Annotated in this window: 60 protein-coding genes and 1 tRNA gene (2 of these 61 cut by a window edge); 26 read left to right on the forward strand and 35 right to left on the reverse strand. The window is 37.5% G+C overall.

Annotated features, from left to right (window positions below; translation table 11 throughout):
* A protein-coding gene (locus tag K8089_RS02450; protein WP_237601688.1) for a sensor of ECF-type sigma factor crosses the window boundary here: on the forward strand, window positions 1–251 show its 3' portion. 190 nt of this gene lie to the left of the window's left edge; the window shows 251 of its 441 coding nt (coding positions 191–441); the start codon falls outside the window, past its left edge; the stop codon is at window positions 249–251.
* Window positions 252–304: 53 nt separating this feature from the next.
* Here the strand turns inward: K8089_RS02450 and K8089_RS02455 are convergent, their stop codons facing one another.
* Window positions 305–1150 carry a DUF2911 domain-containing protein gene (locus K8089_RS02455; protein ID WP_237601689.1) on the reverse strand — a complete coding sequence of 282 codons (846 nt, stop codon included), beginning with the start codon at window positions 1148–1150 and terminating at the stop codon, window positions 305–307.
* Between the two features lie 332 nt (window positions 1151–1482).
* On the opposite strand from K8089_RS02455, the gene K8089_RS02460 reads away from it, so the two are divergent.
* The 3 genes from K8089_RS02460 to K8089_RS02470 all read left to right on the forward strand — a co-directional run bounded on the left by K8089_RS02460 (window position 1483) and on the right by K8089_RS02470 (window position 3971).
* Window positions 1483–1950 carry an SRPBCC family protein gene (locus K8089_RS02460; RefSeq protein WP_237601690.1) on the forward strand — a complete coding sequence of 156 codons (468 nt, stop codon included), beginning with the start codon at window positions 1483–1485 and terminating at the stop codon, window positions 1948–1950.
* A 3-nt stretch (window positions 1951–1953) separates the two neighbouring features.
* A complete protein-coding gene (locus K8089_RS02465; RefSeq protein ID WP_237601691.1) occupies window positions 1954–3258 on the forward strand; it encodes a cryptochrome/photolyase family protein in 1305 nt (434 codons plus the stop codon).
* 125 nt (window positions 3259–3383) lie between these two features.
* Window positions 3384–3971 (forward strand): hypothetical protein, encoded by a 588-nt coding sequence (locus K8089_RS02470; protein WP_237601692.1) that lies wholly within the window; start codon window positions 3384–3386, stop codon window positions 3969–3971.
* Between the two features lie 5 nt (window positions 3972–3976).
* Here K8089_RS02470 and murA read toward each other — a convergent pair whose 3' ends face one another.
* From murA to K8089_RS02485, 3 genes are all read right to left on the reverse strand, one after another.
* Window positions 3977–5290, reverse strand: coding sequence for a UDP-N-acetylglucosamine 1-carboxyvinyltransferase (gene murA, locus K8089_RS02475; protein ID WP_237601693.1), 1314 nt, complete (start codon window positions 5288–5290; stop codon window positions 3977–3979).
* A gap of 17 nt (window positions 5291–5307) precedes the next feature.
* Window positions 5308–5961 (reverse strand): DUF4290 domain-containing protein, encoded by a 654-nt coding sequence (locus K8089_RS02480; protein WP_237601694.1) that lies wholly within the window; start codon window positions 5959–5961, stop codon window positions 5308–5310.
* A 76-nt stretch (window positions 5962–6037) separates the two neighbouring features.
* Window positions 6038–6328 carry a DUF493 family protein gene (locus K8089_RS02485; RefSeq protein ID WP_237601752.1) on the reverse strand — a complete coding sequence of 97 codons (291 nt, stop codon included), beginning with the start codon at window positions 6326–6328 and terminating at the stop codon, window positions 6038–6040.
* A gap of 82 nt (window positions 6329–6410) precedes the next feature.
* Between K8089_RS02485 and K8089_RS02490 the strand changes: the two genes are divergently transcribed.
* The 5 genes from K8089_RS02490 to K8089_RS02510 all read left to right on the forward strand — a co-directional run bounded on the left by K8089_RS02490 (window position 6411) and on the right by K8089_RS02510 (window position 11117).
* Window positions 6411–6947 carry an AAA family ATPase gene (locus K8089_RS02490; protein WP_237601695.1) on the forward strand — a complete coding sequence of 179 codons (537 nt, stop codon included), beginning with the start codon at window positions 6411–6413 and terminating at the stop codon, window positions 6945–6947.
* A gap of 116 nt (window positions 6948–7063) precedes the next feature.
* Window positions 7064–8941, forward strand: coding sequence for a RecQ family ATP-dependent DNA helicase (locus K8089_RS02495; protein WP_338149234.1), 1878 nt, complete (start codon window positions 7064–7066; stop codon window positions 8939–8941).
* 5 nt (window positions 8942–8946) lie between these two features.
* Entirely contained in the window at window positions 8947–9897 is a 951-nt protein-coding gene (fmt, locus tag K8089_RS02500) for a methionyl-tRNA formyltransferase (protein ID WP_237601697.1), read from the forward strand.
* A 181-nt stretch (window positions 9898–10078) separates the two neighbouring features.
* Entirely contained in the window at window positions 10079–10351 is a 273-nt protein-coding gene (locus K8089_RS02505) for an HU family DNA-binding protein (protein WP_237601698.1), read from the forward strand.
* A gap of 205 nt (window positions 10352–10556) precedes the next feature.
* Window positions 10557–11117 (forward strand): YqgE/AlgH family protein, encoded by a 561-nt coding sequence (locus K8089_RS02510; protein ID WP_237601699.1) that lies wholly within the window; start codon window positions 10557–10559, stop codon window positions 11115–11117.
* On the opposite strand, the gene K8089_RS02515 is transcribed toward K8089_RS02510, so the two are convergent.
* Entirely contained in the window at window positions 11114–11959 is an 846-nt protein-coding gene (locus tag K8089_RS02515; RefSeq protein WP_237601753.1) for an aminotransferase class IV, read from the reverse strand. The genes K8089_RS02510 and K8089_RS02515 overlap by 4 nt on opposite strands.
* A gap of 57 nt (window positions 11960–12016) precedes the next feature.
* A complete protein-coding gene (locus tag K8089_RS02520; protein ID WP_237601700.1) occupies window positions 12017–12403 on the reverse strand; it encodes an START-like domain-containing protein in 387 nt (128 codons plus the stop codon).
* Between the two features lie 195 nt (window positions 12404–12598).
* On the opposite strand from K8089_RS02520, the gene K8089_RS02525 reads away from it, so the two are divergent.
* Window positions 12599–12672: transfer RNA gene (locus tag K8089_RS02525), tRNA-Met, on the forward strand.
* 325 nt (window positions 12673–12997) lie between these two features.
* A complete protein-coding gene (locus K8089_RS02530; protein ID WP_237601701.1) occupies window positions 12998–13609 on the forward strand; it encodes a hypothetical protein in 612 nt (203 codons plus the stop codon).
* A 137-nt stretch (window positions 13610–13746) separates the two neighbouring features.
* Here K8089_RS02530 and hisS read toward each other — a convergent pair whose 3' ends face one another.
* Window positions 13747–15117: a histidine--tRNA ligase gene (gene hisS, locus K8089_RS02535; RefSeq protein WP_237601702.1), complete on the reverse strand. Its 1371-nt coding sequence runs from the start codon at window positions 15115–15117 to the stop codon at window positions 13747–13749.
* 249 nt (window positions 15118–15366) lie between these two features.
* Between hisS and K8089_RS02540 the strand changes: the two genes are divergently transcribed.
* Window positions 15367–16608 (forward strand): ABC transporter permease, encoded by a 1242-nt coding sequence (locus K8089_RS02540; RefSeq protein WP_237601703.1) that lies wholly within the window; start codon window positions 15367–15369, stop codon window positions 16606–16608.
* Between the two features lie 59 nt (window positions 16609–16667).
* Here the strand turns inward: K8089_RS02540 and K8089_RS02545 are convergent, their stop codons facing one another.
* The 4 genes from K8089_RS02545 to rpsF all read right to left on the reverse strand — a co-directional run bounded on the left by K8089_RS02545 (window position 16668) and on the right by rpsF (window position 18490).
* Window positions 16668–17141: a DUF6495 family protein gene (locus K8089_RS02545; protein WP_237601704.1), complete on the reverse strand. Its 474-nt coding sequence runs from the start codon at window positions 17139–17141 to the stop codon at window positions 16668–16670.
* 128 nt (window positions 17142–17269) lie between these two features.
* Window positions 17270–17836 carry a 50S ribosomal protein L9 gene (gene rplI, locus K8089_RS02550; RefSeq protein ID WP_237601705.1) on the reverse strand — a complete coding sequence of 189 codons (567 nt, stop codon included), beginning with the start codon at window positions 17834–17836 and terminating at the stop codon, window positions 17270–17272.
* Window positions 17837–17851: 15 nt separating this feature from the next.
* The gene (gene rpsR / locus K8089_RS02555; RefSeq protein ID WP_073216777.1) at window positions 17852–18148 is read right to left on the reverse strand and encodes a 30S ribosomal protein S18; all 297 of its coding nucleotides are present in this window, start codon (window positions 18146–18148) and stop codon (window positions 17852–17854) included.
* A 3-nt stretch (window positions 18149–18151) separates the two neighbouring features.
* Complete coding sequence (gene rpsF / locus K8089_RS02560; RefSeq protein WP_237601706.1) at window positions 18152–18490, reverse strand: 30S ribosomal protein S6; 339 nt, start codon at window positions 18488–18490, stop codon at window positions 18152–18154.
* 210 nt (window positions 18491–18700) lie between these two features.
* Between rpsF and K8089_RS02565 the strand changes: the two genes are divergently transcribed.
* On the forward strand, window positions 18701–19414 hold the full coding sequence (locus K8089_RS02565) for a LytR/AlgR family response regulator transcription factor (RefSeq protein WP_237601707.1): 714 nt from the start codon (window positions 18701–18703) through the stop codon (window positions 19412–19414).
* On the opposite strand, the gene priA is transcribed toward K8089_RS02565, so the two are convergent.
* The 4 genes from priA to nadC form a co-directional block, all read right to left on the reverse strand.
* Window positions 19411–21861, reverse strand: coding sequence for a replication restart helicase PriA (gene priA / locus K8089_RS02570; RefSeq protein WP_237601708.1), 2451 nt, complete (start codon window positions 21859–21861; stop codon window positions 19411–19413). The two genes, K8089_RS02565 and priA, sit on opposite strands and share 4 nt — an antisense overlap.
* A gap of 150 nt (window positions 21862–22011) precedes the next feature.
* Window positions 22012–22440: a DUF2147 domain-containing protein gene (locus tag K8089_RS02575; protein ID WP_237601709.1), complete on the reverse strand. Its 429-nt coding sequence runs from the start codon at window positions 22438–22440 to the stop codon at window positions 22012–22014.
* A 24-nt stretch (window positions 22441–22464) separates the two neighbouring features.
* Window positions 22465–23382, reverse strand: coding sequence for a YihY/virulence factor BrkB family protein (locus K8089_RS02580; protein WP_237601710.1), 918 nt, complete (start codon window positions 23380–23382; stop codon window positions 22465–22467).
* Window positions 23379–24239 carry a carboxylating nicotinate-nucleotide diphosphorylase gene (gene nadC / locus K8089_RS02585; RefSeq protein WP_237601711.1) on the reverse strand — a complete coding sequence of 287 codons (861 nt, stop codon included), beginning with the start codon at window positions 24237–24239 and terminating at the stop codon, window positions 23379–23381. Before nadC ends, K8089_RS02580 begins: the two co-directional genes overlap by 4 nt.
* A gap of 161 nt (window positions 24240–24400) precedes the next feature.
* Here nadC and rlmH point away from each other — a divergent pair, with 161 nt between their 5' ends.
* A complete protein-coding gene (rlmH, locus tag K8089_RS02590; protein WP_237601712.1) occupies window positions 24401–24874 on the forward strand; it encodes a 23S rRNA (pseudouridine(1915)-N(3))-methyltransferase RlmH in 474 nt (157 codons plus the stop codon).
* A gap of 90 nt (window positions 24875–24964) precedes the next feature.
* On the opposite strand, the gene K8089_RS02595 is transcribed toward rlmH, so the two are convergent.
* The 7 genes from K8089_RS02595 to udk all read right to left on the reverse strand — a co-directional run bounded on the left by K8089_RS02595 (window position 24965) and on the right by udk (window position 30479).
* Window positions 24965–25270, reverse strand: a complete 306-nt coding sequence (locus K8089_RS02595) for a DUF6122 family protein (protein ID WP_237601713.1) — start codon at window positions 25268–25270, stop codon at window positions 24965–24967.
* An 8-nt stretch (window positions 25271–25278) separates the two neighbouring features.
* Window positions 25279–25743, reverse strand: coding sequence for a DinB family protein (locus tag K8089_RS02600; protein WP_237601714.1), 465 nt, complete (start codon window positions 25741–25743; stop codon window positions 25279–25281).
* Window positions 25744–25824: 81 nt separating this feature from the next.
* Window positions 25825–27975 carry a methylmalonyl-CoA mutase gene (scpA, locus tag K8089_RS02605; protein ID WP_237601715.1) on the reverse strand — a complete coding sequence of 717 codons (2151 nt, stop codon included), beginning with the start codon at window positions 27973–27975 and terminating at the stop codon, window positions 25825–25827.
* Window positions 27957–28154, reverse strand: coding sequence for a hypothetical protein (locus K8089_RS02610; protein WP_237601716.1), 198 nt, complete (start codon window positions 28152–28154; stop codon window positions 27957–27959). The genes scpA and K8089_RS02610 overlap by 19 nt, the downstream gene beginning before the upstream one ends.
* Window positions 28151–29533 carry a methylmalonyl-CoA mutase subunit beta gene (locus K8089_RS02615; RefSeq protein WP_237601717.1) on the reverse strand — a complete coding sequence of 461 codons (1383 nt, stop codon included), beginning with the start codon at window positions 29531–29533 and terminating at the stop codon, window positions 28151–28153. The genes K8089_RS02610 and K8089_RS02615 overlap by 4 nt, the downstream gene beginning before the upstream one ends.
* The gene (locus K8089_RS02620) at window positions 29530–29862 is read right to left on the reverse strand and encodes an FtsB family cell division protein (protein WP_237601718.1); all 333 of its coding nucleotides are present in this window, start codon (window positions 29860–29862) and stop codon (window positions 29530–29532) included. Before K8089_RS02620 ends, K8089_RS02615 begins: the two co-directional genes overlap by 4 nt.
* Window positions 29859–30479, reverse strand: coding sequence for a uridine kinase (gene udk / locus K8089_RS02625; protein ID WP_237601719.1), 621 nt, complete (start codon window positions 30477–30479; stop codon window positions 29859–29861). The genes K8089_RS02620 and udk overlap by 4 nt, the downstream gene beginning before the upstream one ends.
* Before the next feature lie 247 nt (window positions 30480–30726).
* Here udk and K8089_RS02630 point away from each other — a divergent pair, with 247 nt between their 5' ends.
* A complete protein-coding gene (locus tag K8089_RS02630) occupies window positions 30727–31371 on the forward strand; it encodes a WbqC family protein (RefSeq protein WP_237601720.1) in 645 nt (214 codons plus the stop codon).
* Window positions 31372–31411: 40 nt separating this feature from the next.
* Here the strand turns inward: K8089_RS02630 and K8089_RS02635 are convergent, their stop codons facing one another.
* The 7 genes from K8089_RS02635 to K8089_RS02665 all read right to left on the reverse strand — a co-directional run bounded on the left by K8089_RS02635 (window position 31412) and on the right by K8089_RS02665 (window position 37683).
* Window positions 31412–32428: an endonuclease/exonuclease/phosphatase family protein gene (locus K8089_RS02635; RefSeq protein ID WP_237601721.1), complete on the reverse strand. Its 1017-nt coding sequence runs from the start codon at window positions 32426–32428 to the stop codon at window positions 31412–31414.
* 3 nt (window positions 32429–32431) lie between these two features.
* The gene (locus tag K8089_RS02640) at window positions 32432–33307 is read right to left on the reverse strand and encodes a rhomboid family intramembrane serine protease (protein ID WP_237601722.1); all 876 of its coding nucleotides are present in this window, start codon (window positions 33305–33307) and stop codon (window positions 32432–32434) included.
* 2 nt (window positions 33308–33309) lie between these two features.
* On the reverse strand, window positions 33310–34050 hold the full coding sequence (locus K8089_RS02645) for a rhomboid family intramembrane serine protease (RefSeq protein WP_237601723.1): 741 nt from the start codon (window positions 34048–34050) through the stop codon (window positions 33310–33312).
* A complete protein-coding gene (gene mutL / locus K8089_RS02650; protein WP_237601724.1) occupies window positions 34051–35940 on the reverse strand; it encodes a DNA mismatch repair endonuclease MutL in 1890 nt (629 codons plus the stop codon).
* 6 nt (window positions 35941–35946) lie between these two features.
* Window positions 35947–36231 (reverse strand): riboflavin synthase subunit beta, encoded by a 285-nt coding sequence (locus K8089_RS02655; protein WP_237601725.1) that lies wholly within the window; start codon window positions 36229–36231, stop codon window positions 35947–35949.
* Window positions 36232–36417: 186 nt separating this feature from the next.
* Window positions 36418–36915 (reverse strand): 6,7-dimethyl-8-ribityllumazine synthase, encoded by a 498-nt coding sequence (gene ribH / locus K8089_RS02660; RefSeq protein ID WP_237601726.1) that lies wholly within the window; start codon window positions 36913–36915, stop codon window positions 36418–36420.
* The gene (locus K8089_RS02665; protein WP_237601727.1) at window positions 36916–37683 is read right to left on the reverse strand and encodes a tetratricopeptide repeat protein; all 768 of its coding nucleotides are present in this window, start codon (window positions 37681–37683) and stop codon (window positions 36916–36918) included.
* 314 nt (window positions 37684–37997) lie between these two features.
* Between K8089_RS02665 and recF the strand changes: the two genes are divergently transcribed.
* From recF to K8089_RS02680, 3 genes are all read left to right on the forward strand, one after another.
* Window positions 37998–39083, forward strand: coding sequence for a DNA replication/repair protein RecF (gene recF / locus K8089_RS02670; protein ID WP_237601728.1), 1086 nt, complete (start codon window positions 37998–38000; stop codon window positions 39081–39083).
* 89 nt (window positions 39084–39172) lie between these two features.
* Window positions 39173–39610: a lipocalin family protein gene (locus tag K8089_RS02675; RefSeq protein WP_237601729.1), complete on the forward strand. Its 438-nt coding sequence runs from the start codon at window positions 39173–39175 to the stop codon at window positions 39608–39610.
* Between the two features lie 16 nt (window positions 39611–39626).
* Window positions 39627–39923 (forward strand): DUF721 domain-containing protein, encoded by a 297-nt coding sequence (locus K8089_RS02680; RefSeq protein WP_237601730.1) that lies wholly within the window; start codon window positions 39627–39629, stop codon window positions 39921–39923.
* A 107-nt stretch (window positions 39924–40030) separates the two neighbouring features.
* Here K8089_RS02680 and K8089_RS02685 read toward each other — a convergent pair whose 3' ends face one another.
* Entirely contained in the window at window positions 40031–40450 is a 420-nt protein-coding gene (locus K8089_RS02685; RefSeq protein ID WP_062620831.1) for a nucleoside-diphosphate kinase, read from the reverse strand.
* A 255-nt stretch (window positions 40451–40705) separates the two neighbouring features.
* Here K8089_RS02685 and K8089_RS02690 point away from each other — a divergent pair, with 255 nt between their 5' ends.
* Genes K8089_RS02690 through K8089_RS02700 form a run of 3 tightly spaced genes read left to right on the forward strand, consistent with a single transcriptional unit; the run spans window position 40706 to window position 43390 of the window.
* Window positions 40706–41728 carry a DHH family phosphoesterase gene (locus tag K8089_RS02690; RefSeq protein ID WP_237601731.1) on the forward strand — a complete coding sequence of 341 codons (1023 nt, stop codon included), beginning with the start codon at window positions 40706–40708 and terminating at the stop codon, window positions 41726–41728.
* A complete protein-coding gene (gldI, locus tag K8089_RS02695; RefSeq protein ID WP_237601732.1) occupies window positions 41718–42266 on the forward strand; it encodes a gliding motility-associated peptidyl-prolyl isomerase GldI in 549 nt (182 codons plus the stop codon). The genes K8089_RS02690 and gldI overlap by 11 nt, the downstream gene beginning before the upstream one ends.
* A 17-nt stretch (window positions 42267–42283) precedes the next feature.
* Window positions 42284–43390, forward strand: a complete 1107-nt coding sequence (locus K8089_RS02700) for a peptidylprolyl isomerase (protein ID WP_237601733.1) — start codon at window positions 42284–42286, stop codon at window positions 43388–43390.
* Between the two features lie 249 nt (window positions 43391–43639).
* Here K8089_RS02700 and K8089_RS02705 read toward each other — a convergent pair whose 3' ends face one another.
* Window positions 43640–45091 (reverse strand): aminoacyl-histidine dipeptidase, encoded by a 1452-nt coding sequence (locus K8089_RS02705; protein ID WP_237601734.1) that lies wholly within the window; start codon window positions 45089–45091, stop codon window positions 43640–43642.
* A 242-nt stretch (window positions 45092–45333) separates the two neighbouring features.
* On the opposite strand from K8089_RS02705, the gene K8089_RS02710 reads away from it, so the two are divergent.
* On the forward strand, window positions 45334–46401 hold the full coding sequence (locus K8089_RS02710; protein ID WP_237601735.1) for a DUF3810 domain-containing protein: 1068 nt from the start codon (window positions 45334–45336) through the stop codon (window positions 46399–46401).
* Window positions 46402–46458: 57 nt separating this feature from the next.
* Here the strand turns inward: K8089_RS02710 and K8089_RS02715 are convergent, their stop codons facing one another.
* Window positions 46459–47304: an ELL-associated factor gene (locus tag K8089_RS02715; RefSeq protein ID WP_237601736.1), complete on the reverse strand. Its 846-nt coding sequence runs from the start codon at window positions 47302–47304 to the stop codon at window positions 46459–46461.
* A gap of 118 nt (window positions 47305–47422) precedes the next feature.
* Window positions 47423–49261, reverse strand: coding sequence for a T9SS type A sorting domain-containing protein (locus K8089_RS02720; protein ID WP_237601737.1), 1839 nt, complete (start codon window positions 49259–49261; stop codon window positions 47423–47425).
* Window positions 49262–49422: 161 nt separating this feature from the next.
* Between K8089_RS02720 and K8089_RS02725 the strand changes: the two genes are divergently transcribed.
* Entirely contained in the window at window positions 49423–50283 is an 861-nt protein-coding gene (locus K8089_RS02725) for a TrmH family RNA methyltransferase (protein WP_237601738.1), read from the forward strand.
* A 67-nt stretch (window positions 50284–50350) separates the two neighbouring features.
* Complete coding sequence (locus K8089_RS02730) at window positions 50351–51583, forward strand: M48 family metallopeptidase (RefSeq protein WP_237601739.1); 1233 nt, start codon at window positions 50351–50353, stop codon at window positions 51581–51583.
* A gap of 1 nt (window position 51584) precedes the next feature.
* Here the strand turns inward: K8089_RS02730 and K8089_RS02735 are convergent, their stop codons facing one another.
* Complete coding sequence (locus K8089_RS02735; protein ID WP_237601740.1) at window positions 51585–52877, reverse strand: erythromycin esterase family protein; 1293 nt, start codon at window positions 52875–52877, stop codon at window positions 51585–51587.
* A 135-nt stretch (window positions 52878–53012) separates the two neighbouring features.
* On the opposite strand from K8089_RS02735, the gene K8089_RS02740 reads away from it, so the two are divergent.
* Window positions 53013–54194 (forward strand): MFS transporter, encoded by a 1182-nt coding sequence (locus tag K8089_RS02740; protein ID WP_237601741.1) that lies wholly within the window; start codon window positions 53013–53015, stop codon window positions 54192–54194.
* Between the two features lie 131 nt (window positions 54195–54325).
* Complete coding sequence (gene pheT / locus K8089_RS02745; protein WP_237601742.1) at window positions 54326–56752, forward strand: phenylalanine--tRNA ligase subunit beta; 2427 nt, start codon at window positions 54326–54328, stop codon at window positions 56750–56752.
* Window positions 56753–56821: 69 nt separating this feature from the next.
* Here pheT and K8089_RS02750 read toward each other — a convergent pair whose 3' ends face one another.
* Window positions 56822–57377, reverse strand: partial view of a fasciclin domain-containing protein gene (locus tag K8089_RS02750; RefSeq protein WP_237601743.1) — the 3' portion only. 23 nt of this gene lie beyond the right edge of the window; only the last 556 of its 579 coding nucleotides appear in the window; the start codon falls outside the window, past its right edge; it ends in the stop codon at window positions 56822–56824.

Genomic DNA, 57377 nt, shown 5'->3' on the forward strand with positions numbered 1-57377 from the left:
AGGAACGCAACGAAATTTTTGAAAAACTTCGCGAAGGATTAAACAAACTAACCGATGCCGAAGCCAATGATCTTATAGATAAAAACCTTGCCATTGAGTCTGGAAAAGTGCAATTGAGAAAACAAATGACAGCGGAATTGCGGAAAGTAATTTCACCAAAAAAAATAATTTCACTCAAAAAAGCAGAAGACGATTTTAAACGCGAACTTTTTGAGCGATATAGACAGAGCCACGAAAAACGAAAAGATTAAAAAAAAGCCTCGAAAATTTTCGAGGCTTTTAAATTTATATAGAAACCATTAAATTACATTGCTCCCCACTCTCTTAAAGACTTTTCGTTTAAAGCTATATAATCAGTATTCCCTGCTGCTTTTGCAAGTTCCATCGATTTTTTAGCTGCTTCAATAGCACCTTTTTTGTCGCCGGCTTTTGCGTAAATTAATGCCTTTTGACGAAGCTGATAAAACTTAGGGTCTTTGTTCATTTCCATAGCTTTATCCATCCAAGCCTTAGCTTGTTTAATGTCTTTACCAGCTTCTAGGTAATAAACCGCAGCTGCGTAATATTCGTTAGCTCCTGGGCCGTTCAGCACCTTTTCAATATTAGCTGTAACCGTTTTGTCTGTGTTAAATTTAATGGGCACCCCTACATAAGTTTTTTCCCAAAGTATTCCAAGAGTTGCTTCATCGTTTTTAAGTTCATCAAAACTCATGGTAAAAGTTTCAACATTCATTGCCATTGGGTAGGCTTGAGCGGAAACATGAGCCGCTACTTTATCTTCGTCCCATTTAGGCGGATTTCCCCAGTTGTTCGCATCGCTGTAAAAATATACATCCCAGCTAGAAACTGCTGGTTTTGTATAGATAGCATAGGTTCCTGCTTTTACAGTTTTACCGCCAATTTCAACGTCGTCACTAAAAGTAATTTTTGTACTTGCATTTGCACCCGTGCGCCAAATAGCGTCGTAAGGAACTAAACCTCCAAATATAGTTCTACCTTTCATAGAAGGACGCGAGTATTCTAAAGTTACATCGGTAAGCCCTACTTTTTGTTCAATTTTTTGAAACGGACTTGCTTGTGGGGTTTGAATTTGAGCCTGAATGCCAACGGTTAGCAGAAAAGCGGAAAAGAGTAAAATAATCTTTTTCATCGTTATGATTTTAAAGTGTTTATATTTTTTACGAAGTTACTATTTGAAAAATCTTTAAAAGTTAAGAAAACCTTAAATTCATTTAAATTTTATAGCGTGGCAACCTTTCAAAAGCCCGACTAATAAAACGATTGTCAATAATTGTTAATATTTTGTTTAATCTTTTATAGATATGATAAAACAAAGTACATTTAAAGAAAAAATAGAATATGTTTAAGAATTTTAAAAAAATATTTACGCAAACTTTCCGACGGAGCAAGATAAAAACCAATACCTACAGATTATTAATGATGAACGAGAAATTATCAGGCAATAGAAGCAAGTAACACTAAATGAAAATTTATACGCTTCACGCAAAACAAAATCTCCCCATCACATTAAATGAAGCTTGGGATTTTTTATCGAACCCGAAAAACTTAAAAGTCATTACACCAGATTATATGGGTTTTAACATACAATCTGGCGCAGATAGACCCATGTTTGCCGGACAAATAATAGAGTACATTGTCACGCCAATTTTAGGGATAAAAACCAAGTGGATTACCGAAATAACCCATACTGAAACTAAAAAATACTTTGTTGATGAACAACGCTTCGGCCCCTATTCGCTGTGGCATCACAAGCATTTTATAAAAGAAATTGACGGTGGGGTTGAAATGGAAGATTTACTTCACTACAAACTTCCTTTCGGTTTTATAGGTCAATTAGCTCATTCTTTTTTAGTTAAGCCAAAGCTCGACGAAATTTTTGAATACCGACAAAAAAAATTGATTGAATTGTTCGGAACATTAAACAATTAAAATTTGAAAGAAAATGTCAACATTTTTTGGTTCCGAAGAGATTTACGGTTGGACGACAACATTGGTTTTTACGAAGCGTTACACGGCGAATTTCCCGTCCTTCCCATTTTTATTTTCGATTCAGAAATACTCAATGAACTCCCTAAAAAAGATGCACGGGTTACTTTTATTTTTAATACGCTTCAAAAAATGCGAGATGAATTGCAGAAGCACGGAAGTAGTATTGCATTATTCAACGGCAAGCCTGAGACTGTTTTTAAAAATATTGTTTCAGAATATAATGTTCAAAATGTTTATACAAATCACGATTATGAGCCTTACGCGAACAAACGTGATGGTGAAATTGAAGCAGTCTTAACCAAAAATAAAATAGATTTTTTTACATTCAAAGATCAAGTAATTTTTGAGAAAGACGAGGTGGTAAAAAGCGATGGCGACCCGTATATAGTTTATACACCGTATATGAAACTGTGGAAAACGAAGTTCAAAAAAGAATACGAAAACAAAATTTACTACACTTCCCAATATTTTAAAAATCTTATTCAACATTCGCGATTGCCAAACCTAAGTTTGAGTGATATAGGTTTTGAAAAATCTGAAATAGAAGTACCCAAATACGATGTTACCCCCACCACTATTCAGGAGTACGAAAAACGAAGAAATTTTCCCGCAGAAGATGCTACTTCGCATTTGGGACCGCACTTGCGTTTTGGCACAGTGAGTATTCGGAAAATAATGAAAAAAGCAACTTCGGAAAACAATGAAGTTTTTTGGCAGGAATTAATATGGCGCGAATTTTTTATGCAAATTCTTTGGCATTTCCCCGAAACAGTAGCAAAAACCTTCAAAAAAAAATACGACAGAATTGAATGGCGAAATAACGAAACTGAATTTAAAAAATGGAAAGAAGGAAAAACAGGTTATCCATTAGTAGATGCAGGAATGCGTCAACTTAACGAAACAGGTTATATGCATAACCGCGTGCGGATGCTGGTTGCCAGTTTTTTGTGTAAACACTTGTTAATAGATTGGCGTTGGGGTGAGGCATATTTTGCTGAAAAATTGTTGGATTATGAAATGGCCAGCAACATTGGCAACTGGCAGTGGGCAGCAGGTAGTGGTGTAGATGCCGCACCGTATTTCAGAATTTTTAACCCAACAACACAGATTGAAAAATTTGATAAAGATTACAAATACATCAAAAAATATGTTTCCGAATTTGGAACTGAAAACTATCCCGATAAAATTGTAGATCATAAAGAAGCACGTGAACGTTGTTTAAAGGTTTACAAAGCAGCCGTTTCATAACGCTCTGCCTCGCTTCTTTCTGTAAATTTGTTAAAAAAAAGGTAAAGAGATTGTATCTTTATGCCATTCAGCACAATTTTGCTACTCTTGCACAGTTAAATAAACATTACTTGAAAACACTAAACATGAAGAAGATATTATTAGCGTTCCTTCTGCTATTTTTTTACGTCTTGGGCGTTTCGGCACAGGATTCAGTTCAAGTTCGCAAGAATACATTAAATGATCAAATGACGGAAGCCTTTGAAAAAAGCAACAGTTATCAGGAATATAAAGTCATTAAAAAATCGCAACTTGCTAGGCTAAAAAAGAATATTTTAGACTCGGTTTCTGCTTTAGAGCAAAATATAAATAGCCAAGAAACAGAATTGTCGCAACAAAAAAGTGAAATAGATTCGCTGCGTCAAAATTTAAAAAATACGCAGGAGAACTTGACCATTTCAAAAGAAAAGGAAAATGGAATTGAAGTTTTTGGCATTCTCACTTCAAAAGCTACTTACAATTCAATAATGTGGGGAATAATTTTAGTGCTTCTTTTAGTTACTGCTCTCTTGTTTGTTAGGTTTTTAAACAGCCATAAAATCACAAAAGAAGCCCAACTTAAAATGGCTGAGATGGAAATTGAACTCGAAGATTACCGAAGAAACAGTTTGGAACGCGAGCAAAAATTGCGCAGAAAATTACAAGACGAAATAAATAAGAATCGAAAAGTTTAACTGGCTTACGGCTCTATACGTGTTATTTTAGCTCCAATAGCCCGTAATCTTTCATCAATATTTTCGTACCCACGATCAATCTGTTCAATATTGTGAATTGTACTGGTACCCTCTGCCGATAGCGCTGCAATTAAAAGTGAAACCCCTGCTCTAATATCTGGTGAAACCATTGTAGTAGCTTTGAGATTAGACTTAAAATTATGACCAATAACTGTAGCTCGGTGTGGATCGCACAGTATAATTTTTGCTCCCATGTCTATCAGCTTATCAACGAAAAACAAGCGGCTTTCAAACATTTTTTGATGAATAAGCACACTTCCCTTCGCTTGTGTACAGATAACAAGAACAATACTCAGTAAATCTGGTGTAAAACCGGGCCAAGGGGCATCGGCTACTGTTAAAATAGACCCATCTATATAACCTTGGATTTCGTATTCATTTTGAGCAGGAATATGGATGTCATCACCTTTTTTGTCTAGCTTTATACCTAGCTTTCTAAAGGTTTCAGGAATTAACCCCAAATTATCCCAACTCACGTTTTTAATAGTTATTTCGCTTTTTGTCATTGCCGCCAAACCTATCCAGCTCCCAATTTCTATCATATCTGGTAGAATACGGTGGGTGCAACCTCCTAAATTTTCAACACCTTCAATGGTTAAAAGGTTTGAGCCTACACCAGCAATTTTGGCGCCCATGGCATTTAGCATGTTGCACAGTTGCTGTAGGTATGGTTCGCAAGCGGCGTTGTAAATAGTGGTAACACCTTTGGCTAAAACGGCAGCCATAACAATATTAGCCGTTCCGGTGACCGAAGCTTGGTCTAAAAGCATATAAGCTCCTTTTAAACCGTTGGGTGCTTCCACACCGTAAAAACGCTCCTCTTTGTTGTAACGGAATTTCGCTCCGAGTTTTATAAAACCTTCAAAGTGGGTGTCTAGTCTTCTCCTTCCTATTTTATCGCCTCCTGGACGCGGAATGTAACCTTTGCCAAACCTTGCCAATAAAGGCCCCACAATCATAATTGAACCCCGTAACGAACTTCCTTCTTGTTTAAAAAGTTCAGATTCTAAGTATTTTAAATCAATTTCATCGGCAATAAATGAATATTTACCTTTTGACAACTTTTCAATTTTTACACCTAAATTTTCTAGAATTTTAATTAGCTTATTGACGTCCAGAATATCTGGAATGTTTTCAATAACTACTTTTTCTGGTGTTAATAATACTGCACAAAGAATTTGTAAGGCTTCATTTTTGGCACCCTGTGGCGTAATTTCGCCCTTGAGTTTATGCCCGCCTTCTATTTGGAAAGTTCCCATAAATTACGGTTGAAATTTTAATGACGTTTACGGTTTCGGCTTGTAGATTTGTAGTTTTTTTTGGAAGAATTGCTCGTATTAAAACGTTTTTTATTTTTTAGTAAATTGGATGCATCGCTCAAATCTTCATCGCTATTTTTCAAATTGATTTTGCCATTTGACAGCTCAAAAAGATGATCGAAAATAACGTCGTCTTCTACGGTGTCTTTATTCCAATTTAAAAAACATTTTTTCATATGGTTGGCAATTGTAAGAACAAGGCCTTCTTTTTTATCACCTTCTTCCCAACCGCTGGCTACATCAATCATTCGTTTTATGTTGTTTCCGTAAAAGCGATATTTAGGATGGTTTTGCGGATATTCCAATGGTTCGGGACGCTCCATTAACTCCTCTCGAGAAGGAATTGGATAGGGAGAATCTACATCTAATTTAAAATCTGAAATGATAAATAGTTGATCCCAAAGCATTGGCTGAAAGTCTGGAACATCGCGAAGGTGTGGGTTTAAATTTCCCATTACCGCAATTATGCCTTTGGCTAATTTATTTCGTTCGTCTTTGTCTTCCGTGGCTATTGCATGATCTACCATTTTTTGAATATGGCGACCGTATTCTGGAATAATCAACTTTGGACGTTCTGTATTATACTCTATTTGGGCTACTTCTTGTATCAAAATGTTTTTATTAAGGAAAGAATATTAAGGTATGCGGAAAGATTGAAAAATCATTTCAGTTGCAAAATACTAAAAATTATAGTGAAATTACACCTTCAACCGTGGAAACTTCAAGATATTTCTTTATCACTTCATCTGGAGAATCCATTGTAACTTTTATTGAAACACTGGAATAAGTTCCTTTTGAAGAATCGCGGGTGGTTATATAAGCATTTGTACCGTCAAAAATTTTTTCAATTTCTGCAATTTTTTCCAGCTGGGCAGGGACAATAAATTTGAAGAGATACGGTGCGGGCCACGTAGTATCTTCTTCAAGTTGTTTTTTTAATCGTTCGTAAAATTCGGTAGTTTTCTCGTTTTGCTCCATCAAATAAATATGCTGTATATGCCACAAAGATACTATTTCGGTTCAAATATTTATTTACTTACTTTGCATAAAATTAAAACTTTTGAAAACGAAAAGAATTGTATTAACCGGAGGACCCGGCTCTGGCAAAACAGCACTTATAAAATATTTAGAAAATGATGGCTATAAAGTTATGCACGAAATTTCGAGAGACGTAACTTTAGAAGCACAAAGACAAGGTATTGAACAATTGTTTTTGGTAAATCCAATTCTCTTTAGCGAGAAACTCCTAGAAGGCAGATTGAAGCAATTTAACGATGGAAAAAAATGCACGGCTCCCATCCTATTTTATGACCGCGGCATGCCAGATGTTACAGCTTATATGGATTTTGTAAAAGTTCATTACCCTGTTAATTTTTCTGAAATATGCACTGAATACAGATACAATGAAGTATTTGTACTTCCACCGTGGGAAGAAATCTACGAAAAAGACAACCAACGTTACGAATCTTTTGAGCAAGCCGAAAAAATTTTCCACTTTTTAAAAAATGGATACGAAAACTATGGTTATAAAACTCAAGAAGTACCTGTAGGAACGCTTGAAGAACGTGCTAATTTTATTTTGGCAAATATAAACTGAAACTGAATTTTGCAATTACATACGTTATAATTTTAGCGTGTAAGCCATTATATTTACAATATAAAACCGCTATAACCCAATAATTGAAGAACAGTTTGACGAATGTCCGCGACATATTGACCAAATATTGGGGGTACACTTCCTTCAAACCCATGCAGGAAGAAATTATTGCGTCTGTATTAAGTGGAAAAGACACCGTAGCACTATTGCCAACTGGCGGCGGAAAATCGTTGTGTTTTCAAGTTCCCGCAATGGCCACGGACGGTATTTGTATTGTAGTTTCACCATTAGTGGCACTGATGGGCGACCAAGTAAATGCGCTTAAAGAACGCGGTATAAAAGCGTTAAAACTTACCGGCGGAATTTCTTTCAACGAGCTAAACACATTGCTAGACAACGCCCTTTACGGCAATTACAAGTTTCTTTACCTTTCCCCCGAACGACTTCAACAGGAGATAGTTCAAAACTATATTAAGCAAATGAATGTGAATTCAATTGCGGTAGATGAAGCGCACTGTATTTCGCAATGGGGAAACGATTTTAGACCCGCCTATAAAAACATTACCATACTTCGCGAGATTCATCCCCTGGCACCAATTATAGCACTTACCGCCACTGCGACGCCTGAAGTTTTGGAAGACACCATTATTGAATTAAAAATGGAGCTTCCAGCAATTTTTAGAAATTCGTTTGTGCGTGATAATCTTTCGTATCAAGTTTATAAAGAAGAAGACAAACTGTATAAAACCGAATTGCTGCTTAAAAACAATAAAGGCGCCGCAATTGTTTACGTTCGCAATAGAAAAAGCACCGTTGAAATAAGCGAACAACTCAACAGCCTGGGTATTGCTTCCACCTTTTATCACGGCGGAATCTCCGCAAAGGAAAAAGCTGAAAAACTAAGAGCCTGGCGCAACGGCACATTTTCAACCATGGTAGCTACCAATGCTTTTGGAATGGGAATTGACCAACACAATGTGCGCTTTGTAATTCACCTTCAAATTCCCGAAAGTTTAGAGAGCTATTTTCAGGAAGCCGGACGTGCAGGCCGCGACGGGCAATATGCTTCAGCAGTACTACTATATAATGAGTACGACAAAATATATGTAAAAAAGCAGTTCGTAGAATCGTTACCAACTACTGCCGATTTAAAAAAAATATATCGAAAGCTTCACAATTATTTTCAAATTTCTTACGGCGAAGGAGAGTTTACAAAGCACAATTTTAATTTTTCTGAATTTTGCAAAACTTACAACCTCAACACCCTCCTTACCTACAATGCATTAAATAGTTTAGACCGTTTGGCTATCATTCAACTTTCACAGGAATTTGGCCGTAAATCTACGCTTCAGTTTATTATAGCTTCAGAAAGAGTTTTAAATTATTTTGAAAACGATATTACGGCATCTGTTATTGGTAAAACCATCCTGAGAATTTATGGTGGAATTTTTGAAATGCCTACTTCCATAAACTTAGATTTAATTGTCGCAAAAACTGGCCAATCTATTGAAACTGTGATTGCAATTTTAAAAAAAATGGAACGCGATCGCGTTGTGGAAATGACCCTACAAATTACCGATGCTACGCTTACATTTTTAAAACCACGCGAAGACGATAAAACTATTAACGTTATTGCGCGCGATGTAGAAGCCTTAAACCGAAAAAAAACGGCACAAGTTAATGCCGTATTGCAATATATTGAAAACACAAAAACCTGCAGAAGCGTACAATTGGTATCGTACTTTGGAGAAACTACAGCTTCAAAATGCGGAATATGTTCCGTTTGTAAAGGCCAGAACGCAAAACTTTCAAAAGGTGAAATTCATGAGCTGGCAGCACAAATTCTAGCAATTCTTGAAGGTGAAGATTTAAGTTCGCGCGAGCTGGCAGAAAAACTTACTTTTGCCGAAGCTGATGTATTAAAGGTTATTCGTCTTTTAATGGAAGCCGAAAAGATAAAAATGAATCCGAAGAACCAATATTATTTAAACTGAAAAAAATGCAGAACGATTTAAAAATAGTTTTTATGGGAACCCCCGATTTTGCTGTTGGGGTTTTAAAAAAAATGGTTGAAGCAGGAAAAAACGTTGTGGGTGTAATTACAGCCCCTGACAGACCAGCCGGACGCGGACGAAAACTGATGGCATCGGCGGTTAAAGAATATGCTCTTTCACAAAACCTCGAAGTCCTGCAACCCACTAATTTAAAAGACGATTCTTTTCTTAAAGAATTAAAAGCACTTAACGCCAATCTTCAAGTAGTGGTGGCTTTCAGGATGCTTCCAAAAGTAGTGTGGCAAATGCCAGCCTTAGGCACATTCAATCTTCATGCCTCACTTCTTCCCCATTATAGAGGTGCCGCACCTATAAATTGGGCTATAATTAATAAGGAAGAAAAAACAGGAGTTACCACGTTTTTTATAGACGAAAAAATTGACACCGGTGCTATTATAGCGAAGAATGAAGTTGAAATTAAGGCCAATGAAACAGCCGAAACACTTCACGATAAATTGATGACTAAAGGAGGCGAGCTAGTTCTAGAAACATTAACGCTAATTGAAAAAGGCGACGTAAAAACACAACCACAACCGGCAACACACAATTTAAAGGAGGCGCCAAAGCTCACATCGGAAAACACACGAATAGATTGGTCTAAACCAGGCGCATCTATCGAGGCTTTTATACGAGGACTTTCACCCTACCCGGTAGCTTGGACAATTTTAATCAATAATAACGACGAGTTAAAAGTAAAAATCTATTCAGCGCAATTTGAAGAAAGCAGTCATAATCTAGAAATAGGTAAGGTAGAGGCTTCCAAAAAAGAATTAAAAGTAGCGTGTATAAACGGTTTCCTTTCAATTGAAGAACTGCAACTACCCGGCAAACGAAAAATGGCAGTTGCTGCACTTTTAAATGGCTATACTTTCGAAGCAGATTCTAAACTATTGTAAACCCTTACTACTACTGATTTAATTAAATATTACGAAAAACCCGTCAAGTTTATTAACAAACCGTCAAAGTTATTAACAAAAATAATGATTTACTGCGTGGTTACTTGCCTGAACGGATATTCCTTTTAAATTTGTAGAGCAATTAATCGAAGTTTAACCAACAATTTAATTTAAAAAAATTATGAACAAATCAGATTTAATCGATGCAATGGCAGCTGATGCCGGAATTACAAAAGCTGCCGCTAAGAAATCCTTAGAGTCTTTCTTAGGCAACGTTCAAAACTCTCTTAAAAAAGGAGACAGAGTATCACTTGTAGGTTTCGGATCTTGGTCAGTATCAAAAAGAGCCGCCAGAGAAGGAAGAAATCCTCAAACTGGTAAAACCATCAAAATTGCTGCTAAAAAAGTAGTTAAATTCAAAGCTGGATCAGATTTACAAAATAGCGTAAACTAATTGTAAGATATTTTACAAAATTTTAAGTCCTTCTTTTCACTTAATATGAAAAGAGGGATTTTTTTTATAGAGCTGATAGTGAGTAAATTACATATTCGTAATGTTTTGTTGTTTTTATTAAATAAAATATAAGTTATTAACCCAATTAACATTTTTTTGGTATTTTTAAATTTATTCCTTAGATTTAATGTATTGAACGTATTTTATGACAACTTTAAAACCAGCCAAAGGCCTTCTATTAGTTGCAGAACCATCAATTATAGGGGACGTATCTTTTAATCGTTCCGTAGTGCTCTTGGCGGAGTATACAGAAAGCGGTTCTGTTGGTTTTATTCTTAATAAACCGCTGCAATACAAGTTAAGAGATTTTGTTCCAGAAATAAACTCGAAGTTGCCCGTTTTTAATGGTGGCCCTGTGGAGCAGGACAATCTCTATTTTATCCACTGTATTCCAGATATTATTCCTAACAGCATTGAAATATCTAATGGTATTTACTGGGGCGGCGATTTTAGAGCGATCATTGATTTATTAAAAGAAGACAAGCTGAGCAAAAACCAAATTCGTTTTTTTCTAGGTTACTCGGGTTGGGAAAGCGACCAATTAGAACAGGAACTTGAAGTTAACAGTTGGGTAGTAGCCCCCAATAATTACAATAACGAAATAATAGGTAAAACGAATATTAATTTTTGGAAAGAGAAAATGATTGAGTTTGGCGGCGATTATTTACTTTGGTCCAATGCTCCCGAAAACCCTAGTTTTAATTAGCTTAACCTCGCTTTAAGATTCAATTTTGGCAATAACACCTTCGCTGTCGTATTTACATATTCTTTCTTTCTATATTTTGTTACTGGCACAATTCCCTGGATGGCATTGGTAATAAAAATCTCATCTGCTTTCTGCAATTCAAAAGGGGAAATGGACTTTTCTTCAATGGAAAATTCTGGCATTAATTTAATAATTGCAATAAGCTGTTTTCTCAATATTCCATTTAAACATCCATCGGCAAGCGGCGGCGTTTTAATAGCGTTGCCCGAAATTAAAAAAATATTACCGTTTAAAGCTTCTACCACTTGTTTGTTTTCATTTAGCAACAAACAGTTTTCAAATTCGTTTTCAGCTGCATAAATGCTTCCCAAAATATTTATAAGTCGGTTATTGGTTTTTAGTGTTGAAAGCAGACTAGTGGTTATAAAATGGTCTTTAAAAAGTTCAATTTCACAATTCGCATCGGTTAAAACGTAAAATGGCGTATCGAGATTTTCACAGGAAATTGAATAAGCCACATCGTTGGTTTCTGGCGTGTATTTCCCTCCAGATTTTCGCCATACAAGTAGTTTTATACGAAAGGTCGCATCTTTTTCTTCTGCTGTAGTAACCGTTCTTAATATTTCGTCTTCTAAAAATTCCATAGTAAAGTTCATTGGAATCTCCATTCGCAACATGCGCATTGAGGCCATTAAACGAAAGTAATGATCTTCCCAAAAATAAATTTTACCGCCAGAATACCGCATCGTTTCAAAAACCGCATCGCCGTAATTTAACCCTCTATTATTTATTGCTACTGTAGCTTCGTTATTTGGCACAAGCGTACCGTTCAAATTAACCATAAAAAAACCGTCCATTTTTAATTGGACGGTGCAAATGTATTATAATTTAAAGGGATTTTAAACCGATCCTAAAATAGACTTTAGATTTGAAATCATATTTTCCCAAAGCATTTTTCCTTCTTCTACTTCATCTTCCTCGGCAAAATCGGTTACCATTAAGGAAACGTCTTTGGTAATTTCATCTACTTGAATACGCAGTTCAAAATAAAAATCTTCTTCTTCGTCTTCCACCCATCTAAATTTAATGCGTTCCGGACTCTTTTTACTAAGTAATTTTGCCCGTTCTTCACTTCCAGACCAGATAAAAGTGTAGAATTCGCCACGTGAATTTACATTGTCTGCATACCATTCAGAAAGTCCCGAAGGCGTTGAAATATACTGATATAAAAGTGAAGGGGAAACCTGAATAGGGAATTCCATTTCATATTTAATTTTATCTTCCATAGCTCTTTGTTAGTTGATGCCCAATATATAGATATTAATCTTAACCTCAAATTAAAGATTGAAATTTTTCTGCATTATACCCAAATGAAATATTTGAAATAATAATGACAAAAATAGAAACTTAAATTTGCCACACATAATTTTGTTTTTATCTTTGCACCCGCTTAGGCATAAAGCCAGCCTTAATAAAAACACGGCGAGGTAGCTCAGCTGGTTAGAGCGTCGGATTCATAACCCGGAGGCCTCGGGTTCAAGTCCCGATCTCGCTACTAAAAATCCCCAACGATTAATTTCGCTGGGGATTTTTTATTAGACCACATTTCACTACTGCATTACCCATACTAGTTTTTCTGAACATTTTCTATAAAGAGTATATTTTTTACCGTTTATCGAAAGTTTTGTTGTAATTAACGGTATTTTCTCTACATTTGTTAAAAATGCGTTAATAAGTTATTGAGTATTAAATTGATATAAGCTTTAAGATAGGTTAAATTTACAGCTAATCCTTAAAACTCAATATTATGAAAAATTATGTATTCGCATTGGTAATGCTAGCCGGTCTAGCTTTTAGTTGTACCCCAGAAAATCAAATTAGTGATGAACAACAAATCGACAAAGTTAAAATCTGCCCGCCCAGCGACAAAAACTGTAATGGGATTCCAGACTGGAAAGAAAAATAAAACATTTGTGAACTTGTATTTATTTCTGCTGACACTTGTCGCAGTATTTTCACCATTTTTTCACTTATTTTATTTAGTAAATGATAAAGAAGGCATATTTGGATATGCATATATGTCTTCTTTTTTATACTCTTTAAGTTTACCGCTAATGGCCTTATCCTTTGGTTTACTTTTAAAATTTTTATGTAAATACATTTCTACCGAATTAATAAATTCGATTAATTTTATTTCTAACCTGATTATATTTTTAGGGTTTTTCTTTTTAATCTATACATTTTTATCAATACAAGATTTTTCTCTATTCACATATTATCTTGTATTAATCGCTTGTTCAATTACGTTAACAGCAATAGCACATTTTTTACAAAAAGCTGTACTAACAACAGAACAACGCCTTAAAACAATTATTTCAAAACTATTTGATTTTATAATTCTAGAAACTCCCCGAAAGCATGTTTCTGAAGAAAAACAGATTGATTATGTTATTTCCTATGAAAAAATAATAAACGAAATAGGGGATGAATGAAACATTAAGCAACATAACAAAATTACGCATTGCTGGTATGCTTTCTGAGTCGGCGCGTCAAGAAGTGGAAAGAAGGTTGGTGAGCCTAGCTAATCAGCCCACAATGGAGGTTGATAAATCTGTTAATTCTAACTAGGCTAGCCTAAATATTTTTCCAACTCAGAATACGTTACTTGTATTTGCTCGCCACTTTTCATGTTTTTAAGCGTGAAAGACTGTACTTCCATTTCCTTTTCACCAGCCAAGACCGTGTAGGGAATATTGCGTTTATCTGCATAACCCATTTGCTTGCCCATCTTTGCTTCGTCGGGGTATAATTCAACTTTAACGCCTGCTTTTCGCAAGTTTGTAATTGCTTTCATTGCGTACAAGGCTTCCTTTTTTCCAAAATTTATAAAAAGTGCTTTGCTATTTTCTGAAACAGTTTCGGGAAAAAGTTTCAATTCTTCCAAAACCAAATAAATACGATCCAATCCAAAAGAAATACCAACTCCGCTCATATTTTTTAGTCCGAAGATTCCTGTGAGGTCGTCGTACCTGCCGCCTCCGCCAATGCTTCCCATCTTTACTTCTGTGGGTGCTGAAACTTCAAAAATGGCGCCCGTGTAGTAATTTAAACCGCGAGCAAGCGTAACATCAATTTCAAGTGAAGCCCTTTGCAGGCCAAGTGCTTCAATATTTTTAGTAATAAATTCAAGTTCTGCGGCGCCTTTCAACCCAATTTGTGAGCCGTGAAGTAATTTTTTTAACGCGTTGATTTTTTCATCGTTGCTTCCCGTAAAGGAAAAAAGTGGTTGTAATTTTTGAAGTGCATCTTCCGAAATACCTTTATCGCGCATCTCTTTTTTAACGCCGTCTTCCCCTATTTTATCGAGCTTGTCTAGCGCTACGGTAAAATCTATCAACTTATCTTCGGCTCCGATTGTTTGGGCTATACCGCTCAAAATTTTTCGGTTGTTTAGCTTTATGGTTACGCCTCTTAAGCCGAGCTTATTGAAAACCGCATCGTACAATTGTACAAATTCCACTTCCTGCCAAAGCGAAGTAGATCCCACAACATCGGCATCGCACTGATAAAACTCGCGGAAACGCCCTTTTTGCGGTCTATCTGCTCGCCAAACCGGTTGAATTTGGTAGCGTTTAAAGGGAAAAGTTATTTCATTTTGGTGTTGCACTACATAGCGCGCAAACGGAACGGTTAGATCGTAACGGAGGGCTTTTTCGGAAATCTTCGCAGTTATTTTTTGGCTGTCTTTTTCAGTATATAATTCTTCGTTAACTTTAGACAAATAATCCCCACTATTCAATATTTTAAAAATCAATCTATCGCCCTCTTCGCCATATTTCCCCATTAAAGTTGCGCTATTTTCAAAAGAAGGCGTTTCAATAGGCTGAAAGCCATAAAGCGAAAATGTTTCCTTTATAATATTGAAAATATAATTGCGCCGCGTTACTTCTTCAGGATTGAAATCGCGGGTACCTTTAGGGATAGATGGTTTTTTAGACAAGAGTTTATTTGTTTGAAAGAAATAAGACCGACGGGCTTTAAGGCAGGTTTAGACATTCATATTCAAAATAAACCCTGTACCTGCTTCCAGTTAATCTTGTTTCGTTTTAGACTTCAATTTAAAAGGCAAATATCTTAAATAAAATTGAGGTATCCCACAATTAATTAGATGCTGGGCGATTCTTGTCTTCGATGGAATTCTGTAACTTTATCGAACTTTTGCAGTCTAATGAGAAACACAAATTAAACTATGTTTTCACTATTCCGAGAAAATGTGCGTATTGCACTGGATTCCATTAAAAGTCAGCTTTTAAGAACCATTTTAACTATTGTAATTATTGGAATTGGCATCTGGGCGCTCGTAGGTATTTTAAGTGCTGTAACTGCTTTGGAAAATACAATTTCGGGGAATTTTGCTTCAATGGGTGCAAACACGTTTAATATTCAACAATATGAATTTACGGTTCAAAGTAGAAATAATGGGGAACGTGAAAAAATAAACCCAATTATTAGCTATAATAACGTACGCGAGTTTACCGACAAGTACAGTTATCCATTCACTAAAACATCCCTCTCTTTTATAGGTACCACAGCTGCCGAAGTAAAATACGGCTCGGAGAAAACAGATCCCGAAGTACGAGTTTACGGTGTTAACGAAAATTACTTGGAAAATACTGGCACCGAGGTAGACAGTGGTCGAAATTTTACAATTTTCGATATCCAGAATAACAATAAAGTGTGTTTAATTGGTTCCGATTTTTTGAAAAATCTATTTGAAAATGAAGACCCAATCAATAAAACAATTAGCATTCGCGGGGTAAAATTTAAAGTTATTGGCGTGTTGGAATCTAAAGGTTCTACTTTTGGGAACAATCAAGATTTAAAAGTGCTAATTCCCATTCAGGTTGCTCGTGGCATTTATACACAACCCAACATTAATTATAATATTAGTGTAAAAGTAGACGACAAACAACTAATGGAAGCTGCGCAGGATGAAGCTATAATTACTTTCCGGAATATTCGCGGGTTAAACCCGATTGAAGAAAACAACTTTGGAATAGAGCGCAGTGACGATTTAATAAATAGAATTGCAATGATTACGGGCTATTTACAAGTAGCCGCTTGGATTATTAGCATCATTACTATTCTTGGTTCTTCCATAGCGTTGATGAATATAATGCTGGTTTCCGTAACCGAACGCACCCGCGAAATTGGCGTTCGAAAAGCTTTGGGCGCTAAGCGATCTACAATTTCTACCCAGTTTTTTATGGAAACAATAGTAATTGGTCAGTTTGGAAGTATTTTAGGAATTATTCTCGGCGTGCTAACAGGCTTTGTTTTTGCGAAAATATTCGAATTCGATTTCACACTGCCGTGGACCGCAATTATTTGGGCAACAATAATCACTTTTATAGTGGCAGTAATTGCTGGCTCCTATCCTGCATCGAAGGCGGCACGATTAGATCCAATTGAAAGTTTACGTTACGAATAAGGCTTTTTAGACACTAAAAATAACCGTAAAAATGGCTGCTAAATAAAGCCGAAGCAATATTATTCACGCAACAAATCGCCAAAATAATTATAAAGATCTCCTTTTGTAATTACCGAACCTTGTTGGATTAACACAAAAATGTCTTTGTTGCGATCTTCGGTAATTGCTTTGGTTGATGTGTAAAGACTTACCGAATCGTCGTGTAAATTTTGTTGCAACCATTTATAGCCGTATTTGGTAGTAATGTCAATATTTTCGGCTTCAACTTTTATGGCAATCAATTCCATAAAAGCATCGGTAATGTGGAAAAGCATCAATTGTTTTGGGGAAATGTGTTCTAGGTATTTCACTTTGGTTAAAACTCCTTCCCAGATAAGATCGCTAAAAATATCGAGTTCCTGTTCGGCAACTTCTGGTTTTTCGGCTTTCAACTTTTTCCATTCGTCAGCGGTGATTGATTGGGTGGCGAGAAAATTTATAAATTCTTGATGTAGCTCTTCAAATTGTTCCTTTGTTAGTCTGGCGTACTTCATATCTGTTGTCTGTTGTCGGTTGTCGGTTGTCGGTTGTTGGTTTGAATTTTTAAACCTTAGCTATTTTTTCAAAATAAAAAAACCCTCCCCGAAAACGAGAAAGGTTTTAATACAATTAATCGTGAAGTTTATTCTGTTTCAGTTGTGTCTTCCGATTCGTTTTCTGCTGGCGCTTGCGCTTCCTCTTTTGCTTTCGTTTCCTCTTTTGCTTTCGCTTTAACCTCAGCTTTACCTTTGGTTGCAGGTTTTGCTTCAGCAATTACATCAAATGTAAGGTTGCTTATTACATCTCTGTGAAAGCGAATAGTAGCCTCGTATTGTCCGGTACGCTTAACAGCACCTCCAGCAATAATGATATACTTTTTTTCGATAGAAACGCCTTCTTTTTCAAGAGCTTCGGCAAGATCACCGTTTGTTACAGAACCGAACAATTTATCACCTTCGCCAGTTTTGGCTGTAATTTTAATTTCAAGTCCCGTTAGTTTTTCGGCTTGTTGTTTAGCTTCATCAACAACTTTCTTTTCTTTAAAAGCGCGTTGTTTCATTGTTTCGGCCAATACTTTTTTAGCTGAAGGAGTTGCAAGCACTGCGTGTCCTTGAGGTATTAAAAAGTTTCTTCCGTAACCGTTTTTTACAGTTACAAGATCATCTGCAAATCCCAGATTTTCTACGTCTTTCTTTAATATAAGTTCCATATTATTTCTGGATTTTTATTTTAATAAATCGGTTACATAAGGCATAAGTGCCAAATGGCGAGCTCTTTTAACGGCAACAGCCACTTTACGCTGATACTTCAATGAAGTTCCGGTAAGTCTTCTTGGAAGAATTTTACCTTGTTCGTTTACAAATCTCAATAAGAAATCTGCGTCTTTATAGTCAACATATTTAATACCAGACCTTTTGAACATGCAATATTTCTTGGTCTTATTGGTTTCAATATTAAGCGGAGTAAGGTATCTAATTTCTCCGTCTTTCTTTCCTTTTGCTTGTTGTTGTAGTGTGGCCATAATTTAAGCTGATTTTTTATTGCGGTTTCTTCTTTTTTCTGCCCAAGCAATTGCGTGCTTGTCAAGGCTTACTGAAAGGTAACGCATAAAACGCTCATCCCTTTTAAATTCAGTTTCTAGTTCGTGTACAACATTGCCATCTACAGTGTACTCAAAAAGGTGATAAAAACCACTTTTTTTGTTTTGAATTGGGTAAGCAAGTTTTTTCAAGCCCCAATTTTCTTTGGATATCATCTTAGCACCTTTAGAAACAAGAAAATCTTCGTATTTCTTTACTGTTTCCTTTATCTGATCTTCAGATAAAACGGGATTTAAGATGAAAACAGTTTCATAATGATTCATAAAAAATCTATTAAAATTAATAATTAAAACCTTGGCCTTCTGCCAAAGAGGGTGCAAAAATAATACTTTATTTCTTATTATCAAACCTAATTTCCATTCGCTTTTAGAAAAAAAATAATAGATAAAGTGTTTAATTTTTACGTTTAACGTCAAAAAAGTTGCATTTCATCGATTATTTCCATACTATTGCTATAAGTAAAACCTACAATTATGGAAAAAACCATACTAAAGTGCGCAATAGTAGACGATTCTACATTGCAGCGACTTTCCATTGTGAAGCTTATTCAAATGCACCCCTCACTTGAACTTGTTGGCGAGTATAAAAATGCCATTGAAGCCAAAATGGGACTTGCCGCAACTGAAATTGACCTTATATTTCTGGATATTGAAATGCCTATTCTTTCTGGCTTCGATTTATTGGATGATATTCAAAGAAAACCACAAGTAATTTTTGTTACCGGAAAAACAAAATACGCTTTTAAAGCTTTTGATTACGATGCCGTAGACTACCTGAGAAAACCAATTGCCAAAGATCGGTTTTTAAATGCAGTGCACAAAGCAATTACCAATTACAAATTGAAAAACGAGGAAGGGTTTGACGATGAAGACTTTATATTCGTAAAAAGCAATCTTAAAAAAAGAAAAGTATTTTTAAATGAGCTTCGCTATATTGAAGCATTAGGCGATTATGTAAAGCTAGTAACAGAGCACGAATCGCTCGTTGTTCTTTCTACAATGAAAGCTTTTGAATCGCTCCTACCTAGTGAAAGGTTCCTTAGAATCCACAAATCGTATATCGTTAATTTAGACAAAGTACAACGTTATAACAGTAGAACAATTGAGCTGGATCAAGATCGGTTACCATTGAGTAGAAACCGAAAATCTGAATTAGTTGAAGCTTTGGCTGCAACCCAAAACGCTTAGTAATTATCTACATCTATTGTTATTTGTACGCTTGAAAATTCTTTTATAGCGTTAAAACTACGCCGTACATTTTCTATGTACTTTTTTGTTTTTTCCAAGGATTGTTTTTTCGCAATTTTAACGAGTAGATGGATTATATACTTGTTTTTTATCCTCCCTATTGGCGGTGGTTCGGGTCCTAAAACATTTTCTTTAAACTGAATTTCTAAAGCTTGTCCAAACCAAACAGAGGCTTTTTGAACCCGCGCTAGGTTTTTATCTTTAAAAATGAGTTTTACAGTTCTGTAAAAAGGTGGGTATTTAAAATTGTAGCGCTCTTCCAGTTGCTCTTTGTACATTCCTTCAAAATCATTTACACTTACCTGCTTTAAAATTTGATGATACGGATTGTAAGTTTGTATTAAAACTTTTCCCCGTTTTTGGGTGCGCCCTGCCCTACCCGATACTTGTTGCAACAATTGAAAGCTACGCTCATGCGCTCTAAAATCTGGAAAGTTTAAAAGATTGTCTGCATTCATTACCCCTACCAAGCGTATATTCCGAAAATCTAAACCTTTGGCAAGCATTTGCGTACCCACCAAAATATCTATTTCTTCGTTTTCTAAAGCCTCTATTATTTTTGAATACGCATGCTTTCCTTTGGTTGTGTCTTGATCCATTCGCGCTATGCTGTGGTTTGGGAATAGCGACTTCAATTCGGTTTCAATCTGTTCTGTTCCGAAGCCTTTGGTGTCTAATGTTTCACTGCCACAAGCCAAACAACTAAGCATCATTGCCATATTATAACCGCAATAATGACAACGCAATTGGTTTTTATATTGGTGAAACGTCAAACTTACGTCGCAGTTTGGGCATTGGGGCGCGACACCACAAGTTGTGCATTCTACCACCGGCGAAAAACCCCTTCTATTTTGAAAAAGAATTACCTGTTCGCCATTGCTTAAAACTTCGCGCATTTCTTCTAATAAACGATCACTAAAGTGGCCAGTCATTTGTTTTTTGCGCGACTTCTCTTTTATATCTACCAATTCAATATCTGGCATTAAAACATTTCCGAAACGTTTTTTTAATGTTACCAATCCAAACTTACCCGATTTGGCATTGTGGTAACTTTCTAACGAAGGCGTTGCAGAACCCATCAGCAACTTAGCTTTGTGAAGATGTGCCAAAACAACAGCACTGTCGCGAGCATTGTAGCGCGGCGACGGACTAAATTGTTTAAAACTGGGTTCGTGTTCTTCATCTACAACAACGAATCCTAAATTTTTAAAAGGAAGAAATAAGGAAGATCGAGCGCCAATAACTATTTGCGCTTTTGGTTTTTGAGCCAATACATTTTTCCAAACCTCTACCCGTTCATTTACTGAAAATTTAGAGTGATAAACCGATATTTTTTCGCCAAAATACTTTTGAAGTCGAACGATTAACTGTGTAGTTAACGCAATTTCAGGGAGCATATATAAAACCTGCTTTCCCGTTTTAATAACTTCTTCAATTAACCGAACATAAATTTCGGTTTTTCCGCTGGAGGTAACTCCGTGAAGCAAGACAACTGGCTGTGTTTTAAATGAAGTTTTTATTTCGTTATACGCAACCAATTGCGCTTCGTTTAAAGTTTTAATATCTGAGGAAGTTTCGCCCGAAAACTCAACGCGGTCGTGTTGAATGAAATACGCTTCTAAAATTTGCTTCTCCTCCAATGCCTTTAACGTACTAGCAGATGCTTGGCTTTTCTTTTGAAGCACAGTAGCACTAATTGGTTTTTTAGATTTGCTGCTCAGCATAAAAAGATGCATTAAAACCTCGCGCTGTTTTGGAGCACGGTTTAAACTATCTAAAAGTTCGCGAAGCTTTTCTTCCGAAGTGTATTCCGAAGCAAGTTTTATATAGCGTTTCAGTTTTGGCTTGTACTGTTCATAAACGGTTTCTTCAACTTCAATAATGTTTTTGTCTAACAATTTCTGAATCACCGAAACAATGTTTTTTCTGTCAAGAATGTTTCGTGCATCGTTAATGTGCAACGATGATTGATGTAGTAGTGCTTCATATAACAAAAACTCGTCATCGCTGAGGGAGGATTCATCTAGAATTTCCGTCTGAACAAGTTTAATAATGGTTTCACTTTCAAGCAAGAACGCACTGGGAAGTGCGGCCTTTATTACTTCACCCAAGGCACACATATAGTAATTTGCCAACCATTCCCAGTGCTTCAATTGCACAGTTGTAATGATGGGCGAATCATCTAAAATATGGTCGATGGATTTTGTTTCGTACCCAACCGGAGCTTGGTCGTGCACTTGATAAACTATGCCTGTGTACACTTTAGATTTCCCAAATGGAATTGCCACGCGCATTCCAGGTTTTAGGAAGGCGGCTTCGTCTTTATTCACACTATAAGTGAATGTCTGTTTTAGTGGAATAGGAAGAATGACGTCTATAAAATACAAAAGGAAACTATTATTTATTGTTATTGATTATTCGTTTTTGGGCTGCTTAATTGTTGAAAATAACACATCACTTTTTATGGCTTTCTTCGCTTTACCTCGAATAAAAAAGCCACCAAAATTGGTGGCTTAAAGATACTATTTTAATAATTTTTAATTGACACGATTCCAAGTTTGTGTTCTTCCGAAAAGCGAAAAACCTATATAACCACGAACGTTCAATTTATTAGGACCATCGAGTTCAATATAGCATTTATAAACTTTTCCGTTGTTGGGATCCATAATTGTTCCGTCATTGTATTCATCGCCATCTTTTTCCAAACCTTTAATAATAACCAAACCTAAAATAGGTTTCCCTTTGTCATCGCCCGGGCATTGATCGCAGACAGCGTTTTTTTTCGCAGGATTTAAAATTTCCACTACTTTTCCATAGATCTTACCATTTTCTTTATAGATTTCTACAATAGATTTAGCTTCACCAGTGGCATCATCAACGGTTTTCCATTTTCCGGTTACGTCTTGTGCAGTGGCAGTAATTACTGTTAACGCAATAAGTGAGAAAGTTAAAAGTATTTTTTTCATAATTAAGTATTATTAGGTTAGGTATTAAATTTTTTCTTTAAGTCGCTTAATTGAAACATTTAACTCAAACCCCAGCAACAATAGATTTGCGTTTATCCAAATATATAACATCAATATCAATAGTGCACCAATGGAACCATATAACTCGTTATAATTTGAAAAATTGTTGATATAAATTCCAAACAAATAGGTTGTTACTACAAAAAGTATCGTGGTAGTTACCGCTCCAATTGAGAAAAAACTTATAGCTTTTCCCTCTTTGGTTCCGTAATAATACAACGTGGCAATTACTACGTATATCATTATTAAAAATACAATAAATTGAAAGAACGATATCCAGAATAGATCTTTGTCTATATACGCTTTAGATTGTAGGTCACGAATTACATATTCGCCGTAAAGTATGACCCCAACTGAAGTTAACAACAACAATGCCAAGAAAATAGAAACAACCAAAGCAACAAAATACTGTCTAAAAAAACTGCGGTTAATTGTTACGTGAAACGAATATTCAAAGGCACTAAAAATAGCATTTACGCCATTGGCTGATAAAAATATAGAAAGAAAAAAAACAAACGATAATAACCCAGCTCTTGGATTTACGGCTATATCGGCAATTATGGGATAAAAGAATTCGGTGGTTTGCGCTGGTAATAAGGCTTCAATAAATATTAAAAATCGCGATTGAAATCCATCAATTGGTATAATTGGAATTAAATTCAGCAAAAAAAGTAAGAAGGGAAAAAGCGCCAGAAAAAAGCTGTACGCAATTGAACTAGCACGGAATGAAAAAGTTCCTTTTAGAATTCCTGTTCCATAAATATCCAGCAAATTATACAATGAAAACTCGCCCAATGCGGGAAGTTTTATTTTTTTACTAATCCGAATTAAATCTCGAATAATAGGAATGTTTATTTCCTTTTCTTCTTCTTCTTGATTCATGTAACAGCTTTTAGGCTAAGATCCATATTGTAAACCGAATGCGTTAAAGCGCCACTAGAGATATAATCTACGCCACATTCTGCGTATTTTCGTACTGTTTCGAGAGTAATTCCGCCGCTGGATTCGGTAAGACATTTACCGTTAATGAGCTTCACGGCCTTGCGGGTGTCTTCGTAATTAAAATTGTCTATTAAAATTCTGTAAACACCTTCGCTTTTTAGTATTTCTTCAATTTCATTAAGGTTTCTAGCTTCAACAATAATTTTTAAATCTAAGTGATGGCTTTTTAAATATTCCTTCGTTTTATCAATGGCTTTGGTTATTCCGCCGCAGAAATCAATATGGTTGTCCTTAAGCATCACCATATCGTAAAGTGCAAAACGGTGGTTCTCTCCGCCTCCAATTTTTACAGCCCACTTTTCTAAGGCGCGAATTCCTGGCGTGGTCTTTCGGGTGTCAATAATTTTTGTATTTGTTCCTTCCAGCAATTTTACATAGCTATGGGTTTTGGTAGCAATGGCACTCATACGCTGCATGGCGTTTAGCACCAACCGTTCCGATTTTAAAATAGATTGCGAAAGTCCAGACACGTAAAAAACTACATCGCCGTATTTTACAGGGTTTCCATCCTCAATTTTAATATCAAGCTTTAGGCCTGGGTCCACGTATTCAAAAATTTGGCGGGCCAATTCTACGCCGGCAATAATACCTTCGTCTTTAACCAGAAGTTTTGCCGATCCTCGCGCATCTTCCGAAATACACGCCAGCGAGCTATGGTCACCATCGCCCACATCTTCCCGAATAGCATTGGCGATAATAATGTCTATTTCTTTGTTGAATTGTTTTTCTGAAATCATAGCAAGGAAATTTTAGCTAAAATAATAAAAAGAGTTGGCAGTATTGAGTTTCGGCAGACAGTAATGTAAAAACCTTTAAATTCGGTTTTAACGAGACACCAAAAAACGAAGAACCGAAGCCAATTTATCTTTGTATTTTTGAATTCTGAAAAAGTTTTTAAATGAAAATTACGCTACTCGCAATAGGCAAAACGGATAACAAACAACTGCAAACTTTAATAGACGATTACACCAAACGCTTGGGGTTTTATGTTCCGTTTACAATGGAAGTAATTCCAGATGTGAAGCATGCCAAAAATCTTTCCGAAACGCTTCAAAAGCAAGCTGAAGGTGATGAAATTTTAAAACGAACTTCCACTGCCGATGTGCTAATTCTACTTGATGAAAAAGGGAAGAGCCATACTTCCGAAGGCTTTGCAAACTTTCTTCAAAAAAAAATGAACAGTGGTTTAAAAAACCTCATCTTCGTAATTGGCGGACCTTATGGGTTTAGCGATGCTGTGTACGACCGAGCGAATGGAAAGGTTTCACTTTCTGCAATGACATTTTCACATCAAATGGTTCGGTTGTTTTTTATTGAACAACTCTATCGCGGATTTACCATTTTGCGGAATGAACCATATCATCATCGATAGAATGACGAGGGACGAGGGACGAACGCCGAATGAATGACGAGGAAGAAACGTAAAATAGGGGTTATTAAGATGAAATAAATTAACGCGTAGTTACCACTGACAATCTATAAAATCTGTCAGCATATGAAATAGCAATCCAACCGCGATGATTCGAGTTTTTTTAAAAATGAACATTACTACATAAACCGCCATGGCCCAATACGTGTGCAACGGATGAAAATTGATACTGCAACGGCCGGGATCAAAAATTGGGGTAGCAAATAGATGATCTACATCCACCAACATTGTGGCGAGCATAATGAGCCACGCTTTTTTCCACTGACTTCTAAAAAATATAAAAGCAATTACACCTGGAACTAAAAGATGCAAAGAGTAGTGTACTAGCGTTTGGAGCATTGCAAAAATTAAGGATTGGTTATTTTTGCCAAAAGCACAATCTGCCCCAAGTGATACGCATCGTGCTGAATAATCCCGTGAATATGCTGGTAATAAGTAAGGTTATTCCGTGGATATTCATTTATAAAATTGGCTTCGTTAAAGGTGCTTAAAAAGTAAAGCCATTCTTTTTGGGTTGTTTCCAAAGTTTCGAGGGTTTTTTGCCACGCTTCGTCCGAAGTGTCTATAATTTGTTCAATGTAATTATTTTCTGGAATCTCCAGTACTTCGCCCTGCACTCTTCTAAGCACATTTTGGCGCCAAGCAATAATGTGGTTTACAATTTCCCAAATAGAATTACCGTCTTTAATGGGGTGTTGTGCAGCCTGTTCCGAAGTAATCTTACCCAACGTATCCTGAAGCGTTACATCCAGCCAAGGATGGCCGTGGTAAAGGTCTGTAAAAAGAGTTTGAATGCGGCGGGACTCGTTCATTGTTTAGTTTCGAAAATTGTTGCTTCCCCAAAGATACCGAATTATTTTAGGAAGATTTTTTATTGGAAAGAATTCTAACGCTCACTCCACCCCCCCAATCAAAACCCCCAACATTTCAATAGCAGCATCACTAATGCGGGTTCCTGGGCCATAAACTGCAACTGCGCCTGCATCAAAAAGGTATTGATAATCTTGGGCAGGAATAACGCCACCTACGATAACCATAATATCTTCGCGACCGTACTTTTTTAGGGCTTCAATTACTTGGGGCACCAAAGTTTTGTGTCCTGCCGCTAGGGAAGAAACACCAAGGATATGCACATCGTTCTCAACAGCCTGTTTGGCGGCTTCTGTGGGTGTTTGGAACAATGGGCCAATGTCTACGTCAAAACCTACGTCGGCGTAGCCTGTGGCTACTACTTTGGCGCCGCGGTCGTGCCCGTCTTGTCCCATTTTAGCTATCATAATACGCGGACGACGGCCTTCCAATTCGGCGAACTGGTCTGCCATTTGTCGTGCTTTATCAAAGCTTTCGTCTTTCTTTATTTCTTTACTGTACACGCCGCTAAATGATCTAATTTGTGCTTTATACCTGCCGAATTCCTTTTCCATCGCGGTAGAAATTTCGCCCAAAGTTGCTCTGTGACGAGCAGCTTCTACGGCTAAAGCTAGTAAATTTCCTTCACCTGTGCGGGCGCATTCGGTAATATTTGCAAGTGTTGTTTTTACCTTTTTGTTATCGCGTTCGGCTTTTATTCGGTTTAATCGTTCAATTTGCGAAGTGCGTACTTTTTGATTATCTACATCTAAAATTTGTAACGGGTCTTCTTTTTCGAGGCGATATTTATTAACGCCAACAATAATATCTTGTCCGCTATCAATTCGCGCCTGCTTTCTTGCGGAAGCTTCTTCAATTCGAAGTTTGGGGATACCTGCTTCAATTGCTTTGGTCATTCCGCCTAATTCTTCAACTTCCTCAATTAACGCCCATGCTTTTTTGGCTATTTCATCAGTAAGATTTTCAACATAATAGCTTCCTGCCCAAGGGTCAACCGTTCTTGTAATTTGGGTTTCGGTTTGTAGAAAAATCTGGGTGTTACGTGCAATACGTGCCGAAAAATCTGTTGGTAGCGCAATGGCTTCATCTAAAGCATTTGTATGTAAAGATTGTGTTCCACCAAAGACTGCTGCAGCCGCTTCAATTGCAGTACGAGCTACATTGTTAAAGGGATCTTGTTCGGTAAGGCTCCAACCGCTAGTTTGGCAATGCGTACGCAGTGAAAGCGATTTTTCATTCTTCGGATTAAACTGTTTTACAATCTTTGCCCAAAGCATTCTAGCAGCTCGCAACTTTGCGATTTCCATAAAATGATTCATCCCAATTGCCCAGAAAAAAGACAAGCGCGGCGCAAAAGTATCTATATCCATTCCCGCTTTCAAACCCGTACGAATATACTCTAATCCATCGGCAAGGGTATATGCAAGTTCAATATCGGCGGTGGCACCTGCTTCCTGCATATGGTAACCCGAAATAGAAATACTGTTAAATTTCGGCATATTTTTGGAGGTGAATTCGAAAATATCGCTGATAATTTTCATTGACGGTGTGGGCGGATAGATATAGGTATTCCGCACCATAAATTCTTTAAGAATATCGTTTTGAATTGTTCCCGCCAAATCTTTTGGAGAAACGCCCTGCTCTTCTGCAGCCACAATATAAAAAGCCATTATAGGAAGCACTGCGCCATTCATTGTCATAGAAACACTCATTTTATCGAGCGGAATTTGATCGAAAAGAATTTTCATATCCGCAACGCTGTCAATGGCTACCCCTGCTTTCCCAACGTCGCCTTCTACCCTTTCGTGGTCGCTGTCGTATCCGCGATGTGTTGCGAGATCAAAAGCCACCGAAAGGCCTTTTTGGCCGGCTTCCAAATTTCGTCTATAAAAAGCGTTGCTGTCTTCGGCAGTTGAAAATCCTGCGTACTGGCGAATCGTCCACGGGCGGCGCACATACATTGTTGAGTAGGGGCCACGCAGGTTTGGCGCAATTCCGGCAACGAAGTCTAAGTGTTTAAGACTAGCCGTATCTTCTTTGTCGTAATGCTTCTTAATCTCGATATCTTCAGCCGTCAAAAAGGTTTCAGACTCGCTCTGTATAGCTACATCCGTGTTCTTTTTTCCGGCTTCAAATTTTTTCAATTCTATGTGTTCTAAACTTCTCCTATCCATACTTGTTGAATACTTTCCCAACCCATAAATATTCCAAAACCGATTAATATTATTGAAATAATTACAATAAGCCAACGGAAATATTTATGAGATGATAATTTTTTATAACGAATGAGGAGTGCTAATCCGAGGATTATAAAGAGGACTCCTACTGCGGTACCTAATACTTCATTGTTCATAATTCTTGATTTAAGCGTTGTTGTTCAGTGATTTCAGCAATTCTTTTTTCAACAATTGGGGCAATTAGGGTTTTAACTGGATTGTGTTTAAGGAAAGGGAAAAGTTCTAAATCGTGCTTCATTCGGTCGTTTTTGTTGGGGTGGTAATTGGTACCCAACAATTTCAATTCACCATTATCAAAAAGCTGCTGTTCTTTTTCGGCGCTCTCCTTTATTTTTTTCTGAATAATTCCTTCTTTTAATTGACGGAGAAAACCGCCACCCTTTTCTATTTCTTTAAAAAGTTGAAGCGCTTTTTCAGCCAATTCATCGGTTAAACTTTCAATGTAATACGTGCCATCAGCGGGATTGCTTACGGCGTCAAAATAACTCTCGTGTTTTAAAATAAGCAATTGATTACGCGAAATGCGCTCACCAAATTCGTTGCTTTTATGATAAATTGCGTCGTACGGCAAATTACATACTGCATCTGCACCGCCCAAAATCGCACTCATACACTCAGTCGTTCCACGGAGTAGGTTTACGTTGTAATCATACAGTGTTTTATTGCGTTTTGAAGGCGTGGCAACAATGTGGCAAGTTTCAGAAATTCCGTATTCACTCGCCAAGGTTGCATAAAGTTTTCGCAGGGCGCGAATTTTTGCGATTTCGAAGAAATAATTTGGGCCGATGGCAAGGTTGAATGTTACTACTTCAGGAGACCTTCGACTGCGCTCAGACTGACATATATGATTTAAATATTCATTAACGTGAGCCAATGCGTAAGCCAATTGCTGAACAATAGTTGCACCTGCGTTTTGATATAAAGTAGCATCTACCGAAAGGATATTTTCTGAAGTGTATTTCTGAAAAATACTGTCAAGAATTTCGTGATCTTTCTTCATATTGTGAAACCAATTTCCGGTGCGGGCAAGGTTTCCTATTAAATCTATATTGTAATAAACGGTTGCGTTTTTTGCTGAAAAGAATTTGATGAGCTTGCTGTAAAATGCTTCAGAAAGAAATGTGAGTTTTAAATATACGGAAGCCTTTTCAAAAGGAAAATCTTTAAAAACGGTTCGTGGCTCAAAATCTTCAGTGGCAGCAAAAATTAATGCTTCGGCGCCTCTGTTTATTGCATCTAAAGCAATGTTGTTTGCAATTTGCTCATCATCGATGAATATTTTCTGAGTAATTCTCCACGAATTGGGCTGCCCGGGAATGGGTTGAAAATCACGTTTAAAATCGTCTTGGTGATAAAACGGTTTTACATGTACGCCCTCCGGGCTCTGCCAAACCAAGGTTTCGTTATAATCTGCGCCTTTTAAGTCGAACTGGATTTGCTGTTTCCATTGTTTTGCAGAAACTTCATCAAAATCGTTGTATAGAAATTTACTCATCGCTTTTCTTCTTTTTTGATGCTGTCTTCGTGTTCAATTATATAAATATCTTCGTTTTCCTTTTTCAGATAGTACTTCTCTCGCGCAAATTTTTCCATTTCGTTGCTGTCCTTCATTTTTTCGATAAACCCTTTATCGGTGTTTATTTCATTTTGATAAAATTCGGCATTATCTTCTAAACCATCAATTTCATTGTCTAATTCGCGATGTATAAGATACGAATTAGCATCAAAAAAAATCATCCAAACAATAAAAAGGATTAAAATAAGCACATATTTATTGCTTATAAATCGCAGCCATTTGTTTTTTTTTATTTCAGAAAACTTCACGATTCAGAATAACTTATTTTTTGGTGAATAATGCTTCTAATAACGTCTATTGCTACCGTATTGTATTTATTTGTGGGTATAATAATGTCTGCAAACTCTTTTGTAGGCTCAATAAATTGCAGATGCATAGGCTTGAGTGTGGTTTTATAACGGTTTAAAACTTCGTCCAAATCACGGCCACGACTGGCAATATCGCGTTTTAAACGTCTAATTAAACGTTCATCACTATCTGCATGTACAAAGATTTTAATATCAAACATATCACGAATATCTGGATGTGCCAAAATCAAAATTCCCTCCACAATGATTACTTTTTTAGGGTAGGTTGTAATTGTTTCGCCTGTTCGGTTGTGCTCCACGAATGAATAGACCGGTTGTTCAAAAGAATTTCCCTTTCTGAGTTCCTTTAAATGACTCACCAACAAATCAAAATCGATAGCCTGCGGATGGTCAAAATTTATTTCGGTACGTTCCTCCAAAGAAAGGTGACTAGTATCGTGATAATATGAATCCTGCGAAATTACACACACTTCATCAACGGGAAGCTGTGCAATTATTTGATCTACGACGGTTGTTTTTCCACTCCCGGTGCCGCCGGCGATACCAATTATAAGCATAATTTTTTAGGTTTATACAAAGGTAGGGAAAAAAGGTTGCAAGAGTCAATGTTCAAAATTCAATGTTTCGGTATCTCGTGTTCAATTTTTGTCCAGTTTTAGGTTTATTGTTTTGGTTTTTGTCAATGATTCGATGAGTTTAGGGGTTTAGACTCACGCAACTTTTCAACGCATCACCTTATCAACTTTAAATTCGCACTTTTTATTACAAACTTCTTTCCTATTTTTGAAGTCTGTAAACCTTAAAATGAAAACAATACTGCTACATCCTTCCTATTTTCCTTCTATTGAACAAATGGCAGCGGTAGCGCAAGCCGAAAAAGTTGTTTTTGAAGTGGAGGATAATTACCAAAAACAATCCTATCGCAACCGAACCTATATTGCGCACAGCAATGGAAAGTTGCTTTTGAATATCCCTATAAAACACAATAAATTAGGAAAGCGCCAAAAAACAAAGGAGGTGATGGTTGAAAATGATTTCCCGTGGCAGGAACACCATTGGCGAAGTTTGCAAAGCGCGTATCGTACCTCGCCGTTTTTTGAATATTACGAAGACGATTTGGAAGTATTTTTTACAGAACCCGTTGGCAATTTAATGGCGCACAATCTTAAAATATTCAAATTTTTATGCGATTTGATTGGGATTGAAGTTGAAGTTTCCGAAACCACTTCGTTCGAAAAAACACCAGAAATCACCGATCTCCGCCTTTTAGTGAATGCCAAAAGAAAATCTGCTTTTCAGCCCGAAGCATACACGCAAGTTCACCAAGCAAACCATCCTTTTTTGCCAAATCTTTCGGTATTGGATTTGCTTTTTAACGAAGGCCCAAATGCATTAAATTATTTAGAAAATACAGTGCTTCCAGTCACAAATTTTCCCCAAAGCGAGTAACCAACAGCGCAAGAGTGCCTCCTTCGGGGGTTATGGGGGTCTACCAACCAATTGTCGCCTTTATGGCATAATGATCAGAAAAGGTGTTTTTTAAAGTTTCGAACGAAAGCACCTCCAAACCTTTTGAAGCAAAAATATAATCTATTCGCATCGGGAATTTTTCAAACATAAAAGTAGTTCCCAATCCGTTTCCGCGCTTCCGGAAGGCGTCTTGCATCTCGCCTTTCAACTTTCGGTACGTATATGAAAACGGAGTGTTGTTAAAATCACCGCATATTAATACTTGGTTGGTCGTTTTAGCTTTGTGTTCCAAAATAGACTTTACTTGTTCCTGTTGTTTTTCAAAAGCAAGTGAAACACGTTTTCTAAGTTTTTCGTTATCACTTTCTTGCAGAAAACTTACCCGGGGTATAATACCCAGCGATTGCAAATGGAGGCTGTAAACTCTAATGGTATCTGCTTCCTTCACCACATCGGCATAAAGCGTGTTGTTGTAGGTGCCTTTAAAATCGAAAGCGCCGGGGTTAATCAACGGATATTTCGAAAAAATGGCGTGACCAAGTTTGGCTTTTTCAGATTTAAAATGAATATACTGATGTGGATATTCCGAAAAATTCACTTTATTGGGTCTGTAAAATTCCTGAATGCAAACAACGTCTGGTTCTTCTTCCGAAAGCATTTCAGAAAATATCCTCAAAGCATCGTCATCGGTATTATTTTCATACGCATTAAATAAGCGAACATTGTACGAAAGCACTTTTAAAGTGTTCTTGTATTGCGAAGCATCGCCTTTTGAAGATACTTCATAAAAAACATTAAAATAAAAATATGAAATGAAAAGCACGGTAAACGAAACAAAAAATCTCCTACGAAATTGAATAGCCCAATAAATTGCAAAAATAATATTGAGTATTATTAGTAGCGAAACGAACAAACTGAGCAACGAGAGTTCGGGAAATGTTTTTGGAGGTAAGTACGGAAGCACAAATGAAACCAGTAAAAGAAATGCCGTAAGCAAATTGCCCCAGTAAATTAATTTATTGAGAAACTTTCGCATGGCTCAGTCGTCTTTTCCGGCCTTAAAGAGAAAGTCTTTTTCAGCTTTGGTAAGGCTTTCGTAGCCGCTTTTTCCAATTTTGTCTAAAATGCCATCCACCTTTTTTTGATGAGCACTCTTGTCTTTATTTGGCTTAGCCGTTGCAGTGGTATTTCGCTTTGTACGGTGTACTGTTTTAAACGGTTTTTTGCTTCTCGGTTTAAAGAGATTAGCCACCCAATCCATAATGTTTTCAAACCATAAACCTATGTCGTGTCCTTTGGCAAGTTGTATTGCATAGATATAGCCAAAAATGGCTCCACCCACATGTGCCATTAAACCACCGGCATTGCCCGATGATGGTATCCGCACCAAATCTAATAGGAACAAAAACAGTGCAATATGCCAAAGTTTTATGGTAAAGGTGAAAATACGTACTTCGGTATTTGGAGTATACGTGGCGATAAAAACCATAATAGCTGTTACAGCTCCCGAAGCTCCAATTAAAAAGCCGCGACTTTGCTCAAAAGCAGGAAATAGGTTATACGCCACAACAAAGAGCAAGCCTCCAAAAAGTGCTCCCAGCAAATAAACCGTGAGCAATCGTTTTCCGGTAAACAGGTTTAAAACAAATTGCCCAAACCAATACAACCACAGCATATTAAACAAAATGTGCAAAAAGCCAAAATGTAAAAAACCATAGGTTATTAATGTCCACGGACGAAACAAAAGTGTATCAAAATCATCGCTTAACACAAACCAACGCGTAAAGTATTGCGGACTCATGTTTAAAATAAACGACCCTAAATAAACCAATAAAAATGCGGCTACATTAATAATAATGAGCTTTACCAGTATATTAGCTGTTTTGTATTTATATGAAAGACTAGTTGCTGCCATAATTAATTCCAGCGATGATCATTAAAACTATTTTTTTTCCAATACCAAGCCATAATAAAGCCAAAGAGAGCTCCTCCTAAATGTGCAAAGTGAGCGATACCTGTTGGGGCACCTGTAATTCCAAGAACTAAATCTAATAGTATAATTGCAGGAATAAAATACTTCGCTTTTATAGGAATTGGCAAAAAGATAAGCATTAATTCTACATTTGGGAACAACATTCCAAACGCGACCAAAACTCCATAAATTGCCCCCGAGGCACCTACGGCTGGAACGTTCCACGCCGAAAACGCTCTTTCTAAAACGCCGGCATCAATGCCAGGAATTTGTCTATACGAACCTGGCGCCAGTGTATTGTGGAACATATTCCAAACGTCAACACTTGTATTGCCCAACGCTTCTATTGCTTCAAAACCTACGTGGAAAAAATAATAATTTACCAAACTATAAATCAACGCCGAGCCCAATCCGGCCGAAAAGTAGAAAAATAGAAATTTCTTTTGTCCCCATCGTATTTCCAACGGAGAACCAAAGGCCCACAATGCATACATATTAAACAGAATATGAAAAAAATTGGCATGCATAAACATAGATGTCAACGGCTGCCAATACTGAAAGCTAGGGTTTTCAAAGTAATATAAAGCAAAAAGCCTATCGGCTAAACCACCCGTAAATTGCGTCCCAATAAAAAAGAGCACATTCAGTATTAAAAGAAATTTTACTGTCTCGGTTATTCTTCCCATTTACATAAATTTTTTATCCAGATCACTCATCTCCAATGTAGTAAAAACCGGCTTGTTCGTTGGGCTAACGGTTGGCTCCTTACACGCAAACAACTGATTAATTAAATGTTCACGTTCTTCTCTATTTAACAAAACACCTGTTTTTATTGCCATACTTGCCGCCATTGATTTTGCCAACATATCGTTTTGGCTAAAGCCGCTATCGGGTACATCTTCTTTTATGTCGTGCACCAACTGGTTGAGCAAATTTACAACATGGCTCTCAAGTATCAGCACCGGAATTCCACTAATCTCAACAGTTTCTTCCTTCAATTCAGAAAAAATAAAACCTGTGTGCTCCAATTGTTCGCGAACCTTTTCAATAATTTCTACATCGGGTTTCGAAAAATGAAGTTGCAACGGAAATAACAATTGCTGACTCACCGCTTCTTTAACCGTAATGTTTTTCAACAACTCTTCGTAAAGAATGCGTTGATGTGCCAAGTTTTGATGCACAATCATCATCCCGTTTTTCAACGGACTAACAATATATTTATTTTGAAGCTGAAATGTAACTTGTCCCGTTTCGGTCTCTTTATTTTCAAAAAGATTTCCGGTAACTTCTTCGCTTTCAAACTCCATCTCGAAGGAGTTTATCCCGAGCGAAGTCGAGGGGTTCGATGTTTGGTCTTCCAGTGGTTTAGCAGCGTCAAAACCATCTTTCAACCCAACATAGAGCGACTCCCACGACTGATTTTGTTCTCTTTTAAAAGGAAATTTTATATTGCCTTGTTTTGCCTTTTCTTTAAACGGATTAAAATCGCTATCTATCTCAATCGACGGCGCGGTGGGCGATTTCTTGCTGTATTCGTACGGCGTATCAAAGCCCTTGTCTCGTTCAAAATCCAGAACTGGCGCAATATTAAATTGCCCCAAACTGTGTTTTACGGTGGCGCGGAGCATGGCGTAAATAGCATGCTCATCGTCAAATTTAATTTCAGTTTTTGTGGGGTGAATATTTATATCTATGGAATGCGGATCTACTTCTAAGAACAAAAAATACCCCGGATGCACGTCGTTTTTCATCAAACCTTCAAAAGCCGAAGAAACGGCGTGATGCAAATAGGGACTTTTTATAAATCGGTCATTCACAAAAAAGAATTGCTCTCCCCTGCTTTTTTTGCTGTATTCAGGTTTCATTACAAAACCTTCAATTTTTATAATTTCGGTTTCTTCACTCACAGGAACCAACTTTTCGTTGGTTTTACTGCCAAAAATATTTACAATCCGTTGGCGCGAGTTCGAAGCAGGAAGGTTAAAAACATCGCTTCCGTTGTGAAGCATTTGAAAAGCAACACTGGGGTGTGCCAAAGCTACGCGGTGGAATTCGTCAATAATATGGCGGGTTTCAACGGGATTGCTTTTTAAAAAATTTCGTCGAGCGGGAATGTTATAAAAAAGATTTTTTACCGAAATTGTAGTTCCTTTGGGTACCACTGCGGGATCTTGCGAAGTTACCTTGCTACCCTCAATTGTAAGGTGTGTTCCTATTTCAGAGTTTTCGGTTTTCGTTTTAAGCTCAACGTGCGCAATCGCAGCAATAGAAGCCAAGGCCTCACCTCGGAAACCTTTTGTGTGAAGATTAAAAAGATCTTCAGCCGATTTAATTTTTGAAGTTGCGTGCCGCTCAAAGCTAAGGCGGGCATCAGTAATGCTCATTCCCGAGCCGTTATCTGTAACTTGAACGAGGGTTTTTCCGGCGTCTTTAATTATCAGGGTAATTGAAGTTGCTTTTGCGTCAATGGCGTTTTCCAATAGTTCTTTCACTACCGATGCGGGCCGTTGTACAACTTCCCCAGCTGCAATTTGGTTTGCAACATGATCTGGTAATAACTGAATGATGTCTGCCATTAAAATTTATGCGTAGAAAATAGATAAATCAAAATCGATAATAAATAGGAAAAGAAGCACTAAGATTGAAATAATAATAAGCAATCTTCGGTTTGCATTTCTATCTGAAGATTGTCGGAAATCTGCCCAGGCAGCGGTAAACTTACCTTTTAAACCTTTATTCTCGCCAACGGTGGTTCTAAATTCATCAAATTTATGCCCCATTGTAAAAGGGCTCCCGTCTCCGTCAAATTCATAATGACGCGGTTTGTAGCTGTACTTCTTGTTTTTTCTTTTGCCTATTAGTCCCATAATTGTCGTGTTTCAAAGTTACTGAAAATAGTATGTTTTCTAAAACGTTTCTGAAGCTTGTTTTAAACAATTATGATGCCGAAATCCGTTCCCATTTTTATTCTAAGGAAGGAAAGAATCATACAAACAGATTATACAGTGAAATTTACTCGAAGCCTCTTTAATTATTAGAAAATGAGAGGGAGATTAAAACTTAGAATCCTTTCGCAGTTGTGCCATTTTAATTGCAGCAATTGCGGCTTCGGTACCTTTATTGCCGTGTTTGCCACCGCTTCGTTCTATGGCTTGTTGCATATTATTATCGGTAAGCACGCAGAAAATTACGGGAATATTACCCTGTACGTTTAGGTCTTTTATACCTTGGGCAACTGCTTCACAAACGTAATCGAAGTGTTTTGTTTCCCCTTGAATTACGCTGCCAATAGCAATAACAGCATCTAGCATATCATAACTTTGGGTCATTCTTTTGCAGCCGTAAATAAGTTCGTAGCTACCAGGAACATTCCATCGCACAATATTTTCATTGATGGCGCCGCAATCTTTCAACGCGTTAAACGCACCTTGAAACATACCTTCGGTGATATCGTGGTTCCATTCAGAAACAACAATCCCAAACCGAAAATCTTTCGCGTTTGGGATTGTGTTTTTATCGTAAGCCGATAAATTTGTATTTGCTGTAGCCATTTATTTATTCATTGCCTCGGAGCGACCGGTGTATATTTCAGCCTTAGTAGCTTCGGTTGCACTTGGATATTCGTCTGCTATTTTTTTGAAATGCGCCAATGCTTTATCATTTTGGTTTAAAGCCATTGCAGCAATACCTGCTTTTAAAAGAAAACGTGGTGTTGTAAAATCGTTAGTACGCATTTTGGCAGCTTCTTCGTAATATTTTAAAGCGTCTTCATTTTGGCCCAATTGTACAAAAGCGTCGCCAATCGCGCCTTTTGCCAACGGTGCTAACATATCGTCATCGCTACTAAACTTGTCAAGTTGCGCAATTGCTTCTTGATATTTGTTTGTGTTTAAATAAGCCATTCCAGCGTAGTAATGTGCAAGATTTGCAGCATCGGTACCACCGTAATTTTCAATAATATCTAAGAAACCGTACTTACCTTCGCCACCTTGTAGTGAAAGATTGTAAAGTGAATCTTTTGCAGGTGCGGTTAGCGCTTGTTCCCAATAGCTTTGAGCTTGAAACATTTCGTTCATTGCTTCTGCTTCTTTAGGAGTTTTTATATATTGGTCGTAGGCAAAGTAACCTAAAACAGCAACAGCTACCACCACTATAAAGGCCAAAATACCTTTTTGGTTTTTTTCTACCCAAGCTTCAGTTTTTGATGCGCCCTCGTCTAGCGTGTTAAAAACTTCTGCAGTAGTACTGTTTTCTTCTAGCTGTGCATTCTTATCAGCCTTTGTTGTTGGTTTGCCTCCGCGTTTTTTGTAGGTTGCCATATTGTTACTTCTATTTATTTAAGATTCCCGCCTTCGCGGGAATGGCGCAAAAATAAAATTTTTAATGGAATTTGAAAGGATAAATATTTCTTATTTTTTAATATTCTACAAAGCTATTGTACATCGTCCCTTAGCCATTAATATTTATGAAATTAGACCGCTTAAAAAAAGTTTATAGTCAAAAGAACCTAATACTTTAAGCAAAATCACGACAAAGCGTGTATTTTTACAACTTTTTAAAATGCTTTCTAAATTGAATTTTTAATCTTTTTCGTCTTACACCATAAAGCTAAAAGTTTTATGGCATCTTTTATATGATTTTACAAAAACTATCCTTACTCAACTATAAAAATTTTGAAGCCGAAACCTTTGATTTCGACCCAAAAATAAATTGTTTTGTGGGAAATAACGGCGTTGGTAAAACCAATATTCTCGATGCAATTTACCATCTTTCTTTTGGGAAAAGTTATTTCAACCCAATTACAACCCAAAACATAAAACACGGCGAAGATTTTTTTGTGGTTGAAGGTGTTTATGAGAAAAAGGAAAATCCTGAAAAAATTGTGGTAAGCGCAAAAAAAGGACAGAAAAAAATTATTAAACGAAACGGAAAAGCCTACGATAAATTTAGCGAACACATTGGATTTTTACCATTGGTTATCATTTCGCCAGCAGATAGAGATTTAATAATTGAAGGTAGCGATACGCGCCGAAAATTTATAGACGGCGTAATTTCGCAGCGCGATTCAGATTACCTAAATACGTTACTTAACTACAATAAAGTACTTGCGCAGCGCAATTCGCTTTTGAAATATTTTGTGGCGAATAATACGTTTAGCCAAGACACAATTGATATTTACAACGAGCAGCTTCATAATTTTGGCACATCAATTTATGGGAAGCGTACAGCTTTTTTAGAAGAATTTCTACCTATTTTTTTGAATAGATACAAATCTATTAGCAGTGGCGAAGAAAGTATAAATCTAGTTTACGAAAGCCAATTGCAGGCAAACGATTTGTCAACGCTGCTTCAAAATAATCTTTCAAAAGATAGGTTTTCGCAGTACACAAACTTCGGCATACACAAAGACGATTTGGTCTTTGAAATTGATGGCCACCCAATCAAGAAATTTGGATCGCAGGGACAACAAAAATCATATCTTATTGCATTAAAATTAGCGCAATTCGATTTTATAAAAAGACATTCAAAAACAAACCCAATCTTGCTATTGGATGATATTTTTGATAAATTAGACGAAACCAGAGTGGAGCATTTAATTAGTTTGGTTGACAATGAAAATTTCGGGCAACTTTTTATCAGCGACACCCACGCAGAACGTACAGAGGAAGTAATAAAAAAAGTGCATCAAACCTATAAAATGTTTCCACTTAAAAGTTAATTGTTAATTATAAAGCTTGGCGTCTTTAAGTGCTATTTTTATCTCGCAAAGCCGCAAAGACGCTATGGCGCAAAAAAAATGTAAAAACTATGAGCTATAAATTCACATTTTTAATAATTGCAATATTCTTCCTTTCCTGCGAAAAACCAAATCCGGAAGCACAAAAACAGAACCTGAGCGGGTATTGGAAAATTAAAACCGTTAAAATGCCCGGTGGCGAAAAAAAAGAATTCAACTTAAACACGGTTGTCGATTTTATTGAAGTGAAAGGCGACAGCGGTGTGCGCACAAAGGTTTCGCCTAAGTTTGACGGCAGTTTTATAACCAATGGTGTTTCGGAAAAATTCACTTTAAAAGTTGAAGAAGACAGTTTGCGAATGTATTACAAAACTCCTTTTGACGCATGGAAGGAAACGGTTATTTCAGCAAAAGATAGCACGCTAACTGTTGTAAATAGAGATAATAAAATTTACACTTATTCAAAATTCAAGAAGTTTGATTTTGAAAACCCATCAACCAACAACTAACAACCATCAACAAAAAATGGCAAAAAGACACGCAGAAAACATATCAATTGGCGATGCTTTAAAAGAGTTTATAGGTGCAAATCGCTTAGACAAAGGTTTAGATAAAGTAAATGCCAAAGAAGCTTGGGATGCGGTTATGGGTACTGCTATTTCAAAATATACGACTGATATAAAGTTAGATAGAGAAACGTTGTACGTACAACTTTCATCTTCGGTGCTACGCGAAGAATTGAGTTATGGAAAAGAAAAAATAATCAAATTGCTAAATGAGGAGTTGGGAAAGGAATTGATTAAAAAATTGGTTTTGCGATAAATTACAAACTCATTAAAATAGTAGGCACAAAATTAATCGAGCGCCTTCAAATAAAAAAACGCCTCCCAAATGGAAGGCGTTTTCAATATTAAATATTTCGTAAATGCTTAAAACATTTCGCGACCTGCAAAATGGAAAGCGCCTTCAATAGCCGCGTTTTCATCGCTATCACTTCCGTGAACGGCATTTTCGCCAATAGAAGCTGCGTATAATTTACGGATGGTACCTTCAGCTGCATCAGCTGGGTTGGTAGCTCCAATTAATGTACGGAAATCTTCAACTGCATTTTCCTTTTCAAGAATTGCTGCAACGATTGGTCCGCGTGTCATATATTCTACCAATTCGCCGTAAAATGGGCGCTCACTATGTACTGCGTAAAATGCTTGTGCATCTTGCGTAGTCATATGGGTAAGTTTCATCGCTACGATTCTAAAACCTGAAGCGTTAATTTTTTCAAGAATGGCACCGATGTGTCCTTTTTCAACCGCATCTGGCTTTAACATTGTAAATGTTCTGTCTGTTCTCATTTTGTTTTTTAAAATTTCGGCAAAAGTAGGTATTATATATTCAACATTCAAAACTTATCTTTTTCAATTACAAAAAAACAAAAAACAACCCTTCTGCAAGTATCTAAAAACCTGTGTGTACTGGGCGCGGGAAAAGCGATTGCAGTTTCCCTGTTTCACCTTTTATAAATATATTTTAAAATTTACGTACAAAAACGCAATTGTGCGAATTCCCCCTTTGGGGGTTAGGGGGCTTTTATTGTATCTTCGCCCCCTATGAAAAAAGATACTACCCAAATTGTTGAAAAACTACTAGCTTCACCACAAGAAATTGTAATTGTAGGCCACAAAAACCCTGATGGCGACGCGGTTGGCTCATGTTTGGGACTTTCTTTTTTTCTGAAAAGTTTAGGCCACAACACTACAGTTGTTATGCCCAATGATTTTCCAGATTTCTTAAAATGGCTTCCCGGAGTTGAAGAGATAATTATCTACGAAAAAGATAGAGAAACAACTGCCGATTTAGTAAAAACAGCCAACGTGGTATTCACTTTAGATTTTAATAGTTTAGACAGAGTTGGCGAATTGCAGACCGTTTTGGAAAATACTGCTGCTAAATTTGTGATGATAGACCATCACCAACAGCCCGCAGATTACGCAGCGGCAACGTATAGCGATGTAAAAATGAGTTCCACTTCCGAAATGGTTTATCATTTTATAGACGCTTTGGGTAAAACCGAAAAACTTTCAAAAGAAATCGCCGTCAATCTCTATACGGGAATAATGACCGATACCGGATCCTTCCGATTCTCCTCCACTAGCCCAACCACCCACAGAGTTGCGGCAAAATTGATTGAAGCCGGCGCAGAAAGTGCAACTGTAAACCAAAATGTTTACGACACCAACAGTCCAGAAAGAATGAAATTGCTAGGCGTAGCTTTAAACAATCTCGTAATTTTGCCCGAATTGCACACGGCATACATAACGCTTACTCAAAAAGATTTAGACGATCACAATTTCAAAAAAGGTGACACCGAGGGATTTGTAAATTATGCGCTATCTGTAAAGGGAATAAATTTTGCAGTTATATTTATAGAGAATAAGCAAGAAAGTATTGTAAAAATTTCGTTTAGAAGTAAAGGTCATTTCTCGGTGAACGATTTTGCACGCAACCATTACAGCGGCGGAGGCCACATTAACGCTGCGGGTGGAAAAAGTTCGCAAGACCTTAACAAAACAATAAACGAATTTATTAGTATCTTGCCACGATATAAAAATGAACTCACAAATGCTTTATAAGCTGTTTTATAGTACGTTGTTTTTTGCCCTAATTATTTCTTGCAAAAGCCCCGAAGCACGGCGGCCAGTACAAAGTGCATCCGGAACTTTTATAAAGGAATCTGCAGAACGCAACAAAAAAATCTACGACGAAGAGAAAAGCTACATCGAAAAAATGATGGCCAATGACTCTACCACAGATTATATTTCATCTGAAAATGGATTTTGGTATTTCTACAATAAAAGAGACACAACCAGTACCGAAAAGCCAGATTTGGGCGATATCGTAAAATTCAGTTACAACATTAAAGACCTCAACGGCAGCATTATTCTTTCAGAAGAAGAAAACGGCGTGCAACAATACAAAGTAGACCAAAGCAATCAAGACCTAATTTCGGGTGTGCGCGAAGGCATTAAACTTATGAAGGCGGGCGAAACAGTTACCTTCCTTTTTCCTTCCTATAAAGCCTTTGGCTATTATGGAATTGAAGCAAAACTCGGCACCAACATACCGGTGCAGAGCACAATTACACTACATTCAATTGAACAATCAAACTAAAATTAATTTTTAAAAAGATGAAAAAACTAACATTTTTATTTTTACTACTTACCCTTGCATTTGCTTCCTGTCAAGAAAAATACCCTGAACTAAAGGACGGCGTTTATGCTGAATTTGTTACCAATAAAGGAACATTTGTTGCTAAACTTAAAAACGAAACTGCACCACTTACAGTTTCTAACTTTGTAGCTTTGGCCGAAGGCACAAATGGAATGGTTGACTCCCTTTACAAAGGAAAGCGTTTTTACGACGGACTTACATTCCACCGCGTTATTAAGGATTTTATGATTCAAGGTGGTGACCCAAAAGGCGACGGTACAGGCAACCCCGGCTATGCCTTTCCTGATGAACCTAACGATTCTATTCATTTTACAGAAAAAGGACTTTTAGCAATGGCAAACTCTGGCCCAGACACAAACGGTAGCCAGTTTTTTATCACGCTTAAGGAAACTCCGTGGTTAAACGGCCGTCATACTATTTTTGGCGAAATAGTATTAGGGCAGGAAGTTGTGGATTCAATAGGAAATGTGGAAACCGAAAAACCTGGCGACAAACCAAAAGAGCCGGTTATTATAGAAACGGTAAACATAATAAACAAAGGAAAAGTAAAAGTGCCTTATTTTACCGAAGAGATGGCCAAACTTGAAAAAGAAAAGAAGGAAAAAGAAGAGCGCATTACTAAAGTAGCAGCAGAACAAGCCAAGGAACTTGAGGCGTTACGGGCAAAAGCAGATTCTTTACCTTCGGGAGTAAAAATATATTTTAACGAAAAAGGAGAAGGCCCACAACCAAAAGAAGGCGACAAAATTTTGATGAACTATGCAGGTTATCTTGCAGACGGACATCTTTTTGATTCCAACATTCTATCAAATGCAGAAAAGTTTGAAATGGTTGACGAAATGCGCAAAGCTGCCGGACAATATATACCAGTACCAACAGATTACAGCACCGAAGCAAAATTGATTCCAGGCTTCCGCGAAGGTCTATTAAATATGAAGGTAGGCGATAAAACAACCATCTTTATCCCTTCACATTTGGCATACGGAAAAAGAGGAATTCCAGGTGTTATCCCTCCAGATTCTGAATTGATTTTCCAACTAGAAATTGTTGAGATTGTAGAGTAATTACAGACTTACTTATAAAGAAAAAGAGGAGCCAATTAAAAACTGGCTCCTCTTTTTTTTTATTCAGAATTGAAAAGGAATCACGAAACACGACTAAAGCGACCCACGACAAATTGTGATATATATAGTATGTTTTCAGTTTTATTCAAAAGAACAAATTTAAAAAATAGTCGAATCTGTCGTGATTCGTGCAGCGCCCGCGTGCCGCTGTAGCTTTAGCGGAGGAGCAAGCGCTCGTTTTTCATGGCTCTATTTCTTCGGAATATTCTTTAAAATTTCCAATACAAATTCCCAGTATTTTTGAGCAGAAGAAATACTTGCGCGTTCATCGGGAGAGTGTGCTCCTTTAATAGTTGGTCCGAAAGAAATCATATCCATTCCAGGATAATTCTGACCTAAAATACCACATTCCAATCCAGCGTGGCAAGCGGCTACGTTAGCTTTTTCGCCATTCATTTTTTGGTAAAGACTATCTAAAACTTTTAAAATAGCGCTGTCCATATTTGGTGCCCAACCTGGATAATCGCCAGCTAAATTTACATCGTACCCTGCAAGTTCAAAAGTAGATGTAAGCGCATTTGCCAAGGCGTCTTTTGAAGATTCTACCGAGCTTCGAGTTAAACATTCAACTTTAATAGTTCCGTTTACAACCGAAACTTTTGCAATGTTATTTGAAGTTTCAACCAAATCTTCAATATCTGGGCTCATTCGGTAAACACCATTGTGAGCAGCATTCAGTGCATTTAAAAAATTAGTTTGATCTGCCGCTGCCATAGTTTTCGCATTGGCCTCACTACTTTTTTCAGCAGTAATAGTCAAGTTTTCTTCCAAAGATTTGTATTCCGTAAGAATATCGTTTTTTATCTTTTCAAAAGCTGAGTTAAACTTTTCTTCCGAAGTAACTACAACTTGCGCCACGCTTTCTCTCGGGATTGCGTTGCGAAGACTTCCGCCTTCCAGTTTTGTTAATTGCATAAAATCGTTTGTAGCAAAAAGCACTCGGTTCATTAGCTTATTCGCATTCCCCAAACCTTTAATGATGTCCATTCCGCTATGGCCGCCGTTTAGTCCTTTCACTTTAATGGTGAAAGCAACAGCATTTTGCGGAGCGTTTATTTCAGAATATGTCCCAGTTGCGGTAATATCTACGCCACCAGCACAGCCTACGCCTATTTCATCATCTTCTTCGGTGTCGAGGTTTAAAAGAATATCGCCTTTCAGCAAACCGCCTTTTAAGCCTTTGGCACCCGTCATTCCTGTTTCTTCGTCAATTGTAAAAAGTGCTTCAATTGCTGGGTGTTCAATTTTGTTGCTTTCAAGAATTGCCATAATGGTTGCAACTCCCAAACCGTTGTCGGCTCCAAGCGTAGTGCCTTTTGCACGAACCCAGTCACCATCAATGTACATTTCAATTCCTTGCGTATCAAAATTGAAATCGGTGTCGTTATTTTTTTGATGAACCATATCTAAATGGCTTTGTAAAACAACCATTTTTCTATCTTCCAAACCTTTGGTAGCAGGCTTGCGGATTATCACGTTACCCACTTCGTCTTCAATAGTTTCTAAACCAAGATTCTTTCCGAAATCTTTCATAAACGCAATTACACGTTCCTCCTTTTTTGAAGGGCGTGGCACGGCGTTTAGGTCTGCAAATTTGTTCCAAAGGGCTTTGGGCTTAAGGTTTCTTATTTCTTCGTTCATATTGTTTTTCCCGCGAAGGCGGAAATCTTTTTAAGGTTAAACAAAATTTTCAGTAAAACATTTTTTACCACGAATTCTCGAATAATTGAGTTTATAAAATGACGTATTTCTAAGAAATGCATATTTCTGAAATATTATATAGAAATATTTTCGTGTATTCGTGGTTATATTTCCGCAAATTTACGGTTTTGTGATCGCTATAAAAATTATGTAGTGAAAGAATTCCTTCGTAAGTTTGGATTATGCAAAAACGAACCTCAGCATTCCTCGCTATATTTCTATTTGTGCAGATAATTGCACTTCAAGTTTTAAAACAATTCCCGGAGTTCGTTGAAAAATATTACAGTCTCGGCATCTATCCGTGGATTTCAAAAATATCGCGTTACATTTTTGGGTGGGTTCCATTTTCAGTTGGCGATCTGTTTTATTTGCTCATAATTATAGTTGCCATTCGTTGGCTTTATAAAAATGCGAAAAGGCTTAAAAACGATACTGTCCACTTTTTTATGGATATTCTGGCAGCCGTTTCGGTAGTATATTTAATGTTTCACGTGCTTTGGGGATTTAATTATTACCGATTGCCTCTTCACAAATCGCTACATTTAGAGAGCGATTACACTACAGAGCAACTAGTAAACACAACCCAACGTTTTATTGAAAAAAGCAACGCGATGCACCGCGAGCTGGGGTATGCCGATAGTGTAAAAATAGATTTGCCTTATACGCAGAAGGAAATTTTCAAAAAAACTTTAAACGGCTACCAAAATTTGGAAAAGGAGTTTCCAAAGCTCGCCATTTCGCCGCGAAGTCTTAAAAAGAGCGGTTGGAGTTTAGGACTTACAATTATGGGTTACAGCGGCTATTTAAATCCTTTTTCGGGCGAAGCGCAAGTAAACAACTTGATTACAACTTATAAGTTTCCAGTAGTTGCTTGTCACGAAGAAGCGCACCAAATAGGTTTTGCCGCTGAAAACGAAGCTAATTTTATTGCTACGCTTTCCACACTGCACAACGACGATCTGTATATTCAATATGCGGGATATATTTTTACACTGCGATATTTAATCAATGAAATTGCACGAAGAGACGAGCCAAAATACTTCGAGCTTTTAACCACCATAAACCCTGGGATTTTGGAAAGCTATAAAGAAATGCGCGATTTTTGGGAAAGCTATCAAAATCCATTGGAGGATTTTTCAAAAATATTTTGGGACAACTTTTTAAAAGCAAACAACCAAAGCCGCGGCATCATGAGTTATGATTATATGGTGGCTTTGGTTGTAAATTATTTTGAAGATAGAACGCTTTGAAATCGATCCCGATGGGTTTCTGGACGAAACTGAAATCGAAAAACGGACATTTCACCCCTACTTCACATATTGCGCTTCATCGGGTTTCGCGAAAACAGAAGCATCGAGCATCGTTTCGGTGGCGGTTACTTTATCAAATTTTATATCCATCTTTTTTCCTTTTGGTTTGCCGTTTTCAACATTGTACCAAACCAATTTTTCAGGCAGTAAAAGTCCGTTTACTTCTTGCCATTTGTCGTATTTTATATAGTGCCAGTCGTCGCTTTTCTTTTGATCCTTAAACGTAACAGTATATGCCAACCATTCCATTTTATTGGTTGTGGGGTCGAAATATAAAATGTATTCATCTTCCGGTGAATCGCCCACGTTATCGTTATACGAAATTTTAACTCCGTTGTACATTTCACCGTCCAATTCAGTAGGTTCTACAGCGGTATAATTGGTGCCCGGATCAGAAATTATAAAAGGCATTGCATAAAAATAGAACATCAAATTATGGTAAAAAACGGGGTTGCCTTCATAACCTAAATCGTGTCTTAAAAGCCAAACACCATTTGCGTCGTTACCAATGGACCAATCTTTAGATTCTATTTTGTTTTGTCTATTTGGCAGTGAAATTGTGTGAACTTCGTCACCATTTTTCCCTTTCATTTCAAAACAAAGGTTATTCATTTGCTTCCAGTGGTCTAATCCGCCGTGTGCCGTAAATACACTTTGAAGTTGTGTTGGAAAGGTTTTTGGAGTATTCACACTTGCATCCCTCGCTTCGCCAGCAGGGGCTTCAACTCCGGTGGTGTCTAATTCTGTTCCTTCAACCCGCGGGTCTTCGCCGCTAGTTTTTTGATCGTTTTTACACGCCCAAAGTGAAAGGACTAGTGTAAATAATAAAATTAGTTTTTTCATAATGGTTGGTTTCTTAATCATTAAATGTAAAAAAGCTACCCGTGCTGGGGAAGCTTTTTAGAAATGTTTATGATTAATAGACGTGAGACTTGAGATATGAGATTTTAGACTAGCACGATTAGTGCTTTATAATTTTCTTCACTATTGAATTTTCTTCGGAAGAAATCTTCACGAAATACACGCCGTTTTCCAAAGAAGAAATATCCATTGTTAACTTTCCGTTTTGCGGTAGCATTTTTTCAGAAAATAATAGTTTCCCTTGAATGTCATACACTGAAATAGTTGTTTCCAAAATTAATTGTGAAGACCGAACGGTAAAGCTTTCCGAAGTTGGGTTCGGATAAATTTCTAAGTTTTCAAAACCGAAAGAATTTACAGAGAGGAACACTTCGTCATCCAAGAAATCTGGAATACCGTTGCCATTTGTGTCGTCGTCAAGTGGCGTGCCGTTGTTGTTATAATCCTCATCAATCGTTAAAGTGCCATCGCCGTCATCGTCATTGTCTAAATAATTTTCTACACCGTCGCCATCGGTATCAATATAAATATACGATGGGGCAACGCCTGCGCCAATTCCTGTTGTTTCAATTAAAGTAAGCACTGAATCGCCATCGTCATCGTTGTCTAAATAATTCGGGATTCCGTCGCCATCGGTGTCGTCATCGTTTAGGTTGCCGTTGCCGTTTATGTCTTCATCTTCATTTGCTATGCCATCGCCGTCTGCATCTGGGGTTAGTTCATCTGTAGCGATTTCAAAAGAAGTAACCACAGCGCAGTCAGTATTCACATTTTCAACACGAACGTAAATAGTTTGTGGGTTTGAAATGTTATAATATGCTGTAGGAGGTATTATAATAAGTACATTATTTAGAGCATCTGCTTCCGTTTCGTGGAAAGAAACCACAAAATCTGAAGGATTTAAACCCGCCAACATTACGGGAATATTCACCGTAAGATCAAAAATCGCGAACCCGTCGCCATCGCCTTCATTTATAAATAGGTTATTGGGTTGGGTTATTGGGGGGATTTCGTTTACTAATAATTCGAGTTCAACAATTGTGTAACATCCCGTTGAGGAATCTTCAACTCGCACATAAACAGTTTGTGAATATGGAACGATATTTTCATAAGGACTAGGAAGTGGGAATGTTCCATTGTGTGCATCAATTTCGGTTTCATGATAAGTAATATTTATATTTTGTTGACCGTTACCAATTTCGGCATCTTTTACAGTCAGATCGAAAATACCAAAGCCATCATTGTCATCATCACAAACTAGAAGTGGATCAGGGTTTTGATTGGGGTTAGGGTTTGGCAATACACTTAAAGTAAGCGTAACAAGGGTTTTACAACCATTGGCAAAAGCGACTCTACCAATTACGGTTTGTGGAGTCGCAATATTCTGATATGCGGAAGGATTTGGAATAGGAATATTCGCTGCTTCATCGGCAGCGTTCATAAACCATGTTACTGTTAGGCTTGGATCGCCATTTGTAACTTCATTGTGGATACTGGTAAGATCGAAGGTAGAAATTTCATCGGTTGGAGTACTTCCACCTATTTCATCATCGCATAACATCATTTCAAAAGGGCCTAGGTTTGGGGGTGTTGGGTCTATAATTAATTCAAAATTAGTTGTATCAAAATCGCCAGTTCCTAATTCCTGTAGTCTCGCATAAATTGTTTCAACGGGAGCAATAGCAACGTAGTTTGACGGATTTGCTATCGGATTTATTGCAGCATCCGCATCAGATTGGCTTAAGTGATACGTAAGTTGAAAATCCGAGGGATTTTGGATACCAATAATAATAGCATCGTTTACCGTTAAATCAAACATTTCTGCTCCATCATTATTTATATCGCAGGCAAATAAATCTGGAGCCGGATTTGCCACAACTTGGGCAGATAACGAAATTGAAGTTATAAGCAAGCTTATTAAAAGTACTAACCTCATCATACGTAATATTTTTCCCGCAAGATATAAAAACATTTTAAAACGTTAAGAAAGTTTTAACATTGAAAACAGGAAGTTCAATTCAGCAAAGAATTGTTATATATCCTGAAATAGAAAGCAAAATCCTCCGCAATAAATAATTTTCAGTAGCGTATCTTTGCGCAATGCACAAGAACATCACAAGTTTTCATAATCCGCTGATAAAACAAATTGTTTTATTACAGGAAAAATCGCGCGAACGCCGGAAAACAAATCTTTTTATTATTGAAGGGTTTCGTGAAATTTCACTGGCAATAAAAGGTGGCTATCTTTTGAAAACCCTACTTTTCTGTTCCGAAATCATTTCCGAAGAAGAAATTTTCACATTGAAGGAATCCGCCAACAGCGAAGCAGAATTCATTGAAATTACTTCAGAAATCTACGAAAAAATCGCCTATCGTGGCTCTACAGAAGGCGTTTTGGCTATAGCACATTCGAAAGATTTAAATCTTTCAAACTTGGTCATTTCGACAGAGTCTAGGCAGAGCGTAGCCGAAGCCCTCAATGACCGGTCCCTGAGCGGAGCCGAAGAGCCGTTAATTTTAATAGCCGAAGCACCCGAAAAACCAGGGAACATTGGCGCGCTTCTTCGCACCGCAGATGCCGCAAATGTAGATGCGGTAATTATTGCCAACCCGAAAACAGATATGTACAATCCAAACATCATCCGCAGTAGTGTGGGTTGTTTGTTTACAAATAGAATTGCCACGGGAAGTACTTCGGAGATAATTGCGTTTTTGAAAGCAAACAATGTCAATATTTATTGTGCTGCTTTGGAAGCTTCGGTGCCTTACCACACTTGTAATTTCAAAGAAAGTACGGCGATTGTAGTTGGAACTGAAGCCACCGGTCTTTCCAAAGAATGGCTAGAAAACAGCACCCAAAATATCATCATCCCAATGGAAGGCGAAATTGACAGTATGAATGTTTCAGTGGCCGCGGGAATCCTTATATTTGAGGCGAAAAGACAACGAACAGCCCTCTAATTTCTAAAAAGAAAACTGCTCTAGCTTTTAAAAAAGAAATTGAAATTTTAACCTTGATTCTTTCCCCTTGACACCAGAAACCCTTTTCCTCATAATAATCGCAATTCTGCTTATCAGTTTTGTGATAGATCAAGTGTTAGATTTTCTAAATTCCCAACATTTTGGAGATCCGCTTCCCGCAGAATTGCAGGATGTTTTTGATGAGGAAGAATACAAAAAATCGCAGCGGTATAAAAAAGAGCGCTATAAATTTGGGGTTCTCACTTCGGCTGTATCACTTGTTGCTACCCTCCTATTTTTCTTTTTTGACGGCTTTGCTTTTGTGGATGAATTAGCGCGATCAATCTCCAGCAACGAAATAGTAATCGCTTTGCTCTTCTTCGGAATAATAATGATTGCCAGCGATATTTTAAGCACTCCCTTCAGTTACTACAGCACTTTTGTAATTGAAGAAAAATACGGGTTTAACAAAACTACGCGCAAAACTTTTTTCCTCGATAAACTGAAAGGTTGGCTGATGGGCGCGGTTATTGGCGGGCTTCTTTTGGGCGCCATTATTTGGTTTTATCAGAGCACAGGCGCGAATTTTTGGCTTTATGCTTGGGGCATCGTTACGGTTTTTACCGTATTGATGAATTTGTTTTATGCACGTTTTATCGTTCCCTTATTCAACAAACAAACCCCGCTTGAAGAAGGTTCGCTGCGTTCACAAATAGAAACGTATGCCACGAAAGTAGGTTTTACCCTCGACAAAATTTTTGTAATAGACGGCAGTAAACGCAGTACAAAAGCAAATGCCTATTTTTCTGGCTTTGGAAGTGAAAAACGCGTTACACTTTACGACACTTTAATAAAAGATTTAAACGAAGAAGAAATAGTTGCCGTCCTCGCGCACGAAGTGGGCCATTACAAACGCAACCATATTATCATCAACCTTTTTGCAGCCATTATTACTACTGGTTTTACCCTGTGGTTGTTGTCGTTATTTATAGGAAATCCGTTATTATCCGAAGCTTTAAATGTTTCAAAACCCTCTTTTCATATTGGGCTAATAGCTTTCGGCGTACTATACAGTCCCATTTCTGGGATTACTAATTTTATAATGAATTTTTTAAGCAGAAAGTTTGAATACCAAGCAGACAATTTCGCAAAACACACTTATGCCGCGCGTCCATTGATTTCGGGATTAAAAAAACTATCAAAAAACAGTCTCAGCAATCTCACCCCACATCCCTTGTATGTATTTGTGCATTACTCGCACCCTACGCTGTTGCAACGGTTCAGAAATTTGAAGAAATAAACTACCTATGCAGAGGCCTCAACGCGGTGGTTTCCTTAAAAAACAGTAGGGCATCATACCGCATCGGTACAATAGTGGGCACAAACTGCCGTCTGTCAAATTGAGGGTTGTACACCACCCCTATTGCTCTATGGCCCATTACTTCCAAGTTTTCCTCTTGACGATCGGCTTCATCAAAAATAAAATAACAGGCATCCATTCCAGTTTTTTTTAGTTTGGTTTCAACACTATTTCGAATGGCGTTAGGAATGGTCATTTCTTCCATTCTGGCACCCCATCTGGAACCCGCCATAACTTTACCTTTATAACTGGCAAAACCAATTAGAAAAACATTCTCCTTCCCTAAACTTTCCCGCTTGAGTTGTCCGATATTTTTTTCACCAGTATTTCGCATGCTGGTAAACGAGGCATCGCCAATATGTGTGTTGTGTGCCCAAACCACTCCTTTTGAATTTTCACCGTAAAGTGTAAGTAAGTCTCCCACTGTTTCCCGCATATGAAAAACCCTGGAATTCCAAGAAACTGCATCTTTTGAGGCCACACTTTCACGATAAAATTCCTCGGCATTATGTACCACAATTGCATTCTGAAGTAAATAAAAATAAGTGTCGTCCGGAAGCGCTTTTAAAGCCTCGCGATTGCTTCTTATATAGTCAACCACTCGTTTTGTAGCTGCGGCACAATCTTCTTTTCCGCCTTTTACCGCGTGGGCGTATTGCCAACTTTCACCTTTGTGTGGATTAAAACAATTGTATTGCTGCTTGGCGAAGTTAAAACTTGATTCATCCGTTTTTTTAAGTACCTCCAAAACCATTTCTTTGGAATGCCATTCATCGTAAACATCCATCCCGTAAAACCCAACTTTCTTATCCTGTGGCAAAGAATCGTTGTGTTTTCGTAACCATTCGGCAAGGGCTACAACTTCTTCGTTCGCCCACATCCAAGTGGGCCAACGGTTTAGTTTCATTAAAACTTCGCGTGCTGACTTTCCAGCGCCTTCAACATTTTTTACATATTGGTTTAGATTGTAAAGACTAGCGAAGTCACCTTCCACAGCAATAAAATTAAAGTTGTGTTCCGTTATAAGTCGTCTGCTTATAATATCTCGCCACACATAATATTCGTGAGTGCCGTGACTGGCTTCTCCCAGCAAGACTAACTTTTTATCGCCCGCAGCAGCAATCAGTGGGTCTAAACTGGAAGCGTTCACGAGCAATTTTGCCTTTTCCGTGAAATTTTGAGCAGATGCCATCATAAGTGAAAAAATCATTAAAAGTGTTGCACGCAACTTCATAAATTGACGTATTAATGGATAATTTCAATATAAGAAGAATTAGCGACATGTTCCAACAAAGCCATCGCGTTTAAAGCTGAAAAATAGTCCGTAAAAATATAAATTGAATTACCTTTAAAAGTAAATTCAAAGAAATTGAAACCCATCACCCGCACCGTATGGATTCTGTCGCTCGTCAGTCTATTTACAGATATGGCCAGCGAAATGCTTTATCCAATCATCCCCATCTATTTAAAAAGTATCGGGTTTTCAATTTTGTTGATTGGAATTTTGGAAGGTTTGGTAGAAGCCGTAGCGGGACTGAGCAAAGGCTATTTTGGACAGTTGAGCGACAGCAAAGCCAAGCGCGCGCCATTCGTACAATTGGGGTATTCGCTTAGCGCCATTTCAAAGCCAATGATGGCGTTTTTTGTTTATCCAATCTACATATTTTTTGTCCGCACAATTGATCGACTCGGAAAAGGAATCCGTACCGGGGCGCGCGATGCAATGCTTTCGGCCGAAACAACAAAAGCTAACAAGGGAAAAGTTTTTGGCTTCCATCGCTCTATGGATACGTTTGGTGCCGTTTTGGGTCCCGCCCTCGCGCTAATCTATTTATATTATTATCCGGCAGATTATATCAACCTTTTTTACATTGCTTTTATTCCCGGAGTTTTGGCGGTTGTGGCGTCGCTTCTCTTGAAAGACAAAAAAGTTGAAATCGTCGCTGAAAAGAAAAAGCTATCCTTCTTCTCGTTCCTTAATTATTGGAAACAAAGTTCTTCGGAATACCGAAAAGTAGTTCTCGGATTATTATTCTTCGCACTTTTCAATAGCAGCGATGTGTTTCTTCTTTTAAAAGCGAAAGACGCCGGACTGGATGACACTTGGGTAATTGGCATTTACATTTTCTACAATTTAATTTACGCCCTCACTGCATTCCCTTTGGGAAGTTTCGCTGATAAAATTGGGTTGAAAAAAATGTTTGTTTTCGGATTAATAATCTTCAGTTTGGTTTACTTCGGAATGAGTTTAACAACAAATCTATACGCCATTATCGCCCTCTTTTTCGGCTATGGAATTTACGCAGCCGCAACCGAAGGTATTTCAAAAGCGTGGATTACTAATATTTCCAAAGAAAAAGACACCGCGACGGCCGTGGGCACATATTCCGCATTTCAAAGTATAATCGCAATGATTGCGAGTGTTATGGCTGGTTTGTTGTGGTTTTATTTTGGAGCGAATGTTACGTTTTTTGTATCTGCCTTTGCAACATTGCTGGTTGTACTTTATTTTCTGGGGAATGTTTCATCGGCTAAAAAAAACAGACGCTAGTATAAAACAAGGTTTTGGAAACCTTGCAGGTTCAAAAAAACGGCAACCATTTCTAAAAAACAATAAACAAGAAACCATAAACAATAACCAATAGAATATTATCTTTGCCCACTGTTTAGAATTTTACACTTATGAATATTTCTTACAATTGGCTTAAAGAATTTATCAACCTGCCGTGGGATGCCGAAAAAACTGGCGAACTATTAACAGACCTCGGTCTTGAAGTAGAAGGAATAGAGGACTTTTCTTCCGTAAAAGGCGGCTTGGAAGGGGTTGTGGTTGGGCACGTTTTAGAATGCGTTCAGCACACAAATGCAGACCGATTAAAAGTGACTAAAGTAGATGTGGGCAGCGGTGAAGTTTTGCAAATAGTTTGTGGCGCACCCAATGTTGCCGTTGGTCAAAAAGTACCCGTAGCCACCATTGGCACTACACTTTATGATGCCGATGAAAAACCTTGGGAGATAAAAAAAGGTAAAATTCGCGGCGAAGTTAGCGAAGGAATGATCTGTGCCGAAGACGAATTAGGTATCGGAAAATCGCACGACGGAATTATGGTTTTAGACGGAAAACTTAAACCTGGAACCCCGCTCGCAAAGGTTTTGGAAGTTGAAAACGACAAAGTTTTTGAAATAGGTCTTACACCCAATAGAGCCGATGCCATGAGCCATTGGGGTGTCGCTCGCGATTTAAAAGCTGGCTTGCTTCACCACGATATTTCTACAAAACTAAACACCCCTTCATCAAGTAGTTTTAGAGTAGATAATCGCACGCTGAAAATTGATATAAAAGTTGAAAACAGCACTTTGGCACCTCGTTATTGCGGAATTACAATTAGCAATATTAAAGTTGGAGCCTCTCCTATTTGGATTCAAAATAGGTTGAAGGCCATAGGTATTTCACCTATCAACAACATTGTTGATGTTACAAATTATGTGCTACACGAACTTGGGCAGCCGTTACATGCCTTCGACACAGCAAAAATTACAGGAAATACGGTAAAGGTAAAGACTTTGCCCACGGGAACTAAATTCACCACTTTAGACGGCGTTGAGCGCGAGCTTCACGAAGAAGATTTAATGATTTGCGATGCCGAAAAACCCATGTGTATCGCCGGTGTTTACGGCGGAATAAATAGCGGTGTAACCGAAGAAACAACCAGCATTTTCTTAGAAAGTGCCTATTTTAATCCGGTTAGTATTCGCAAAACTGCAAAACGACACAGTTTAAGTACCGATGCTTCGTTCAGATTTGAAAGAGGAATAGATCCTAACATTACAGACTATGCCCTGAGGCGTGCCGCCATTTTAATTCTTCAAGTTGCAGGCGGAGAAATAACAAGTGATTTAATTGATTTTTACCCTAAAAAAATTGATGACCATCAAGTTTTCCTAAATTTTGAAAAGGCCGATAAATTAATTGGTGAAGAAATTTCAAAGGAAACCATCAAGGAAATTCTTACGTCGCTGGAGATGAAAATTAATAATGTAACCGAAACTGGAATTGGGATGACAATTCCCGCATACCGCAACGACGTTACGCGCGACGTGGATGTTATTGAGGAAATTCTTCGTGTTTACGGTTATAACAATGTAAAATTTACTGAAAAATTAAACGCTTCTATTTCCACGATTTTACCGGGCAGCGATTATTCGGTTCAAAATAAAATAGCTTCGCAACTCACGGCACTTGGGTATCACGAAATGCTGAACAACTCGCTTACATCCCCAAATTATTCCGGTTTAAGTGAAACTATAAAGGATCATTTTAACGTATCGATGCTGAATCCGTTAAGTCAGGATTTATCAGTAATGCGCCAATCTATGCTGTTTTCTGGCTTGGAAGCAATTGAATACAACAGCAACAGAAAAAGCAGTGATTTAAAGTTTTTTGAATTCGGGAAAACCTATCACAATTTCCCGGGTGGCCGTACAGAAATGAAACATTTATCATTGTTTATCACCGGTTTAAAAGCTAAAAGCAACTGGGCTGTGCCCGAAAAACATAGCAATTTTTTCTTCGGAAAAGGGACAGTTGCCGCTATAATGGAGCGCTTAGGTCTTGATGATTATTCAGAAGAAACTACCGAAAACGATGTGTTTTCTGAAGCAATTGCCTTTAAAAGAAACAAAGATATTATTGTCGAATTTGGAATAGTGAAGCAAAAAATAACAACCGAATTTGACGTTGACGCCGAAGTTTTCTTCGCAGATTTTAATTGGGATGCGGTGCTAAAACAAATTTCTACGAAAAACTTCAAGTTAAAACCAATTGCCAAATTTCAAGCAGTTCAGCGCGATTTCGCATTGCTTTTGGACGACGCTGTAAAATTTGACGATCTGCGTAAAGCTGCACTTCAAACAGAAAAAAAACTTTTAAAATCTGTTACCTTGTTTGATGTTTACAAAGGCAAAAATCTGCCCGAAGGAAAAAAGAGTTATGCCCTTAGCTTCACCATTAAAGACGCTGAAAAAACACTGACGGACAAACAGGTTGACAAAATAATGAAGAAGTTGCAGCACAAATTTGAAAGTGAATTTGGAGCTTCGCTGCGATAAACAGATATTGAAATAAAAAAACGGCGACCTTTAAAAAGTCGCCGTTTTTTGTTTTAAGTGTATTTAAAACTAATTCCCAGAAGGTGGGAATACCAAGCCATTTACTATATGAAAAAATCCATTTTTATGGTAAAAATCTGATGCTATAATTGTTGCGGTATTGTTGTCTTCATCAAACAGCATAAGCACTCCGTCTTCTTCTTTAATGCCCAATCGCTGCCCTTCAACTGTAGTTAGATAGGCTTGCCCACCATTTTCTTTAACTGCATTTTCAAGACTGTTTTTATCTAATCTGCCAGGAACGGCTAAATATTTCACAATTGCGTTTACCAATCTGGAATTATCCAAAATTGAATCTCTGGTTTTTTCAGGCAAATCGGTAAAGGCTTCATCTGCAATAGCAAAAATAGTTACCATTTCTTGCTTTTCCAGCGTTTTTCGCAATGGATCGTTTTTTAAAATTTTCGCCAAAAGGGTAAAATCTGGTGCTTCTTCTAAATTTTCGTAAAAGGTTTTGCTAGAGGTGAAATTGCTTTCACCCAAAACTTTGGAAACCTCTTTATTATTAGTTGAAAGATATTTTTGTGCCGAAACAGTAGTGCCGAAGCAAATTATAAAAAGTAGA

Origin of the sequence: Aequorivita vitellina (assembly GCF_022008365.1) — a bacterium.
GTDB lineage: Bacteria > Bacteroidota > Bacteroidia > Flavobacteriales > Flavobacteriaceae > Aequorivita > Aequorivita vitellina.

Coding starts and splice junctions, on each gene's coding strand:
- K8089_RS02455 (WP_237601689.1), bottom strand. CDS start 1,150: ATGAAAAAGATTATTTTACTCTTTTCCGCTTTTCTGCTAACCGTTGGC.
- K8089_RS02460 (WP_237601690.1), top strand. CDS start 1,483: ATGAAAATTTATACGCTTCACGCAAAACAAAATCTCCCCATCACATTA.
- K8089_RS02470 (WP_237601692.1), top strand. CDS start 3,384: ATGAAGAAGATATTATTAGCGTTCCTTCTGCTATTTTTTTACGTCTTG.
- murA (WP_237601693.1), bottom strand. CDS start 5,290: ATGGGAACTTTCCAAATAGAAGGCGGGCATAAACTCAAGGGCGAAATT.
- K8089_RS02485 (WP_237601752.1), bottom strand. CDS start 6,328: ATGGAGCAAAACGAGAAAACTACCGAATTTTACGAACGATTAAAAAAA.
- fmt (WP_237601697.1), top strand. CDS start 8,947: ATGCAGAACGATTTAAAAATAGTTTTTATGGGAACCCCCGATTTTGCT.
- K8089_RS02505 (WP_237601698.1), top strand. CDS start 10,079: ATGAACAAATCAGATTTAATCGATGCAATGGCAGCTGATGCCGGAATT.
- K8089_RS02510 (WP_237601699.1), top strand. CDS start 10,557: ATGACAACTTTAAAACCAGCCAAAGGCCTTCTATTAGTTGCAGAACCA.
- K8089_RS02515 (WP_237601753.1), bottom strand. CDS start 11,959: ATGGTTAATTTGAACGGTACGCTTGTGCCAAATAACGAAGCTACAGTA.
- K8089_RS02520 (WP_237601700.1), bottom strand. CDS start 12,403: ATGGAAGATAAAATTAAATATGAAATGGAATTCCCTATTCAGGTTTCC.
- K8089_RS02540 (WP_237601703.1), top strand. CDS start 15,367: ATGTTTTCACTATTCCGAGAAAATGTGCGTATTGCACTGGATTCCATT.
- K8089_RS02545 (WP_237601704.1), bottom strand. CDS start 17,141: ATGAAGTACGCCAGACTAACAAAGGAACAATTTGAAGAGCTACATCAA.
- rplI (WP_237601705.1), bottom strand. CDS start 17,836: ATGGAACTTATATTAAAGAAAGACGTAGAAAATCTGGGATTTGCAGAT.
- rpsR (WP_073216777.1), bottom strand. CDS start 18,148: ATGGCCACACTACAACAACAAGCAAAAGGAAAGAAAGACGGAGAAATT.
- rpsF (WP_237601706.1), bottom strand. CDS start 18,490: ATGAATCATTATGAAACTGTTTTCATCTTAAATCCCGTTTTATCTGAA.
- K8089_RS02565 (WP_237601707.1), top strand. CDS start 18,701: ATGGAAAAAACCATACTAAAGTGCGCAATAGTAGACGATTCTACATTG.
- K8089_RS02575 (WP_237601709.1), bottom strand. CDS start 22,440: ATGAAAAAAATACTTTTAACTTTCTCACTTATTGCGTTAACAGTAATT.
- K8089_RS02580 (WP_237601710.1), bottom strand. CDS start 23,382: ATGAATCAAGAAGAAGAAGAAAAGGAAATAAACATTCCTATTATTCGA.
- nadC (WP_237601711.1), bottom strand. CDS start 24,239: ATGATTTCAGAAAAACAATTCAACAAAGAAATAGACATTATTATCGCC.
- rlmH (WP_237601712.1), top strand. CDS start 24,401: ATGAAAATTACGCTACTCGCAATAGGCAAAACGGATAACAAACAACTG.
- K8089_RS02595 (WP_237601713.1), bottom strand. CDS start 25,270: ATGCTCCAAACGCTAGTACACTACTCTTTGCATCTTTTAGTTCCAGGT.
- K8089_RS02600 (WP_237601714.1), bottom strand. CDS start 25,743: ATGAACGAGTCCCGCCGCATTCAAACTCTTTTTACAGACCTTTACCAC.
- scpA (WP_237601715.1), bottom strand. CDS start 27,975: ATGGATAGGAGAAGTTTAGAACACATAGAATTGAAAAAATTTGAAGCC.
- K8089_RS02610 (WP_237601716.1), bottom strand. CDS start 28,154: ATGAACAATGAAGTATTAGGTACCGCAGTAGGAGTCCTCTTTATAATC.
- K8089_RS02615 (WP_237601717.1), bottom strand. CDS start 29,533: ATGAGTAAATTTCTATACAACGATTTTGATGAAGTTTCTGCAAAACAA.
- udk (WP_237601719.1), bottom strand. CDS start 30,479: ATGCTTATAATTGGTATCGCCGGCGGCACCGGGAGTGGAAAAACAACC.
- K8089_RS02630 (WP_237601720.1), top strand. CDS start 30,727: ATGAAAACAATACTGCTACATCCTTCCTATTTTCCTTCTATTGAACAA.
- K8089_RS02635 (WP_237601721.1), bottom strand. CDS start 32,428: ATGCGAAAGTTTCTCAATAAATTAATTTACTGGGGCAATTTGCTTACG.
- K8089_RS02640 (WP_237601722.1), bottom strand. CDS start 33,307: ATGGCAGCAACTAGTCTTTCATATAAATACAAAACAGCTAATATACTG.
- K8089_RS02645 (WP_237601723.1), bottom strand. CDS start 34,050: ATGGGAAGAATAACCGAGACAGTAAAATTTCTTTTAATACTGAATGTG.
- mutL (WP_237601724.1), bottom strand. CDS start 35,940: ATGGCAGACATCATTCAGTTATTACCAGATCATGTTGCAAACCAAATT.
- K8089_RS02655 (WP_237601725.1), bottom strand. CDS start 36,231: ATGGGACTAATAGGCAAAAGAAAAAACAAGAAGTACAGCTACAAACCG.
- ribH (WP_237601726.1), bottom strand. CDS start 36,915: ATGGCTACAGCAAATACAAATTTATCGGCTTACGATAAAAACACAATC.
- K8089_RS02665 (WP_237601727.1), bottom strand. CDS start 37,683: ATGGCAACCTACAAAAAACGCGGAGGCAAACCAACAACAAAGGCTGAT.
- recF (WP_237601728.1), top strand. CDS start 37,998: ATGATTTTACAAAAACTATCCTTACTCAACTATAAAAATTTTGAAGCC.
- K8089_RS02675 (WP_237601729.1), top strand. CDS start 39,173: ATGAGCTATAAATTCACATTTTTAATAATTGCAATATTCTTCCTTTCC.
- K8089_RS02680 (WP_237601730.1), top strand. CDS start 39,627: ATGGCAAAAAGACACGCAGAAAACATATCAATTGGCGATGCTTTAAAA.
- K8089_RS02685 (WP_062620831.1), bottom strand. CDS start 40,450: ATGAGAACAGACAGAACATTTACAATGTTAAAGCCAGATGCGGTTGAA.
- K8089_RS02690 (WP_237601731.1), top strand. CDS start 40,706: ATGAAAAAAGATACTACCCAAATTGTTGAAAAACTACTAGCTTCACCA.
- gldI (WP_237601732.1), top strand. CDS start 41,718: ATGCTTTATAAGCTGTTTTATAGTACGTTGTTTTTTGCCCTAATTATT.
- K8089_RS02700 (WP_237601733.1), top strand. CDS start 42,284: ATGAAAAAACTAACATTTTTATTTTTACTACTTACCCTTGCATTTGCT.
- K8089_RS02705 (WP_237601734.1), bottom strand. CDS start 45,091: ATGAACGAAGAAATAAGAAACCTTAAGCCCAAAGCCCTTTGGAACAAA.
- K8089_RS02710 (WP_237601735.1), top strand. CDS start 45,334: ATGCAAAAACGAACCTCAGCATTCCTCGCTATATTTCTATTTGTGCAG.
- K8089_RS02715 (WP_237601736.1), bottom strand. CDS start 47,304: ATGAAAAAACTAATTTTATTATTTACACTAGTCCTTTCACTTTGGGCG.
- K8089_RS02720 (WP_237601737.1), bottom strand. CDS start 49,261: ATGATGAGGTTAGTACTTTTAATAAGCTTGCTTATAACTTCAATTTCG.
- K8089_RS02725 (WP_237601738.1), top strand. CDS start 49,423: ATGCACAAGAACATCACAAGTTTTCATAATCCGCTGATAAAACAAATT.
- K8089_RS02735 (WP_237601740.1), bottom strand. CDS start 52,877: ATGAAGTTGCGTGCAACACTTTTAATGATTTTTTCACTTATGATGGCA.
- pheT (WP_237601742.1), top strand. CDS start 54,326: ATGAATATTTCTTACAATTGGCTTAAAGAATTTATCAACCTGCCGTGG.